This window comes from Acinetobacter vivianii, assembly GCF_014635885.1.
Classification (GTDB): domain Bacteria; phylum Pseudomonadota; class Gammaproteobacteria; order Pseudomonadales; family Moraxellaceae; genus Acinetobacter; species Acinetobacter vivianii.
Genome location: NZ_BMDR01000004.1, coordinates 115,343 through 173,013 on the forward strand (window position 1 = coordinate 115,343; position 57,671 = coordinate 173,013).

Here is a 57,671-nt window from a genome sequence, read left to right on the forward strand (position 1 = left end):
GCATTATTAAAACGCTCAACAAAGTGCTGCTCTAACGTCTCAGTGGTTTTTTGACCATAGACTTGCTGATAGGCTTTAAAAGAGTGATAGAAACGGCTAAGTGCTGTTTTCGCTTCTTTTAAGGCCACATCAGAGAAGTTAACTGGACTACGGTAGTGCGATGACACGATGAAGTAGCGAATCACTTCTGGATGGAATTTTTCCATCACATCACGGATGGTGAAGAAGTTGCCTAAAGATTTAGACATTTTCTCGCCATCAACGTTGATGAAGCCCACATGCATCCAGTAATTAACATATTGTTCGCCAGTCGATGCTTCACTTTGGGCGATTTCATTTTCATGGTGTGGGAACATCAGATCTGAACCACCACCATGAATATCGAAATGATTGCCTAGGCAGCAAGTCGACATTGCAGAACATTCAATATGCCAGCCTGGACGGCCATTGCCCCAAGGTGAAGCCCAAGCCGGTTCATTTTCTTTGGCATGTTTCCAAAGCACAAAGTCAAATGGATGTTTCTTTTCAACTTCAACATCAACACGCTCAGATGCACCCGCTTGCATATCTTCCAGTTTACGACCAGATAGACGACCATATTTATCGAATTTACTGACTTCAAAATAAACATCGCCATTGCTAGACGGATAAGCAGCACCTTTATCAACCAAGGTGTTAATCATGCTTTGCATCTGATCAATATATTCAGTTGCTTTTGGCGCTTCATCAGGTGCAGCACAGCCCAAGTTTGCTGCGTCTTCATTCATGGCATCGATAAAACGTGTAGTGAGTTGCTGAATGCTCTCACCATTTTCATTGGCACGTGCAATGATTTTGTCATCGATGTCGGTGATGTTACGGATATAGCGAACTTTCCAGCCCTGACTACGCAAGAAGCGAATGATGTAGTCAAATGCAACCATAACTCGAGCGTGCCCGATATGACAGTAATCATAAACAGTCATACCACACACATACATATCAATTTGACCTTCTGTGCGTGGGACAAATTCAACTTTTTTACGTTGCTCAGAATTATATAGAACAAAAGGTTGCATAAGGGTTTTCAAACACTCTACAAAAATCGTTATTCATCATAACGTATGCACCATATTTCATAAAGTTATCAGTAGAAAAAAGATGGTTTTGGTTTGCAATATTTTTCGTTATTCAAAACGTAGTTTGCTGGTCGCTCGAACTTGAGCTTTTTTTGCAAAATAATAATAAATCACCGCTGTTGCTAAAAGTCCGACCAGCCAGGAAATATCAACATCACCTAATGCTGTGGCGATTGTACCTGTAAAAAACTTACTATGAATAAAAGGAAGCTGTAGTAAAACCCCGAGGACATAGCAGCCAATACCAATATGATTCCAGCGTCCATACTTTCCGTTCGGATCATATAATGCAGCCACATCGCACTCTTCTTTAGAAATAAAATAGTAATCGACTAAATTAATTGCACTCCACGGGATAAAAAAAGTGAGCAAGAACAGGATGAATGCTTTAAAGGTATTTAAGAATGTATGTTCACCCAAGATTGCGATCAAGGTCGAAATAGCCACCATACCCAGTACAATACTTAACCGTGTGAGTTTGGAAATTTGATATTTTGGTTTGAAGCTATTCCAAATGGTTGCAATACACATGAAGCAACCATAGGCATTGAGGGTCGATAAGGTGACTTTGCCAAAGGCAATGCTGAAATATAAAAAAGTAATCACCAGTGCAGCTGCATTCATACCCACTACATATTGCACTTCATTTCCGACAAAGCCACCTTGTGAAATTTGTGCAATGAAGACACCCAGAGTCATGGAGATTTGCGAACTGAGGAGTGAACCTAAACCAACCGCCAGAAAAACACGGGTGGAGGAGGTGTTTGAGGGTAAATATCTGGAATAATCCGCCACATAAGGGCCGAATGAAATTTGCCAAGAGGCTGAAAGCGAAATTGCCAATAAAAATGAAGGCCAGCTAAATTTTTGAACTGCGATTAATGCTGAGAAATTTGAATGAGTCAAAATCTGGCTCAAAATAATCACAAATGCAATGATGCCAATCACGCTGGCAACTTTTCCAACCCAGTGGATTAAGCGGTAACCAATGGTCGCAAAGATCACAATAAAAGAGGCGTAAATTAAAATACCAGTTGTACTACTGACATTGATCAATTGTGCGATAGCTTTACCTGCCAGTACCTCACCAGTGGCTGTAAATCCGATATACATCAGACAAACCAACAAGATTGGAATACAAGCACCATATACCCCAAATTGAACGCGGCTTGAAATCATTTGTGGAAGACCGAGCTTTGGACCCTGTGCTGCGTGTAAAGCCATCACAACGGCTCCGAAACATTGTCCAATCAATAAACCAATAATAGACCAAAACACATCTCCGCCAAGCACAACGGCCAAAGCACCCGTAACGATTGCAGTTATTTGTAAGTTGGCACCAAACCACAGGGTAAATTGACCAAATACACTACCATGTCGTTCATGTTCTGGAATGAAGTCAATACTTCGGTTTTCAACAAACTGGTGTTTTTCTTTCTCATCCAATGAGCTCATCTTTTACTCCTGATCCATGAAGCATTGATTGTTATAGAAAATACATGATCTGGTTTTAGTATGTTCATGTACAATCTAGTATGTATATGTATATACAAGTTGTTTTAAATCTAGGCAAATTTATTTGTGTTAAGAAAGGTAAGTTTTCTGTCCCTGATGAAGCTGTAAATCCTATACGGAAGAGAATGACGAAAATTTTGTATTTCACACAAATTCGTGATCGATGATTGCACGCCGAAAAGCTCTCCATTTTTCATGAAAACTTATACATTTAGAAACGTGCATAATTCACAGTTATGTTAGAATCGCCCTCATTCTTTTGATTAAAATCATCTGCCAATAGGTAGATAGAGTATTATTTTGAGTCAAGCTCATATGTCACAAGCCATAAATTTCCAGAAAAGCGCAATAGAAACTCTGCGTATTGAACAGCAAGCAATTGAAGTACTTGCAACACAAATTAATGAACATTTTGATCGTGCCTGTGAAATATTACTGCAATGCCAAGGGCGTGTTGTGATTACCGGTATGGGGAAATCGGGTCATATCGGTCGTAAAATGGCGGCAACCTTTGCATCGACAGGTACACCTTCATTTTTTATGCACCCTGGTGAAGCGGGTCATGGCGATCTGGGCATGTTGGTGCGTGGCGATGTACTTATTGCGATTTCAAACTCGGGCAAGAGTGATGAAATCATGATGTTGATGCCACTGATCAAGCATTTAGGCGTGCCATTAATCACGATTAGTCGTGATGATAAAGGTCCAATGCCACAAAATGCAGATGTTGCATTAACACTGGGCGCAGCTGACGAAGCGTGTCCTTTAGGCTTGGCACCAACATCAAGTACAACAGCTACGCTGGTTCTCGGTGATGCTCTAGCGGTTGCATTATTGGAAGCACGCGGCTTTACGGCAGATGATTTTGCGCGTTCACACCCAGCAGGTGCATTGGGTAAACGCTTACTGTTGCATGTGAAGCATCTCATGCATACAGGTTCTGAATTACCAAAAGTACGTCCAGATACACCAATGAATAAGGTGTTATATGAAATTTCTGATAAGCGTCTTGGTTTAACCACGATTGTTGATGACAATGATACGTTATTGGGTATTTTCACTGATGGTGACTTACGTCGAATGATTGACCAGCAACAAGGTTTTGATGTCAATCTGGCAGTTTCTGAAGTGATGACCAAAAATCCGTTAACGATTTCTCAAGAAGCCCGTGCGGTGGAAGCATTAGAAAAAATGCATGAGAGAAAAATTAATCAGTTTGTTGTGGTGGATGACGCGAAAAAAGTGATTGGTGTGATCAGTATGCATGACCTTATTCAGGCGGGAGTAAATTAAGCCATGGCATCTTATGCTTTACAAGAACAAGCACGTCATTTACAGGCACTCGTGCTTGATGTGGATGGAATCTTAAGCGATGGCTTTGTTACATTAACCAACTCGGGTGATGAAATTAAATCATTTGATATCCGTGATGGTCTGGGCATGAAATTAGTCCAGCAAGCGGGTATGAAAGTGATTATTATCACGGGCCGAAAAAGTCATATCGTTGAAAAACGGATGTCAGATCTCGGTGTCGATCTGGTGTATCAAGGGCGTGAAGATAAGGGAACAGCCTTACGTGAAGCTTGTGCCCAACTTGGTTTATTGCCTGAAGACTGTATCTACATGGGTGATGACTGGCCAGATTTATCTGCATTTGCAATTGCTGGGATGAAAGTGACTGTTCCGAATGGTCATGAAGAAGTCCGCCGCCGTGCCAATCTGGTGACTCAGGCGATGGGCGGTCGCGGAGCTGTTCGAGAAGTCTGTGATATGTTGTTGATGGCAAAAGGTGTTTACCAAGAACTGCTTGAAAAATATCTTGCTGTACCACATTAATATAGTGTTGATTTGCTCAAAGGTTAGGTAACCCAGTTTATGGATACCAAAGTTTTATATGTTGTTGCTGTTGCAGTCGCTGCGGTGAGCGGTGGCTATTATTATTACAGTGGCAAGGCAAAAAAGCTGGATGTTGATTCAGCCAAGAATATGACTTATTCCGCACAGGGTGTTCACTTAACACAAACTGATGAGAAGGGTAATTTATATATTCGTGCTGAAGTGAAGCAGTTGCAGCAAAATATGCAACTTAAAACCTCTCAGCTGGATCAACTGAATGCAGTGATGTACAAACAGGGCAAAGCTGACGCAACCTTTTACGCAAAACAGGCAAATGGCTATGATGACAACACTAAAGTTGTCTTGCTTGGTAATGTTGTTGCGACGAAATTGTCCGATCAGGGTAAAATGGAGTTTCATACCGATGAACTCACAGGTTACCCAAAAACAAGAGAACTCGAAACACAACATCAGGTCACGGTTCAATCGCCAACTGCTGAGTTTGTGAGTCAAGGTCTAAAGGCTAATATGAATAATGGTCAATATGAATTTTACAAAATTCGAGGAAAGTATGCGCCAAGCTCTTAATTCTAAATCTCGTCTAACTTTCCTTAAACAAGCTGGCTGTGTCGCTGTGGTTGCGTTATCTGCAAGCACGAGCTTTGCCTTGCCGTCAGACCGCAATCAACAGCTTTCTCTAGTTGCTGATCGTGCAACCTATAATGATAAATCGGGTGTAACGACCTATACCGGTAATGTCGTGATTGAGCAGGGCACCATGAAATTGCAAGCAGACTCACTGGTTGCAAACTTAAATAGCCGTAAAGAAATCCAAACCATTACGGCAAAGGGACGACCTGCAAAGTTCCAGCAACAAATGGATGCCAATAAGGGGCTGGCACGTGGTGAAGCCCAAAATATCGTATATAACGCAGATACTGGGATTATCACGCTAACAGGTAATGCTTATCTGTATCAGGATGGTTCAAGCATTCGTGGTAATAGCCTGAAATATAGTATGAATAAAGGTGATGTCGAGGCTCAAGGTTCTTCGAGCAATCGTGTACAAATCATTATTCCACCATCAAGCTCTAAAAGCTTCCCAGGGGCGCGTGATTAATGGAACAGGCAGTGCAACAACCACAGACTTTATGTATTAAGCATTTAGCTAAAAACTATAGTAAACGTTGGGTAGTAAAAGACGTTTCTTTTACTATGCAAAGTGGACAAATCGTTGGTCTGCTTGGCCCGAATGGTGCAGGGAAAACCACTAGCTTCTATATGGTTGTTGGTCTTGTTCGTATGGATAAAGGCGAGATTCATTTAGATGATCTCGATATGTCTGATCTTGCGATGCATGAACGTGCGCGTAAAGGGATTGGCTATTTACCCCAAGAAGCTTCGATTTTTAGAAAATTAACGATTTCTGAAAATATTATGGCGATTTTAGAAACGCGTAAGGACTTGAATAAACAGCAGCGCCAGCAACGTTTGAATGAGTTATTAAGTGATTTTAAAATTACCCATATTAAAGATTCATTGGGTATGAGTGTTTCTGGTGGTGAACGCCGCCGTGCTGAGATTGCGCGTGCTTTGGCTGCTGATCCGAAATTTATGCTGCTGGATGAGCCTTTTGCTGGGGTTGACCCGATTTCGGTGGGTGATATTAAAGATATTATCCAGACGCTCAAAGATCGTGGTATTGGAGTACTTATTACCGATCATAACGTGCGTGAAACTTTAGCGATTTGTGAAAAAGCTTATATCGTCAGTGAAGGATCTGTGATTGCCGAGGGTACTCCACAAGAAATTCTGGATAATGAACAGGTGCGTAAAGTGTATTTAGGTGACGATTTCGTCGTTTAAACCGAATGAATTCTGTATTTGAAGAAAGAACCGAAAGGTTCTTTTTTTATGGCAGTTTTTTAAGTGGAAATCCTGAATACCAACGCTTCTGCTCGGAAATATTGGAAATTTTGCTGTAATTTGCTGATAAATATTTATTTTATTTTTTTAATTAGTTTGGCATATTTTATAAAAATGAGAACTGTTTTACAAAAATAAACACTTATAAATGTGTGAAAACGTGTTTAGAACATAGTGTTTTATGTAAAAAAATGATTAAAATGAAAATGCTGAAATGATAACAATACGAAAAAATATGAACTTAAAGAAAGATATAAAAGTGAATAATGGATCATGGAAAAGAAGTATGGATTTTAAGTGGTTACTTTATGTAGCAACGCTATCTGTGCCAATGACACATGCAACAACACCAAGTGAACAATATCACACTTTAAAGAATAATCTGTCTCGGCTGTTTGTTCCGCAAAGTAGTGATGAATTTAAAGTTGCCCAGATGCAAAAGCTGAGTAACTTCTCGGTCGATTCATCATTAGGCAGTGATTTGCCTGTTGTTGGATCAGGGCGTCCGCAAGAGACGGCAGTCGCAAATGCATTTTGGCAGAATCAACGTAAAGTATTGAAAGATGCAGTACAGGTTGCGGTACAACGTAATCCTGATATCTCTCAAGGAATCGCAGCATTGGCTTCACAAAATGCCAATATCGATGTTGCAAAATCGGGCTATTACCCACAGATTGGTGGCGGTGTCAGCACGGGAGACTTAGGTAAGAAAAGTACTCGCGGTCAGCAATTACTGACTTTAAGTGCAACCCAGATGCTTTATGATTTCGGCAAGGTTAAATCTGGCGTTAATGTAGAAAAGGCCAAGGTTGTGGTTGGGCAAGCCAATGTGTTGGTGAAAATTGATGATATTTCACTAGATGTTGCGCAAACAATTATTAATATTCAGCGTTATCAAACTCTTATCCAGATTGCAAATCAGCAGATCGCAGGGATCAGACGAATTCAGGAAATGGCGAATCTGCGAGCAAATGCCGGAATCAGTAGTCAGGCTGATCCGATCCAAGCGCAATCGTATTTACAATCAGCACAATCAGCGATGATTGCCCAGCAATCTTTACTCAGTCAGTATCAGCAACATCTTTATACATTGCTTGGTTTTGATACCCGCAATGTGAAATGGGCGATTCCTGAAGATTTTGTAAAACAATCAGATCTATATGCAACACCACAATTCAACACCATTCCGCAAATGATCGCTGCGCAGGCGGGTATTGAAGTTGCGCGTAATCAAAAATTACAGACACAAGTGAGTAATTATCCGACACTATCTGTAAAAGGAGAACTGAGTCAGGCTTTACACGGACGCAACCCGGGTAATGATAAAGAGGGTGGCTTTGATAGTGCGATCATGCTCGAAGCAAGCAGCCAGTTCTACCAAGGGGGAGCAACTTCTTCAAGAACCAAGGCCGCCAGTTATGCTGAAGAGGCAGCAAGAGCACAGGTCAATGCGGTTTATCTAAAAGTGCTGGATCAAATCAGAACCAGCCGTGAACAAATTGAAAATAAACAACGCCAGATGCAGGTTTTGGCGGGACAACAAGCAACAACAATACGTACAAGAGAGCTTTATCAAGAACAATATAAGTTGGGAACACGAACTTTAGTCGATTTGTTAAATGCAGAACAAGCGATTCATAGTGCGAATTCAGAGGCTGAAACAGCACGTTATGATATTTACAGTAGCATTGCGCAATATATTGCTGCGACAGGACGTTCTCGTCAGGCCTATGACCTCAATAATTTAAATATACAAGGGTTTGAGGTACAACCATGATTACTACAAAAATAAATTATCAGCCCTGGTTACAAGCAATATTAACCATCGCCAAGCATTACCGAATTGAACCATCTGAAGAACGGATTCGCTTACAACTGGACTGGAATCAAAACCAGAATCTGGATGAGGTTCTGGTGCTGATTAGCCGCCAGATTGGCCTGAATTTACGCAAAGTTGCTTTCACCAATGAAGTGATTAACCCTTGGCGTTTACCTGTATTGGTCGAATTGGCTGATGGACAGGTGGGTGTTATTGATAAAGCTGATGGTACTGGCCATGTCAGTATTCAATTGAGTGGTGATCAGGGACTTTCGCAAAAATTTGCGGTAGGTGCGCTAAGACACATCATTAAAAATGTCTATGTACTGCGTCCTGAACAGTCGGTGCCTGATGCGCGTGTTGATGAATATATCAAACCTTACCAACCAAGCTGGTTCTGGTCGATTGCTCTGCAAGACTGGAAGCGTTATATCGACATTATGCTGGCATCAATGATCGCCAACATTCTGGCATTGGCGACCATTATTTTCTCGATGCAGGTGTATGATCGAGTCGTACCTTCTCAATCCATTCCGACGCTTTGGGTATTGGCAGCGGGTGTATTAATCGCTGCGATTTTCGAATTTGTACTGCGTCTTTCGCGTATTTACATTTCAGATATTATTGGAAAGCGTGCCGATTTAAGAGTGTCAGATCGTGTATTTGGTCATGCACTACGTATCAAAAATAGTGAACGTTCTAAATCTACTGGTACTTTTATTTCTCAAATTCGCGAGCTGGAAGGCGTACGTGAGCTGGTCACTTCGACCACAATGGGCGCGATTGCAGATTTACCTTTTTTCTTCTTATTCCTGATTATTTTTGCGCTGATTGGCGGAAATTTATTTTGGGTCATGCTGCTGGTCGTGCCTTTAATGATTTTGCCTGCGATCTTGGCACAAAAGAAACTGGCTCAACTGGCACAAGAAGGGATGCGCGAATCTTCTATCCGTAATGCGATTCTGGTTGAAGCCGTGCAAGGTATTGAAGATATCAAGCTATTACGTGCGGAGTCGCGTTTCCAGAACCAGTGGAACCACATGAATGAGGTATCTGCCGATATTAGTATGCAACAACGTAAAATTGTTGGTGTGCTGACGGCATGGACACAAAAGATTCAGGGCCTGACCTATGCTGCAGTGATCCTGGTGGGCTGTTTTGCGGTGATGAAAGGTGATATGACCACGGGTGCATTGGTGGCATGTTCGATTTTGTCTTCTCGTATGCTGGCTCCCATTTCGCAAATCACAGGGATTCTCGGACGTTTACAACAAGCCAAAGTGGCTAAAAAAGGTCTGGATGAGTTAATGAAAAAGCCTGTTGATCAGGCAGATCAGGCTCATCTGGTTCATAAAGAAGTGCTACACGGTGACTACGAGCTTAAAAAAGTTGTATTTCAATATTCCGAAGATGATCCTCGTCCAAGTTTGTCTATTCCTCATTTGAAGATCCGTGCTGGTGAACGTATTGCCATTCTCGGGCGTAATGGTGCAGGCAAATCAACACTGCTCCAGATTTTATCTGCCATGCAATTTCCGAATGCAGGTTCGGTTCATTTAGATGATCTGGATATTAGCCTGATTGATCCGTCCGATGTACGTCGTGACATGGGCTTACTTAATCAGAATGCACATCTATTCTATGGCACGATCCGTGAAAACCTGACTTTGGGTGCACCACTCGCACGCGATGAAGACATTTTAAAAGCACTGAAAGTGACGGGTGCATTGAGCTTTGTGCATGAGAAGAAAGAAGGGCTTGATCATCTGGTTTTAGAAGGTGGCGTCGGTTTTTCTGGAGGGCAACGACAAGCTTTATTGTTAGCACGTCTCTTGATTCGTCAACCGAACATTCTGTTGCTTGATGAGCCAACGGCAGCCATTGATGATGTCGCCGAGAAGCAGCTTATTGACCATTTAAGAAACTGGTTGGGTTATCGAACTTTAGTGGTGGCGACTCATCGTCGAGCCGTTCTGGAATTGGTTGACCGGATTATTGTCATGAATGAAGGCAAGATCGTGATGGATGGGCCAGTGGAACAAGTCTTACAACAATCAGCAATAAAACAAAAAATAGTTTAATACTTAGAGAATAGAGGCAAATTTATGAGTGAAGAACAAAAAACGAGTAGCCGTCCGATGAATGTAACTTACAAAGAACCTAAGTTACCTCGTTCAACACTCGTTGTTTGGTTGATTGGGATTGGTTTACTTGTACTCTTGATCTGGGCATGGTTGTTTAATTTAGAAGAAGTTTCTACGGGGACAGGTAAAGTTATTCCATCTTCAAAAGAGCAGATCATTCAGTCACTTGAGGGTGGTATTTTAACCAAGCTTGATGTGAATGAAGGTGATGTGGTGGAAAAGGGGCAGATTCTTGCTCAACTTGATCCGACACGTTTGGCTTCGAATGTGGGGGAGTCACAGTCTTTACTGATTTCGGCACAGGCCACCGCAGCGCGTTTACGTGCGGAAGTAAATGGCACGCCACTGACTTTTCCTGAGGAAGTTAAGAAAAGTCCTAAGCTGGTTCAAGAGGAAACCGCACTTTATTATTCACGCCGTGAAAATCTGGAGCAATCCATCGCAGGTTATGAACAGGCTGCCAAGCTAGTGCGACAAGAGCTTGCCATGACTGAGCCATTAGTGGCAAAAGGTGCTGCAAGTGAAGTTGAAGTGTTGCGCTTAAAACGTGAAGCCAATGACTTGAATAATAAGATCAATGACACGCGTAACGAATATTATGTCAAAGCGCGAGAAGAGCTTTCCAAGGCCAATACTGATATCCAGACACAACAACAAGTAGTGAATGGACGTGCTGATAGCTTACAACGTGCGGTATTTAAAGCGCCAGTACGTGGTGTGGTCAAAGAAATTGATGTCACGACTTTAGGCGGGGTGATTCCGCAAAATGGTAAATTGATGACCATTGTCCCACTGGAAGATAAACTGTTGATTGAAGCTCGTATTTCTCCGCGAGATATTGCTTTTATTCGTCCGGGACAAGAAGCCTTGGTGAAGATTACGGCCTATGATTATTCGATTTACGGCGGTCTGGATGGGAAAGTAACTGTAATTTCTCCAGATACCATTCGTGATGAAGTGAAGCAGGATCAGTTCTATTATCGTGTTTATATCCGTACCGATTCAGATCGCCTCTATAACAAGGCGGGTAAGGCATTTAGTATTACCCCAGGGATGGTGGCGACAGTGGATATTCGTACAGGTCAAAAAACCATTATGGATTACCTGCTTAAACCGTTTAATAAAGCCAAAGAAGCATTACGCGAACGCTAAGTTGTGCTGATTGAGAAAACCTCGCTTCAGGCGAGGTTTTTTATTTGTCAGTTAAGCGGCTATAATCTGTTTTTCAGTTTTTATCTTGTTTTTTATGCCATTTACCATTGCCAGTACGGTAACTTTTGAAGAAGACATTAAAAAAAGTCGTTTCCAAGCGATTGCGGCTGTTGTTGAAAATGAACAGCAGGTTAAAGATTTTCTGGAGCAATACAAAGATACTTCAACCACGCATCAATGCTGGGCATGGAAAATTGGACATCATGTCCGTTTTAATGATGATGGCGAACCTTCAGGCACGGCAGGTCGACCCATTCTTGCGACTATTGAAGGTAATGAACTGACCAACGTTATTGTACTGGTCAATCGTTGGTATGGCGGTATTAAATTGGGTACGGGTGGTTTGGTACGTGCCTATGGTGGTTGCGCAGGTCAGTGCTTATTGTTAGCAGAAAAAATTGAACTGATTGAAAAGAAAGAAATCCAGTTTGCATGTCTGTTCAATGAATGGGCCATTATGCAGTATGAGTTGATGCAGCAACAGATTGAACATCAGGAAAGTTATACCGATACCGGTGTTACAGTTCAGGCCCGACTGCAAGTGCATCAGATTGAGCCTTTAAGACTTAAGCTGCAAGATGTGAGTAGAGGACGTGAGAAATTACATGTATGTGATGACTGAAATGTATCTGTCTTCTCTTGCGAGGCGATGCATCTCAGGGCGTGAAGTGCTGAAGTTTATTGAGGAGCAAGAGGATGAATGATCCTTTACTGAAATATCGCGAGCAGCATAAGCAGCGCCTTAATTATATGCCTTGGTTATATTGGACACTCAAGCCAAAACATCGTGAATGGGCAGAAGCATGGCAAGCTGAATATCAGGCCTATTTAATGGACATGGAAACGGTGGAAATCGGCAAGAACTGTTTCATTTCTCCATTAGCACATATTTTTGCAGAACGTGGACGTAAGATTTCGATTGGAGATAATACCTTTATCGCCGCAGATTGTACCTTGCATGGCCCATTAGAAATCGGCAATGAAGTCGCGATTAACCATCACTGTATTCTGGATGGGGGACGTACAGGGATCAAATTAAATGATCAAGTCAGAATCGCGGCTTATAGTCATTTATATGCCTTTGACCATGGTATGGAAATGGATCGTGCCATTTACCAGCAGCCTGTTAGCTCTAAAGGAATTGAAGTAGGATGTGATGTCTGGCTTGGTGCGCATGTGGGGATCAAGGATGGTATTAAAATTGGAGATCATGCAGTTGTGGGCATGAACAGTATGGTAACCAAAGATGTAGACGATTATGCAATCGTGGCAGGGAATCCAGCAAAAATAATTCGTTATCGTAATGAGTAAAGGTTTATTAAAAAGCTTATGAGATTCGATACATAAATTTAACCTTCCTCGCTTTTATCTGTGATAAGTTAAAAATAAGTAGAAGACCTAAGGTATTACCTAAAGAGAGGCGAAAAATGAACCGTGTAATTGCATGTATTGATTCTTCACCCTGCATTGATGCTGTGGCTGAGGCGGCTGTGTGGGTGGCCAAACAGACACAAAGAGAATTGGTACTATTGCAAATTCTGGACTATTACCCAGCGAGTTATCATTTAGGTGAAATCAGCGGTGTGATTGGCTTTGAAAGTAATGCCATGCTGTTGAAAGAGCTGGCTGAGCTAGAACAAAAGCAAAGTGAGCTTGCACTGGATTATAGTAATAATTTGCTTAAACATATTTCTGAGCTTATCGAAAAACAGTATGGCTTAACCAGCACCAAGATTCAGGAAAAAGGTGATTTTCTTGAGCAAAGTTTTAATCTTCTCGATGAAAACGATATTGTGATTATTGGTCGGGTGGGTGAGCGTGCTGCCGAGAAAAACAAACCGATTGGTAGCAATGTTGAAAACTTCATTCGTGGTGCAAACTGTACTGTTATTACGGTAGGCGAGCATTTCCAGCCACCGAAACGTTTTATCTTTGCCTATGAATATTCACCAACCTGCCAGAAAATGCTGCAACGTATTGCAAAAAGTGATCTGTTGAAACTCTTGCAATGCCACTTGCTTTACGTCGGTGATCATCCTGAAATGCTGGCAGAACCAGAGAAGTACTTAACCGATGCTGGATTGGAAGTGGTATCCGTGTACCGTTATGGTGATGTTGCTCAAAATATTCTTGAATATCAAAGGGAACATGATATTCAGCTGATTGTATTAGGGGCATTTAGCCACAGTAAAATTCATCAGTTCTTCTTGGGTAGTATCACTACCACGATCTTCCGTAATGCCAATGTACCTTTGCTTGTTGCTAAGTGATTCATTTCTTTCCATATAGTTATCCGCAATTCCTGTGGATAACTGTATGGAAAAGCATTAGAGATAAATATAATTTGTTGATATTACACAACTAAATTAAATAGGTTGTTTTTTAATCTCTATTTTACGATGGCAATTGCAAAGCCATCATGGCCTTTTGAGCCTACGGTTTGTAATGCTGTGCAAGATAACAGTTGAGGATGGTCTTTTAACGTCGTGAAAGCTTCACGAATTCCTTCAATACTTGGTTTCTTGTTATTTTCATCCAGAATATCTCCTGCACGAATCACATTATCCAGCACGATAATGGTACCTGAATGAGCAAGTTTTAAACTTAACTCAAAATATTCAGGATAACTTTGCTTATCCGCATCAATGAAAATGAAATCAAATGGTTCACTGCCTTCTGCAATCAGCTGATTCATGATATCTGCACCACGCCCTTTTTTTAGTTCAATGGTGGTTGGCATATTGGCAAAATCAATATTTTCCTGCGCAATGATGACATGGGTATCACGTCCTTCGACGGTAAGTAGATAACCATCTTCTGGCAGCGCTTTTGCTAGCCAAATGGTGCTGTAGGCGCCAAAAGTTCCCAGTTCCAATACACGTTTGCATTGGTTCATCTGGATCAGCATCTGCAAAAACATGCCTTGATTAGGCGCAACAGCCAAATGATTAGAAAACCCTTGAGTATCGGTATTGTCTAATGCATGTTGAAGTCTTGGATCTGTGGGAATTAAATGTGAATTGATATAGTCATCAATGTCGGTCCACATCTGTTGCATAATCAAGTTTACCTATGAATCTGTTAGCTGCATTTTAAACGTTTATGATCAGAGTGCAATTTGATTGCTCAATTAATCCTGTGTAATGAAACAAAAAAGAGATCAAATTGATCTCTTTTAAAGTTGCCGAAGGATTTTTAGAAATTACACATCGAGCTATTGCGGGTCAGGTCAGGACCCCAAGTACGATAGCCTTGCGTATCAATATGAATCTGTCCAGAACTATATAAACCAACGCCTATATCCAGACTTTGTCCATGCTGTGCCCAGAACTGACATAACTTGAATTTGGTCTGTTCGATAAAGGCATAATCTTGTGGCTGTGGGTATTCAGGGCCAATACGGAAATCAATGGCCGAGTTAAATAGATGTTTTGAAGAGCCCGCACCACCAGCACATTGGTTCAAAGGCAGATCTCGATAAACCGAGGTAACTTCAAAATCCGTTAAAACTTTTGCTGCGACCAGATATTTAAAGACACGTAAGGTTGGCAGGGCATTTCCCCATAACTCACGATTAGGCACCATATATTCTGAACGGCCACATTTTTGCCAGTCTCGTGCAGTACGTAGCAACTCAAAACTTGGAACAATATGGGCAACATTATTACGGGCAAGATACTGCTCGTATTCGCGAACGCGTGCATAATTATCGCCTTGACCGAGCCATCGGCGATAGGAAGGAGGTTCGACTTTATTTGGAACAGGGCGGGTTAAAGTGACTTGTTCTTGAGGAATGTAAATTCTTTTACCTTGGTTTTGATTTACTTTTGTGGTTGAACTCGTACAACCTACCATCATCACAGGGATGGCAAATAATGATAATAGACCCTGTAATTTATTTCGAATCATAAAAAGCGCAGTTCATAATCGATAGGCGTATTATTTTAATGCAAAATGGCGTATGAATAATGAGGTAATTGCAAAGAAATGTGTGATTAAAGTATAAAAAAGACCAGTAAAACTGGCCTTTTTCAATTATTTTTCTAAATATTGCAGCTTGTCTGGCTTGCCATTCCACTCTTCACGGTCAGCAGGTTGCTCACCAATTTGAGTGATGTTATTGCCAGCCCATTTTTCAGACAATTCAGCATTGAGTTCAATAAAGACTTCTTGGCCTTCTGGTAACTCATCTTCCGAGAAAATTGCATTTGCTGGGCATTCTGGTTCACATAGTGCGCAGTCAATACATTCATCTGGATTGATCACAAGGAAGTTTGGACCTTCGTAGAAGCAGTCTACTGGACAAACTTCAACACAATCTTGATATTTACATTTAATACAATTTTCGGTGACAACAAAGGTCATGGCGGCAGCTACCTAAAAAATATGGTTTTCATTTTGCATAGCGTATTTTAGGCAAAAAATACCGATAGAAACAATTCCTTTTATTGATATTTATTATTCGTATCAATGAAATGGACTTATTTATATGACTTTTGTTGATAATAAGTCTCAACTACAGCCGCAATTTGCTTATTTATGCTTTTTCTTGAGACCACCGCCATCTTGCTTATTCACTGTTGCCCAAGCAATACGTTCAGCATCTTCCTGAGAGCGACCCTGTTCCAGTTCACTTTCTTCAATATGCTTGGCTTGTCGTTTCTGTTTTGCTGTATATGCAGATTTATCGCCACGAGACATGGTATTTCCTCCACAGAATAATTTTCTAGGTTTAGGAATAACATGAACCTTAAAAAAGGTGGGTGAGCAATTGTTAGATTGCACAAGCGCTATGTAAATAAGCTCTACCTCAAAGGATAGAGCTTATTAATCAGAGGATTAATTCTCAAGTGTCTGACTGGTCTTGAATAAAGCTTTGAGTTGATAAAGCTGTTCAAGCGCCTGACGTGGTGTCAGGTCATCAACATCAATGTTTTGTAACAACTCTAATGCAGGTGATTTTGCTTCAACCTCAATTACTTTTTCAATAACTTGAGTTTCAATTTCATGCTCAACGGCACTGAATAAGTCATTCTGCACACTATTTGGTAAATGTTGATGCTGCTGCTTTTCCAGAATTTTTAGACGCTTTTGGGCTTCCTTAATCACACTTGCAGGAATACCTGCCAGTTTCGCAACCTGTAAACCGTGACTTTGGCTTGCGGGGCCATGTTGAACTTTATGTAGCAAAATCAAATTGCCATTTAGTTCTTGTGCGGTGACATGGTAATTATCAATGCCTGCTTCGCTACCCAGTTCAGTCAGCTCAAAATAGTGGGTCGCAAACAGACACAAACATTTTACGCGTTTGGTTAAATCAACCACACAGGCCCAAGCCAGAGAAAGACCATCGTAGGTACTGGTTCCACGACCGACTTCATCCATCAGTACTAAGGACTGGCTGGTTGCGTGATGAAGGATTTGTGAGGTTTCAGTCATTTCAACCATAAAGGTTGATTTACCTGTCGATAAATCATCTGCAGAACCAATACGGGTAAAGATACGGTCAATCGAACCCAACTTTGCAGCTTTGGCAGGGACAAAGCTACCACAATAGGCGAGTAAACTAATAAGTGCCGTCTGACGCATAAAGGTTGATTTACCGCCCATGTTCGGGCCAGTAATAATTGCCATACGATGCTGTGGATCAAGGAAAGTATCATTCGGCGTAAATGGTGCTTTATTTAACGCTTCGACCACAGGATGACGGCCAGCCTGAATTTTGATACAAGTTTCAGCAGTAAATTCTGGTCTTGCCCAACTGTTTAATCGTGCTTGATGGGCAAAGTTTGCCAATACATCGATATGCGCAATCGCCGCACTCATCATTTGTAAATGCGCAATATTCTGACGCAATTCATCTAATAACGATTCAAATAAAAGTTTTTCACGGGCGAGGGCACGCGATTCACTCGAAAGCACTTTATCTTCAAAGCCTTTGAGTTCTGGCGTGATATATCGTTCAGCATTTTTCAGGGTTTGGCGACGAATATAATCGGCAGGGGCCTGTTCAGCTTGTGCACGTGTCAATTCGATATAATAGCCGCTGACGCGGTTATAACCGATTTTCAGGGTGTTGATTCCTGTACGCTCACGTTCTTTAATTTCTAAATCAATCAGGAACTGACCCGCATGATCACGAATTTTGCGTAATTCATCCAGTTCTTCGTCATAGCCTTCTGCAATTACATTGCCATCACGAAGAAGTACAGGTGGGCTTTCAACAATCGCAGCCATTAAGTGCTGATGTAAGCTTTTAAAGTCGCCCAGCTCTTGGTCAAGCTGTGTAAGTAATTTAGATTGCTGGGTTTTTAATACAGGTGCTAAGGCATGACGCAAGAATGGAATCTGTGCACATGCATGACGAAGTTGTACCAGATCACGGGGACGAGCACTGCCTAAAGCAACACGGCTGAGCACACGTTCAATATCACCAATTTCTTTTAATACCAAACGAACAGGTGTTTCATGGAAACCTTTTAATAACTGTTCAGTCGCATCAAGACGTGCATCGAGAATGGCTGTGTCACGGATCGGTTGCATCAGCGTTCGGCTCAACAAACGTCCGCCCATCGCCGTTTGGCAATCATTGATGAGTTGAAACAGAGAAGTACCATGCTCAAATAGAGGTTCAATGATCTCTAAGTTGCGGCGCGTAATCGGATCAAGTGCAATAAAGTCAGTACTTTGCTCAATCTGAATTGAACGGATATGAGGTAATGCAGTTTTTTGGGTTTCTTTAGCGTAATGAATCAGCGCAGCAGCGGCAGCTCTGGCAAGCGGTAATGGATCTAAACCAAAGCCAGATAAGGTCGAAACTGAAAATTGGTCACATAACGTTTTTTGGGCATTATTTAAATTAAAGTCGACATTTGGGCGCTTGGTAATCGGGCAGTCCAGATTCTTTTTGATTTGTTCAATAATATTTTTATCAATCAGATCTTCATCAATCAGGATTTCGCTTGGCATTAGACGTGCCAGCTCGATTGCCAGTTGCTCTGGCTTATAGTCTTGTTGCTGGACTTTGAAAATACCTGCACTGAGATCAAGCAAGGCCAAACCGATTTGATTTTGCTGAATGCAAAGCGCAACCAGATTTGAAGATTGATAACTGCCAAGCAGTGCATCATCCGTTAAAGTTCCAGGCGTCAAAATACGAACAACTTTACGCTCAACAGGCCCTTTTCCTGTAACTTCACCCACTTGCTCGCAGATCGCAACAGTACGTCCCGCTTTGACCAAACGCGCGAGATAACCTTCAGCTGCATGGTAAGGCACGCCAGCCATTGGAATCGGTTGACCGCTGGCTTTACCACGATGGGTCAGTGTAATGCCGAGTAATTTGGCCGCTAAATGAGCATCTTCAAAAAAAAGCTCGTAAAAATCGCCCATACGATAGAACAGCAAAGCATGTTGATAGTCGGTTTTGACTTTAAGGTATTGCTGCATCATTGGTGTATGGTTGGATAAGTCAGCCATGATTTCAGCGCTGTTCATTCGTACTAAATCCTTGAAACTTAATATTTAGATAAATCTGATCTGGAGGATTAACGATGTCATCCATCCTCATAATTCTGTGCAAATCTGACTGAATTAGATAAAAAAGTATAGCTTTTTTATGTCACATTGAGTCAGTGGCATATGCGGTGCAGTTAAATTTACACGTGGTTCATCTTAACAAATCCATAGAAATTCACAAAAAGGATTGCTTGGAGAAATGAAGAAATAAGCAACAAAAGAAAATTACTTTACTCACTATTTCTGACGATATTTTTTATGGACGATTGTCATCAGTTTATTCATGTCTTTCGTAGCCTTTTTACCTTCCACGAATTTTCCAGCGATAAATAATTTTTTTATTTCATTTATTTCCGTGAGTAATTTACCCATGACATCCTGATATTCAATAACCTTTGGATCATTTTCCTGTAATTGATTTAAAGGAGCTGGCAAAAACTCCATCAGATCAAGTACGGCATTGTTCATCTTAAATAAAGAGTCTAATGCCTGATATTTATCTTTAGATGCTTGGAATTCTTTATAGTGAACTTCTAAATTTTGCACGGTATAGATTCTGTTGGAAGTTTCTGCGAGACAAGACGTACTTAGTATTATTGATAAAACGAATCCAATGAGAATTTTCATTTAATTTGCTCTTTATAAAATAACATGTCCAATAGAGGAGGCTCCTCCACATGGAAGTTGAAGTATCTCAAAAAATAATAACCAACTTACTGGACGCGATTAGCTTCGCCAAAACAGATTGTAGAGGGAGATTTTTATTTACGTAAAATTTACGTTTTCAGGTTTTTTCAATATAGAGAATTTACGTCCCTCATTTCCATACTGATGTTGACCAATTTTTAAATGGCATCTGCTATGTGGGAATTTATTTCTGTATTTGTCCTTTGTTTGCTGCTGGCTTATCCGCTCGGTGCTTATCTTGCGGATGTGATGCAAGCAAAACCAATGAAAAGTGACCGATTGTTTAACTGGATCGAGCAGCCAATTTATGCAGTACTTGGCGTAAAACACCGTGGTATGAACTGGCGCCAATATCTTGCTGCTTTTATCTTTAGCAATATTTTACTGCTTGGTGCAAGTGTCACAATCCTGATGACGCAGGCATGGCTACCACTAAATCCAGATCATATCCCGAATATGAACTGGGATTTAGCTTTGCATACCACGATCTCATTTCTGACCAATACTAATCAGCAGCATTATTCAGGGCAGGCGCAACTGTCTTATTTATCGCAAATGACCGTGATTGTCGGTTTGCAATATTTATCGCCCATAATTGGGCTTGCATTATTGGTCGCTATGTTGAGAGCTTTATTCCTACAATCAGGTCATGGAGAAGCAGCGAATCAAAAAGACTGGGATACGGTCAATCTGGGTAATTATTGGATGGATCTCATCCGCCCATTATTTAGATTCTTTATTCCACTCGCTTTAATTTTTTCTTTGCTGCTTACTTTTCAAGGTGTGCCAGCAACCTTGTCTGCGGGACCAACAGCGCAGGTCTTAGATCAAAGCGCTGAGGTACACACACAACATATTCCACTTGGCCCTGTTGCGCCTATGGTTGCAATTAAACAGCTGGGCAGTAACGGTGGTGGTTGGTATGGCCCAAATAGTAGTGTGCCTTTAGAAAACCCAACACCGTTGTCCAATGTGATTGAAATGATTGCGATCTTACTGATCCCGTTGTCAGTGGTGTTTATGGTCGGGCGCTTTATCCAACGTAAAAAACTGATGTGGATGATTTTTGGCAGTATGTTGTTGATGTCATTGATTTCTACCTCTTTGACTTTCTGGACTGAAAAATCATCTTTGATTGCTAATGCAGCCTTGATGGAGGGTAAGGAAGTGCGTTTTAGTGCGGATGCATCGGCACTTTGGGCGAGCCTCACCACACAAGTGAATAATGGTTCAGTCAACATGATGCATGACTCAGCCTCACCACTCACAGGCTTGGTTGAACTGTGCAATATGTTGATCAATGCCATCTGGGGTGGGATTGGCTGTGGTTTATTACAGTTCTTTATTTATCTATTTTTAGCAGTATTCATCGCGGGTTTAATGACAGGCCGGACCCCTGAATTATTTGGTCGAAAAGTGGAAGTGACTGAAATCAAGTTGTTAGCTCTTGTGATCTTGTTACAACCTGTGGTGATTCTTGGTTTGACTGCGATCGCAATCGCATTTCCAACGCTGACAGGCAACTCCAATCCAGCGTTTCATGGCATTAGCCAAGTGTTTTATGAATATGTCTCTGCCTATGCCAACAATGGTTCTGGTTTTGAAGGTTTAGGCGATAACACCTTATGGTGGAATCTGAGTGCCAGTGTCGCTTTATTGGCAGGTCGTTATAGTGTGTTGATTATTCCTGTTTTAATTGCGGTCAGCCTAGCAACCAAACCGCAAGCTGCTGAAAGCAAAGGATCTTTACACATCGAATCACCCACATTTGCACTGACCTTAATTGGGATCGTGTTGATTCTCACCTTATTGCAATTCATGCCAGTGTTGGTGATCGGACCAATTGCTGACTATCTGTGTATAAAAGTTTAAGTGTGGAGCAAACACAATGAAACATTCAAATGCGACACAACACATGGATATTTTGAATAAAGAAATCCTTCAACAAACTTTTTATAAACTATTACCGCAATATGCATTTAAAAATCCTGTCATGGCATGTGTATGGGTGGGCACACTCTTAACCATTGCAGCGACCTTGATGGGAAGTACCAGCTTCGGTTTCGGTGTAGTGTTGAGCTTGATTCTATTGGTCACCGTATTATTCGCCAATTATGCTGAAGCAGTCGCAGAAGCCAAAGGACGCGGGCAGGCAGCGTCCTTACGCCAAGCGCGTGAAAATTTAACGGCTAATCGGATTGCCGATCTGAATGCAGCACCGATGGTCATCTCTGCAAACCTACTTAAAAAAGATGATTTGGTCATTGTCAAAGCTGGTGAAATTGTCCCTGCGGATGGGGAGATTATTCAAGGTTTCGCGACCATTAATGAGTCTGCAGTGACTGGTGAGTCTGCACCTGTATTGCGTGAAGCCAATACTGACCGTTCAGGTGTCATTGGGGGAACCAAAGTTTTATCTGATGAAATTATTATTCGGGTGAGTAATGAAGCGGGACATAGCTTTCTAGACCGTATGATTGCATTGGTTGAAGGAGCCAATCGCCAAAAAACACCGAATGAGATTGCACTAAGTGTCTTACTCAATATCATGACCATCACCTTTATTGTCGTGGTCGCGACCTTGCCATTCATTGGGGCAATGGTCGGGATCAAAATCAGTCTAGTCTTGTTGATTGCTTTACTGGTGTGTTTGATTCCAACCACGATTGGAGGATTACTGCCAGCGATTGGGATTGCAGGCATGAACCGTGCCTTAAAAGCCAATGTTCTCGCTAAATCAGGCAAGGCTGTCGAAGTTGCGGGTGATATTGACGTGTTGCTATTAGATAAAACAGGCACGATCACCTATGGAGACCGCCAAGCCACTGCCTTTTATCCTTTGGCTGGCGTAAGCCCAAGTGAGTTACGCCAAGCTGCAATGTTAACTTCTTTTGCCGACCCAACTCCTGAAGGGAAGTCGGTAATCAGTCTTGGGAAAGAACTGGGTGAAAGCATTAAAGAACCTGTAGATGCAGAATTCATCCAGTTTAGTGCCGCAACACGCTTATCTGGTGTGGATTTAGTCACAGGACAAAGCATTCGTAAAGGTGCGGTGGATGCCATTCTTAAATTTACTAACCAAGACATCAAGGATAACGTTGAGCTTAAAACCCGCGTAGAACAGGTTGCTTCGAAAGGCGCGACCCCATTAGTGGTTGCTTCGAATCACAGTATTTTAGGGGTGATTGAACTCTCGGATGTGATTAAACAAGGGATTAAAGAGCGTTTTGCACTGTTACGAGAGATGGGTATTAAAACCATTATGGTCACAGGGGACAATCCATTGACTGCCGCTGCGATTGCAGCTGAAGCTGGGGTGGATGATTATATTGCTGAAGCACGACCTGAAGATAAACTGGCCTGTATTCGTAAAGAACAAGCGGCTGGTAAATTGGTGGCGATGGTCGGTGACGGAACCAATGATGCGCCTGCTTTGGCTCAAGCAGATATTGGCTTGGCCATGAATTCAGGCACCCAAGCAGCCAAAGAAGCAGGCAATATGGTGGACCTTGATTCAGATCCAACCAAACTGCTTGATGTCGTGGAAATTGGGAAGCAGCAATTAATCACCCGCGGTGCATTAACCACCTTTTCTTTGGCAAATGATGTGTCTAAATACTTTGTAATTTTACCTGCATTGTTTGCTGTGGCAATTCCTCAACTTGGGGTGTTCAATATTTTGCAATTGAGCAGTCCAAGCAGTGCTGTGATTTCAGCATTGATCTTTAATGCGCTGATTATCCCGATGTTGATTCCATTGGCACTAAAAGGGGTGCAGTTTAAGCCTGCCAGTGCTTTGCAATTATTACGCCGTAATATGTTGATCTATGGTGTTGGTGGAGTGATTTTCCCTTTTATTGCAATCAAGTTGATTGACCTTGTTGTGTCATTGTGGATTTAGGAGAAAGAAATGAATACATTAGAAAATCTGCCTTTATCAACCGAAGTTCAGTCTGCGCTACGTCCAAGTATTGGTTTGATCTTGGTTGGCTTTTTGATTGCAGGTGTGTTGTATAGTGCGGTAAGCGTTTCTATCGCTCAATTGCTCTTTCCTAAACAGGCCAATGGTAGTTTGATTGAGCTGAATGGAAAGATTGTGGGTTCGAGTTTAGTTGGGCAGAATTTCGTGAGTGAGCAATATTTTCATGCTCGCCCCAGTGCGGTAAGTTACAGTGTAGATGGGATGGCGGGAAGTAATTTGGCAGTTTCTAATCCTGATTTGCAAAAACAAATTAAAGAAAGAACAATGCAATTTGCCCAGAATAATCATATTTCAGAACAGCAGGTACCAAACGATATGGTTACGGCATCAGGCAGTGGGATTGACCCAGATATTTCACCTGACAGTGCCTTGTTACAAGTGAAACGCGTGGCACAGCAACGTCATTTGTCAGAGTCACAGGTCAAAAAATTAGTACAGCAACAGATTCAGCCTGCACAGTTCGGTTTATATGGACAGGCGCGAGTCAATGTTCTACAACTGAATCTGGCCCTAGATCAATTGTCATCGACCACACGTTGATAGAGCGTAATTATGCAGATCGACCGTAATCATAAAGCGGATGCATGGCTGGCACATAGCCAGCGTGAACAGTCTGGACGTCTGACCATATTCTTGGGGGCTGCGCCTGGCGTAGGGAAAACGTATGCGATGTTGACCCGAGCGCATGAGTTGATGCAGCAAGGGCAGCAGGTTGTGGTTGGATGGGTTGAAACACATGGTCGATCTGATACCGAACGTTTGATTCAGGGGCTAAATGTTATTCCTCGAAAGACGGTGGAATATCAGGGGCGAATGCTGGAAGAGATGGATCTCGACCAAATTCTCAAGCTGAAACCTGAAATTGTGCTGGTTGATGAGTTGGCACATCGAAATGTGCCGAATAGCCGGCATGAATATCGCTGGCAGGATGTGAATGAATTATTAGATGCGGGTATTGATGTCTATAGCACCTTGAATATTCAGCATCTGGAAAGTCTCAATGATGTGGTGTATCAGATTACGGGGATTCGGGTCAGCGAAACCGTACCCGATGCGTTACTAAAACGTTTGAAAGATATTCGTTTGGTTGACTTGCCTGTGCCTGAGTTATTAGAACGGATGAAGCATGGCAAGATTTATTTGGCAGATGTTGCACCACATGCGCTACAAGGCTTTTTTAAACCTGCTCATTTGACCGCCTTACGTGACTTGGCGATTCAAACGGTGGCAGGACAAGTTGAGATTGATTATCGGGAAAAGTTTGTCACCCAAGGACAGATCATTCCGATTCAGAATCATGTTATGTTGGCGATTGATGGTTCCGCATTTTCGGAGGACTTGGTACGACGCGCGCATCGTATTGCAGAACGACGCAATGCAACCTGGAGTGTGATTTCGATTCAAAAGAGTCAGACTTCAAATACCCAATCCTTTGCGGTGACCAAGGCATTTAATCTGGCACGTAAACTGGGCGCAGATACTTATTTGCTCTATAGCAATCATATTGCAGCGACTATTTTACAGGCAGCTTATGATTATGGAGCATCAAATATTCTGCTTGGCAAAAGTCCTCAAAAATCATTATGGCAACGGTTGTTCTCAGATCATATTGCTGATCAGTTGTTAGAAAAGCAGCATCCTTTTGAAATTACTTTTGTTCAACCTTTAAAAGCTAAAGATCACGCAATTAGGCCACAGGAACAGAGTGAGCGTTCGTTCTGGCCGAGGCAAGCACTGAATTTTCATCCGCGTGAAATGATTGAAAGCATTTTGATTGTGTTGCTGGGCTTAATCGCTGCAACAGTAAGTGATCATTTTATTGGTTATAGCGAATTGGCTTTAATCTTTGTGGTCACGGTACTTGTAGTTGCAATGCGGGCAAGGATGTTTATCACGATCATAAGCGTTCTGATTTGTTTCCTGCTCTATAACTATTTATTTATTGAACCGCGTTTTACCTTGCGAATTAGTGCCGAGCGTGGGGTGATAACGATGATTATCTTTATCATTTCAGCCTTGCTGGTGGGGCGTTTAGCCAATCAGTTACGTGCTCAGGTATTGAGTTTACGTGCAGCGAATTCTATTTCCGTACAGCTTCAGGAGCTGGAGCGAAAATTATCCAGCTGTGTTGATCTTGAGCAAGTTTTAAATGTCGCCAAACAACATTTAGAAAGTTCGTTGAATGCGCTGGTCTGGCTTAGAATCGGAACACAAGAGTCGGGAGCGGATCCTCTATTCAATGAAAAAGACCAGATTGCGGCAAACTGGACACAGAAAAATGCCAAGCCTTGCGGGCGCTCTACCAATACTTTGACTCAATCCGAATGGTGGTTTAATCCGCTGAATCTGGTGGGTGGCTTTGGTGTGATTGCGATACGCTTTCAGCAAAATGCAGAAAGCATCAGTTTTGAACAGCAACGTCTGGCTGAATTGATGATTGATGATATTGCCCAAACGGCTTCGCGAGTACAGTTAGCTTTGCAACTGGAAAATTCTCGTGTGGTTGCTGAGACTGAGAAGTTGCGTTCTGCATTACTGTCTTCGGTCTCGCATGATTTACGTTCGCCTTTAGCCGCGATGATTGGTTCTGCAGATACGCTGAAATACTACGGCGAACAGATGCCTGAACAAGATCGCCATGAACTGTTAGATACCATTCATGTCGAAGGTGAACGCTTGGATCGTTATATTCAAAATTTACTGGATATGACCCGCTTGGGCCATCAAGGTTTAAGCTTAAGCCGAGACTGGATCGGTGTTGAAGAGCTGATTGGATCTGCCACACAACGTCTGAAACGCTATCAACCACACGTGAATATTGATGTGTCCTTAACCGAAGATTTACCTCAGCTCTACGTGCATCCAGCTTTAATTGAACAGGCGATTTTTAATGTATTGGAAAATGCGGCCAAGTTTTCGCCTGATGATGTGCCCATCAAAGTAACAATCAAACAAGAGGATAATTTCTTACAGATTGATATCGAAGATCAGGGTGTCGGGATTCCCGAAGATGAACGCGAGCAAATCTTTGATATGTTCTATACCATGCAACGTGGAGATCGTGGTAAAACAGGAACGGGTCTAGGGCTTGCCATCGTAAAAGCCATCATTGGGGCGCATATGGGCAGTATAGAAGCTTTAGCGGGAACTCATGCTCAAGGCACTTTAATTAGAATACGCTTACCACTTCATCAGGATTAAAATCATTATTTATGCCGCAAACATTAAATCAGCATGCTTCTATTCTCATCATTGATGATGAACCCCAAATTCGGAAATTTCTGGATATTGCTTTGCGTGCGCAAGGGTATTCGGTACATGTCGCTGAAAATGGGATGAAGGGACTAGAGAGTCTAGCGACACGTGGTGCAGATCTGCTGATTCTGGATTTGGGTTTACCCGATATGGAGGGACAGAAGGTTTTAACCGAATTACGGCAATGGTCAGATATTCCTGTGATCGTATTATCTGCACGACCCGATGAAAATCAGAAAATTAAATTGCTGGATGCAGGTGCAAATGATTATGTGACCAAGCCCTTTAGTATTCAGGAACTGTGCGCCCGTATCCGTGTGATGTTTCGCAATAAACCACAACATGCAGAACAAAATACGGTATTCAACGATGGTCAGCTTTGGGTGGATGTGGCAGAACATAGCGTCACCTTGGCGGGGGAGGAAATTACCTTAACCAAGAAAGAATTTCAGCTTTTAGCCCTGTTGATTCGTCATCAAGGCAAGATTGTGACCCAAAAACAAATCATGACTGAGTTATGGGGGATTACCCATGAAGAAGACACTCATTACCTGAGAATCTTGGTAAAAAAACTCAGAACAAAAATTGGGGATTCAGCGCTGAGCCCAAAATATATTTATACGATAGCAGGTGTTGGGCTGCGTTTTCTGGGCTGATTTTTTAAAACATCATTTAAATGACTTTGATCCTGCGTGAATGGATGAGCAGGGCGGGCAAACTTTGTCTAATTAAAGTCGATGGACGAGAGGAAAAATTTACGCAAATTTTACGCCTGTAACTTTTTAAGATTATTAAAATGCGATTTTGGAGATCGTTATTATGGGTAGGTGAATGGGTTTCTTTAATACGGACAGTCAAAGCAATCATTTCCATAACATGGTTCTAAATCAAAAAAGCGTATTTACAGGTTACAGCACTGAAGTTCTGGTTGAAAAATATCCCGTAAAGCCTGCTGAAATACAAAAAATAATTGTTCAGATTTTAAAAGAAAGAGGATACACCTCGATAGAAATACAGCAGATGCTTAAGTTGCAAAGAGCTTAGCGTTGCAGAATCTAGAGCAAAGAACTGAACTAATTTAAATCACGCATTGTTAAAAATGTTGCCTGCCATAACATGATATAGAACATTCATTATGCAAAGTACTGTAAAAAAAGCTGCATTACCAGCGACTGCATTAGCAGCCTTAGGCGTGGTCTTTGGTGATATTGGAACCAGTCCTTTATATGCTTTAAAAGAGTCTTTTCATGCCGCGCATGGTTTAGCGATTCAGCCTGAAAATGTATTGGGCATTCTCTCGATTATTTTCTGGTGTTTAATGCTGATTATCAGTATTAAATATATTGCAATCGTGATGCGTGCTGACAACAATGGCGAAGGTGGCATCATGGCTTTACTCGCCTTGAATCTGCGTAAAGCTAAAATTACAGATCATAAAAAGATTTATCTGATTGCAATTGGTTTTATCGGTGCTTCTTTATTTTTCGGCGACGGTATTATCACGCCAGCGATATCCGTGCTTTCGGCAGTTGAAGGTTTATCTATTGCCACGAATGCGCTTGATCCTTTTATTATTCCCATCGCGCTGGTGATCGTGATTACATTATTTTTAATGCAAAAACATGGTACCGCTTTTGTGGGGAAATTCTTTGGCCCAATTACGCTAGTCTGGTTTCTCTCGCTGGGGTTGCTTGGTATTGCCAGTGTGATACAGACGCCGTTAGTGCTTGGGATGATTAGTCCGCATTGGGCGATACAATTTATTTTTACCCATCCTGTACAGTCTTTTTTTATTATGGGCGCCGTGGTCTTAACCGTAACTGGAGGCGAGGCGCTCTATGCTGATATGGGACATTTTGGCCCTCAACCTATACGGTTGGGATGGTTTAGTGTGGTACTTCCATGTCTGGTTTTAAACTATGCAGGACAAGGTGCATTACTATTGCGTAATCCTGCTGCCATTGAAAATCCTTTTTATTTGCTGGTGCCGAGTTGGGCGTTATATCCCATGATTATTCTAGCGACAATGGCTGCGGTGATTGCTTCGCAGGCTGTTATCTCTGGTGTATTTTCTTTGGCGCGTCAGGCCATACAATTGGGGTATTTACCGCGCTTAAGTATTAAGCATACCTCAGATTTAGAGGCAGGCCAGATTTATGTACCTTTTCTAAACTGGTTACTTTTAGTCGCAATCGTGGTGCTGATCTTGATTTTTCAAACCAGTTCCAATTTAGCCAGCGCTTACGGTCTTGCGGTCACCTTGACCATGTTGTGTGACACGATTTTGGTTGCAGTCTTTATTTACTATGCATGGAAATGGAGCTTGCCAAAAGTTCTACTTTTGATTATTCCTTTCTTCTTGCTGGAATCTGTTTTAGTCGCGGCGACATCTTTAAAAATGTTCTCGGGCGGTTGGGTACCTCTTCTTATTGGTGGTATCGCAATAACAATATTGATGACGTGGAAACGAGGGCGGGAGCTTACTTTTGCCAAGCTTGAGCACGATACATTGTCACTGGAGTTATTTGTCAAAAGTATCGGGAATAGTGTACTGCGTGTACCTGGCGATGCTGTATTTCTGACGGGCACGCCAAATGTAGTTCCGCATTCGATGCTGCATAATCTTAAACACAATAAAGTCTTGCATGAGCGTAACATTCTCGTGACAGTCGTGGTAGAAGATATTCCATTCGTCTCACATGAAGAACGTATCAGTGTTGAAACTCTGGATGAGCATTTTTATCGTATTAAGATTTTCTATGGGTTTAAAGACGAACCTAATGTGCCGCAGGCATTGGTTCAGGCTTATGAGCAATTAGAGTTTGAATATGATGTGATGCAAATCAGCTTCTTTATTTCACGTGATCGTATTGTGCATAGCGTCGGGGATGGAATGTCACCTTGGCGTGAGCGCTTATTTATTTCGATGCAACGTAATACCAGTCCTGTTAGTGACTTTTATCAAATTCCAACCAATCGTGTCGTGGAGTTGGGGAGCCAGATTGAAATTTAATTGGTGATTTAAATAGTTGCTTCAACTGCATCATGTGTGGTGCAGTTTTATTCTTTTTTATAGATGAGAAAACCTCGATATAAAATATTGTGTTTTAGGTGCTAATGTATTTTCTAAGTTGTTATACGGAAAAATACTGATAACAAAACATTGGTTGAAAAATAGGCTGATTAATTTTATTTTTTTATTAAAAAGGAGTGAATTATGAAATATTTTTTATTGGTGGTGACGTTGCTAGGCAGTGTGGGTCTTACGGCTTGTGCTGTACATACGCGTGAGGGAAGTATCGTTGTTGATCCTGAAGGCCGACTCAATGATGGGCGTTACTATGACGGGCATGGAAATGGTCGTTTCTGTCCTCCTGGACAAGCCAAGAAAGGCAACTGTTAGTATATTTTAGAGAATTAATTAGCTCATCTAAGGACGGGCTTTTTATTTTTTATATTGATTTTAATTTTTGATATTCCGCTGTAAAAAATGAGTGACGTAAATTGTCATAAACAGACAGAACCGTATAGACAAAGAATCCCTATACTTTGTAAAATGCACTAAATTTAAGCGTAAGCCTATAAGAAGATGTTGAACAATATATTTCAAGCCTTAGACAGCTTAGGGCTTACTGCACAAAAACGCGCCTTACATATTTTATTTTCAAATTCAGATTTAAATACGCAAGTCTTCCTACAGCGTATTGATGGTCAACACCAAATCAATGCTGGTGTGAAAGCCGAACTCATTTGCCTGTCAACCAATGCCACTATTCCCCTCAAACAATTCATTGGTAGTCAGGTTGCTGTTGATCAGGTCACAGATACAGGGCAATTGTTCCGTACTACCGGTATTATTACCCAAGCTTTGCAGGGGCAATCGGATGGTAGTCTGACAGTCTATAAACTGACTTTAGAAGACCCGACTGCACTGTGGAAACATCGCAGAAACAGCCGTGTTTTTATGGCAAAGACTGTGGTCGATGTGGTTCAGACCATTTTTAAAGAATGGCAGGAAAGAAGCCCATTATTCGCTTCTAGTCTGACTTTGGACTTAACTGGACTCAGCCAGCAATATGATGTCCGTCCATTTATCATGTCCCAAAATGAAAGTGACTATGATTTTCTGACGCGATTGATGCGTAGTGAAGGCATTAACTGGCTGATTGATGAAGCACAACTGACAGTATCGAATTCAAGTAGTGCCATTCAGCCGCAACGCTTGAGACTGATTGATGATAATGCCCAGTATCAAGCGTTGGATCGACGTAAAGTACAGTACCATCGTAGCAGTGCAACGGAACAATTTGACTCGATTACTAGTTTTAATGGCAATCGTTCCTTACAGCCGACTTCGGTGTATGTGAACCGTTGGCAGCCTGATGCTTTAGATATGGATGAAGGCACAGGTTCAGTTCTCACCACCCAGCAGCATTCAGAACAGCATGATGCAAATAGTCTGGGACTGGAGGATGCATGGCACTTTACCCCAGCATGGATGCAAGACCTGAACAAGGAAGATGGTGCAACGCCTTCAGGTAATCAACAGGTTGAACGTTTCAATCAAAATCTCAGTCATTACCATAATGCGCAGGCCAAGCAATTCATTGCCCAATCGACCTTACGTGATGCACAAGTGGGTTACTGGTTTGAGTTGAATGATCATCCCGAAGTTGATCAGCATGATGGGGCAGATAAGGAATTTCTGATCACAGGCAAGCATTTCTATAATCAAAACAACCTGCCTAAAGATTTACATCAACAAATTGATCAGCTATTGGCACAGAGTCACTGGCAACCTAAACAGTTCAATACAGGTAACACAGAAGAACGCCAAGCCAATCAGCTCACACTACAACGCCGTCAGATCAAGATTGTTCCAGAATACAATCCACAGCAGCATCACCCCGAAGCTCATCCGCAACGGGCGAAAGTGGTCGGGCCAAGTGGTGAAGAAATTCATGTCGATGAATGGGGCCGCATTAAAGTCAGATTCCTGTTTACTCGAGCAGATGATCATAGTCATGATGTTGGTGCAGGTGCCAATGACAATGATACCGATTCTGCATGGATCGATGTACTGACGCCGTGGGCAGGTGAAGGCTACGGCGCACGTTTCTTGCCAAGAATTGGTGAGATCGTGGTGATCAACTTCTTTGATGGCAATATTGACCGTCCCTATGTGGTCGGACGAATTCATGAAGCACAGCGTAGCCCAACTAAATTCGATAATGCAGGTAAGCTGCCTGATACCAAGAAACTGGCAGGGATTAAATCCAAAGAATATCAAGGCGAAGGCTTTAACCAATTGCGTTTTGATGACACCACGGGTCAAATCAGCGCGCAACTACAAAGTAGCCATGCTGCCAGCCAACTGAACCTCGGTAAGCTTAGCCATCCAAAAGACAAGGCTGAAAGTGAAGATCGTGGAGAAGGCTTTGAACTGCGTACTGACCAATGGGGGGCGGTGCGTGCAGGACAAGGCTTACTTGTTAGCACACAAAAGCAGGATCAGGCACAGGGTGAGCATCTGGATGCACAGCCAGCCAAGCAACAGCTTGAAGGCAATCAGAGCAATGCCAAAGCATTAAGTGAAGTTGCCAAGAATCAGCAAACGGATGAAATTGAATCATTAGAACAGTTAAAAGACTTTGCTGATCAGATTCAGGACAAGATCGCAAAATTTGAGAAAGCACTATTATTACTCAATTCACCTGCGGGAATTGGTCTGAGTACTAGTGAAGATATTCATCTTTCTGCGGATGGACAGATCAATCAGATTGCGGGCGATAGCATTAACCTAAGCACACAAAAAAATCTGGTTGCCCATGTCCAGAACAGGATTAGCCTGTTTGCAGCACAGAATGGGATCAAGCAAGTCACTGCTAAAGGTAAATTTGAAGTGCATGCCCAATCGGATGGGATAGACTTGCTTGCCAAGCAAGGGATTCAAATCATTTCCACCGAAGACCGCATTGAAATTACCAGTCCTAAAGAAATTGTATTTACCGCGCAAGGTTCGCAACTCAAGCTGAATGGCTCTGGAATTTTTCCTGTGACAGGGGGCAAATTTGAGGTGAAGGCGGGGCAGCATTTGTTTATGGGAGGAAGTACAGCAAAACAAAATTTACCAATTTTGCCAGCTCTCTCAATACCTAAAAATCTGCTTGAATTTAGAAAGGTATATGCAGATGGTACGCCTAGTCCTAACATCCCTTATACGATTCATTTGCCTGATGGAACTACGCAACAAGGTAAAACGGATTCAAATGGTATGGCATTTTACTCTGATCAAAAAAATGGACGTGCTGTTATTGAATATGGTGATGACAGAAACCCGTTGGAGTCAGCATTAGAAATGAAATTTGAGCAAGAGTTAGATAACTTATTTAAAACTGAAATTTTTGTACTTCCACTTGTAGACGATCAACCAGAAGAATAATTATGGATATGTTACAGACACTTAGTGGTTACCAAAATCAAATTCAGAGAAGCTTTGATCAATCTATCAGTGGTTTGCAATCCAATTTTAACCAAACCGCACAATGGGTAGAAAAGGAGCTGAATGAACTTATCGCAGAATATGGTAAGTCATTGGATGGCGCTCAAAGCTGGGTTAAAAGTTTCATTTATGGTGAGTTCAATACAGATGAACGTCCTGTTTCTGTCATTGTAACTGAAATGCTCGCAGGTTTTGTTCCCGGGACGGTTCTTGTATTTAGTGCCCGAGATGCGATCGCTGTTATCATGAGGATGCTAAACGATCCAAAGAAACAAGATGAAGTGCAGGAATGGATGCTTTTAGCTGTTTATTTACTGCCATTTGTTTTAGTTGGTGCGACTGCCGCGACAGGTGCTGCAACAGGCGGCGCTGGAGGTGCATTTTTTGGAGGTGTTGGTGCAGCTCCAGGTGCTGGGGCAGGCGGAATTCTCGGTGGTGCTGTTGGAAGTGAAATTGGAAATGTTGTTAAGTGTGTAGGACTTTTTCTTATTAAAAGAACACCCCATTTAGCAACGATTATTTCTAAACTTAATGGCTTTATGAAGGGCAATGTAGTTCCAACCTTGAAGAAGATAAAGTACTCCGATTACGCTAGTGCTGTTACGAATATTATTACCTCGATACTTAATCAATTACTTGGTTTGGTCAAACGTGTTAAGTCATTGTTGAGTTACGGTGCAAAGATCAATTGGATGGGCTTAGGATGGGCCAAATCTATTTACTTAAGAATGGAGCGATTTGAAGCGGTTTTAATTTCAATGATCCAGAAATCAGCGATCAAAATTAAACAGGGTTTTAAAGAGTTTGACGAACATCTACAGGACTTATTAAAGCAATCGGTCAAGTATGAACCCGCTTATGCCACGGTTGGAACCAAGGTAAAGCCCGTTCCTACACCAACACAAACTGTTAGACCTTCATACCCTCAGACTGCTAAAGCGAATGTGGTACATACAGCAGGCGCATCTAATAAAAGTGCATCAGGCACCAAAACACCTGAAAATGTACATCAGCCAAAAGTTAAAGAGCCGATTACCAAGAAGATGCCTGAGACAAAGGTAAAGTGCTTTAATCCTGTTAATACATCTTCTGCAAGAAAAAATGCGGATAAGATGATTAAAGAAAACTACCCGAAGGACAGTAACAGTCTAGCGGTTGAAGAATACTTAAATAAAGAGACTGACTGGCAGTTGGCAAATCAGCAAAAAGGTCTCAATGAGATGAGTGTAGAAGACTATATTGAAGGACGGAAGGCTTTTAATACAGAGGGGCGTGGTGGTGGTGCACCTGCTGAGCAAGCTAGAAAAAAATATGGGGCTGACCTTGCTGAAAAATATGAGAAAGAATATCAGCAACAAAATATAGGTGCTCGAGAAGCAAAGAAACTTGCTAAAGAAAAGTCAGGGCGAATCATGAATGAAATGGCAGCTCTACATAACCCTGATCAGCTTGTAGGTGGAGCAAATAAAGTTGATACTAAAGCAATTGGTTTAAAGAATGTCAATTCCTCTATTGGTAGTCAGTGGAAAACTAGGGTTCAAGCATTAGATGAAGCGGCAGCAAAAGTTCCTGTTAGTGAAAGAAGTACGACAGGGATGAATGCAAAACTGGAAAGGTGTAAAAAATGAGTGCGTTTATAATGGATGAGAATTTTGAAATTTTTTATCATGATGAAGGTTTTGGACCGCCAGTTTGTGTAGAGCCTGTATTAGAAGAAACTCTGAAAAAGTATCAAGGTAAACTACCAAATCAATTGCTTGAGTATTGGAGAGCTTTTGGTTTTTCAGGTTGGGGGAATGGATTATTCTGGTTGGTTAACCCAGAAGACTACCAAGATGTTTTGGATGCATGGTTAGAAAATATTGATTTACCGCCTCATGAAGAATATTTTGTGATTGCTCGTACAGCTTTTGGGGATTTAAGTGTATGGGGAACAATTCATGGTCGATGCTTTACTATTTCGGCGACGACTTCACAAATTTTTCCAAAAATGGAAAAAATGGAACAAGGTGAGGAAGACTTACTTATCAAGATATTTTTTTCATCAAAAGATAAAGACTCATTAGATATAAATGATTACAAAAACAAACCGTTATTTGATCGGGCTGTTAAAAAATATGGTGAACTGAGCAAAAATGAAATGTTTGGTTTTGAACCTGCGTTAGTCCTGGGGGGGGCAGTTAAACTCGAGAATTTACGTAAATTGCCGATTATTACGCATCTACAATTCTTGGCATCATTGGATACTCCACACATGATGTTGGATATAGGTAAGTTCGTGGATGAGCACGGTTTAGGAAAAGATGAATAAAGCCCGAAAGGGCTTTTCTTTATCCAGTTATATATTTTCTAAATGTATGTCTGCAAAATTACAAAGGTAGAAAATGAGTGAGTTTATAATAGATGAAGATTTTGATTATTTTTATAACGATAAAGGATTTGGTCCTCCTATTTTTTCGGATCATGTATCTGAAGATATTTTAAAAAAATATCAAGGGAAACTACCAAATCAACTACTTGAGTACTGGAAAGCTTTTGGTTTTTCTGGATGGGGAAATGGATTGTTCTGGTTGGTTAACCCAGAAGACTACCAAGATGTTTTGGATGCATGGTTAGAAAATATTGATTTACCTCCTCATGAGGAATATTTCGTGATCGCTCGTACTGCATTTGGTGATCTAAGTGTGTGGGGTACGTTGCATGGAAGTTGCTTTAAAATATCATCTACGACTTCGAATATTTATCCGAAAATGGAGAAGATAGAAGAGGGAGAAAGTGATTTTCTTGTAAAACTATTTATTTCATCAAGGACAAAAAAATATTTAGACTTTGATGATTACAAAAACAAACCGTTATTTGATCGGGCTGTGAAAAAGTATGGCGTATTAAAACCGAATGAAATTTTTGGTTTTGAACCCGCTTTGATTCTAGGCGGGGAGGCTAAACTAGAAAATGTGCGCAAGCTGCCAATTATTTCACATCTACAATTCTTAGCATCTTTAGATACACCAAGAATGATGTTAGATATAGGTAAGTTTGTAGATGAGCAAGGTTTAGGTAAAGATGATTAAAGCCCGAAAGGGCTTTTCTTTATCCAGTTATATATTTTCTAAATGTATGTCTGCAAAATTACAAAGGTAGAAAATGAGTAAGTTTATAATGGATGAAAATTTTGAAATTTTTTATCATGATGAAGGTTTTGGACCGCCAGTTTGTGTAGAGCCTGTATCAGAAGAAACTCTTAACAAGTATCAAGGCAAGCTACCAAATCAACTACTTGAGTATTGGAGAGCTTTTGGTTTTTCAGGTTGGGGGAATGGATTATTCTGGTTGGTTAACCCGGAAGACTATCAAGATGTATTAGATGCTTGGTTAGAGCATGTAGAACTACAGCCCCATGAGGAATACTTTGTGATTGGTCGTAGTGCATTTGGTGAGTTAAGTGTTTGGGGCACTATACATGGGCAATGTTTAACGATTTCAACTGCTATGAATCAAATATTTCCAAGTATGGAAATTATGGAAGAAGATGAGGGTGATTTACTAATAAGAGTCTTCATATCGTCTAAAGAGAAAAGATTCTTAGATCAAAAAGACTATAAGAATAAGCCTTTATTTGATCGGGCTGTGAAAAAGTATGGCGTACTAAAACCGAATGAAATGTTTGGTTTTGAACCCGCTTTGATTCTAGGTGGGGAAGCTAAACTAGAGAATGTGCGCAAGCTGCCAATCATTTCACATCTACAATTCTTAGCAACTTTAGATACACCAAGGATGATGTTAGATATTGGCAAGTTTGTAGATGAGCAAGGTTTAGGTAAAGATGATTAAACCCGAAAGGGCTTTTCTTTATCCAGTTTTAAATTTTATAAATGTATGCCTGCAAAATTAGAAGTGTCTAGATAGGCCTAAATGTATTTTTATAGTCTATTTGATTACTTCAGAATTTGTTTTACCGAATGACATGCTGGAGCGTTAATAAATGTCCATACAAGTAAATGAGCAGACAATAGATTGGCAAAAGTGGTTAAGTTTAGAAATAAAAGACCCAGCTTTATTTAGAGATAATTTGCTTGAACAAAAAATGTATAGCAAAAGATTTGATACATTTGTGAATGGGATATATTCCGTAACGGATGGTTTTAGTAATTATAAAAATGAAAAAAAATATAGTGGTTATATTGCAGCTGGTCAAAGAAGAATAATAGATGTTTTAGATTTGATTTCCTTACAGTATTCGGCAGGTGGACGCCTTGAATTTTTAAAAGAAATATATCCATATCTACTTCACTGGACAGAAGAGTACGCAGAAGCAAGCCATTTATACAATTTAAGTCCTGATGCTGATGGACGGTATGTTTGGCATATCAGTTTGGGAACAGAAGACTATTGGTATATTGCTTTGCGTCTGATTTGTTTTGGGCTATTGACTGGTTATGCGGATCAGATGGATCGGATTATGCCAATCATTGACTATGTAGAAGCAACGCCTGAAGGACAGGAAAAAGATGGATTAATTGAATGTTTAGTTGCTCCTTTTGTTGCAGAGCGTGGAACTCCACCAGATGAAGCAAGACGACATTTGCCTTATCGTAAGCTCATTAAAGTGTTTAATGCTTCACCTGAAAAGCGTCCAGCTTTAATGCTGCAATACCTAGAAGATTGGTATGAGGCGAGCAGCCGAGAGCCTTATTATGATCAACATCCTCAAACTGATTTAAGATCAGGAAGAGGTTACTATGGCTATTGGTCATGGGAAGCAGCAGCGGTAACGTGGTTGCTGGATATAGATGATACGTCATATCGTGAACATCAGTTCTATCCAAAAGATTTGGTTGATTTTGCCCGAATACATTCAAAAGTAGTTTTAGGTGATTAACTCCAACAAATCTCTATTTCATTTTGATTGTCATCGCTTTCATCAAATATAAGAAAGAGATTTGTTATAGAGCTTTTATTTAAAGATTTCTTATCTCACTGAATCTGTGGCAATAGAACGTGCTTTACGGTCCGTTAGACGATCATAAAAAGCAGCCGCTGAGAAAGCGGTTTTAAAAGCACACCACTGCAATGGCTCAGGGAGGGTCGAAGGCGTTTTATGATACAGGGCTGTTAAAATAGGACTCTCAACGCCTTTAATTTTCTCGGCAAGTAGCTGCCCCATAAAGGATTGAGTGGCAAGCCCATGTCCAGTGCAGCCAGCAACATAAATGATATTTTGATGCGTTCCTGTGGTGCCTACCACAGGCAGAAAATCATATGCCACGCTAACGTAACCACTCCAGCAATGCTTAATACCAAGACCTTGCAAGGTAGGATGACGTTCACGTAAGGTCTGTACGAGTGCAGCATAGGCATCTTGATCTGGTATGTTCGGGGTCTTTGAACCATAAACATAATTTAACTTCTTCACCGTCAACACCATCGTATTGTGTGCTGTGAGACGATGGCTCTCCATCATGAGATGCGGTGTAATAATTCCTTCTCTGTTCTGCCAACCCAAAGATGCCAATTGTTTTGGAGACAACTGTTGGGTTTCAATTGCTGATACGCGTATCGGCGCAACCTTATCACGTAGTAACCCCAACTGTGGTGTGAATGCATTTGTCGCCAATACCACGATTGGGGCAGTTGCACGACCCCGCGGAGTCTTGCAGGTTATTTCCGCGCCTTCACTGTAAGACAGCAAGGGCGTTTTTTCATAGAGCTTAACGCCTGCCTGAATTGCCGCACGACGTAAACCGCTGACATATTTACCAGGATTGAGCGTGCTGCCACGTTGCTCACTACCAAATAGAAACGCTGGCGGAATACCGCGAGCGCGCATTTCAGCTTGATCTACAAAGCGAGTGATTGAACCCAGTTCACGACCAACCTCCATACTGCGACGTAGCCATTTTTCCTGAGAAGGATCAATCGCAGCACGTATAATGCCAGAAGGATTGTAATCACATTGAATTTCCAACTCGGCTAGACGCTTTTCGACGTAGCACACGGCTTCGTCATAAAAATTCACAAATTTTCGTGCATGCTCAACGCCGACGCGTTTTGCGAACATTTCAAACTCAATTCCCATACTGCCGAGTAGATAACCAGCATTACGCCCGCTGGCACCGAAGCCACCAAACTCTTGTTCAAGCACAATCACTTTTGCACCACGGGCGGTCAGCTCAAGGGCAGTTGAGAGCCCGGCAAATCCAGCCCCAACCACAATGACATCAGCGCTGTCAGAACCTTCCAGTTCGGGTTGAAGATCATCAGGTTGCTCTATCCAGCCTCCCAGAAGACGAAAGGGTAAAGATTTAGGGTTGTAGTTCGCCATTTCTTCATTGATATGATTCATTTGCTATCCTTTTTTATCTTCACCGTACTCCTGTACGGTGTTTGATTTTAAAAATAATGATGCGGTGATGTATGGATTAGTGAGCTGGAACCAATGATGCTTTGGAAAGGGTCTGAGAACGTGCCAGTGCGTCATAGGCGTAATACAACTGGATGACCGCATAAGCCCAGGTAATGAATGCCCAAGTCATAAAGATCATATGCGTATCATCGCCAGGGATCGGGAAGAAGTCATAGACGATTGCGACGGCGAGGCTGACGATTAAAGTGAATGTTGTCGCCACGGCATGCAGAGTTTCCCCAGCACGTGCCAAGCAAAGAATGAAGTAGCAGAGATAGATCGCAAGAATCACCCACATGATGACGTAAAAATACGGGCGTATCCCGTCAAAGAAATCGGCCAAGAAGATAACAAAAGTGCCTGCGAATGCAGCGGCGAACAGCAGCACTTCCTTCAACGCTGTGGGTTTATAATTATGGGTCAGTGCCATTAAGCCCAGTACGGCAATGACGGGCATACCAAAGCTGCGTGAGAATGAATCCAGAAACATTGTAATTGAATAATGAACATGCCCACCCGTCAGCATATACAAGACAAAGTTTGTCGCAGAAAAAGCCACAATCCACCATTCTAGCCCAAGCAGATAGTTGTTCTTCTTGAGAAATTTTGCGCCGTAGATCCAGCCCGAAAGCGCCAATACAATACAGGCAACCAGCCCACAGATGTTGATAATTTCCACAATAGCGGCATGCAGCATTTCACTATCAGTTAAGATTTTTGCTGTTGTAGCGTCCATTTCGCTACCGACAGCAAGTCCAAGTATTTTCATGATATGACTTCCTTTAATTAATTGACTGTCATGTCAGTAAAATAATATGGTATGATTAATTAGTAAACATTTTTTTTATTTATGACGATGATGGAAAACAAGATAGGAAGACCGAGTAAAGCGCATGAACGGTCATATGAAATTCTTCAAGCTGCTGTTTCAGTCGTTGCTAGGGAAGGACTAGAAGGAATTACTTTTGCCAAAGTAGCGGAAGCATCAGGCATGCAACGCACGCTGGTACATCATTATTTTTCTTCACGTGCAGATTTAATCAATGCTTTCATTGAGCACTATATTGGAGAAATGGGGACAGCAATTATTCATCGGTTTAGTGGAAAACCATTGAGCGAAAGAATCGTCATGTTATTCACGCCCGAAGTTTATCGGAGTCAGGATGATTTGATTGTTTGGTTAGAACTGGTTGCGCAAAGTGCCAGAAATCCGTTGATCAAGCAGATGCTGCATGATCTATGGATACAGCATTGGCTGCCTGATTTTGAAAATCAGTTGGGACAGGAGTATCCAAACGCAACTCAAGATGCGATTAGTTCGACTGCTTACGTACTGGCTTGTTTATTTGAAGCATATTGGGGATTCAGTGTTCAAGGCGTTACGGATACACAGAAACAAAAGCAAATGGAACAAACTGTGTTAATGCTGTTGAATCGTTTAATGTGATTGCTTCAGCAGAATAAATTGAAAAAGATCGTTTAGGAAATGTGACAGTGGATTAAACCAGTTCTACGGACGCTTGATTTAACCTATCCGTGTATAGATGTAGTTTAGAGAGTAAATCATCCTTCATCTTATTAGGAATGGATTAGCTTAAATTAAGCGTTTTTGTGTTTGATTGAAATGATCAAAGAGAGATTGATTTAACTGTTATAAAGAGGCTCGTTCTTGTGAAAGAGGGTTACTTCTTCCACAACAATTAGTAAGATTAAAGACAAGAAAACTAATAATGCACGGTATCTATGAAGAAAAATTCAAAACTCGATCAAGATACATTATTTATTAAATTATTATTCAAATCCTCCTCCAACGTGACAGAGGATGAAATCGAGTACTATCGAAAATATCCAGATCAAATTGATCAAGTCACAGCGCCGATCAATATCCATAAAATCTTTTTATGGACTGGAGCATTATTAGGGATTTTGGTTGTAGCAATCGCCAAGTTTCTGAAATTTTCTGGCATGTTAGCATTCTTATCCGAAGGTGTGCTTGAGTTCGTTATCGATATCATTTATGAAAGTGGTATTGCTTTGATCGGGGCAGCAGTGACCGCTTATATGCTCGGTGTGTTACTCAATAAACAACAAGAAAATGCACTGAAATGGCGAGAAGAAATTCGTAAAAGAATACAGGAAAGCGAGCAATAAAAAGAAAAAAAGCTAAAGTGCTGTCACTTTAGCTTTGGATGTTTAGTTTTTCACTTTGTCTAAACCATGCTCGGTTAAATGTTGGCTCAAGATACGGCGAAGTTCCAATACCGTTTCAGGCTTTATTTGAATAGAATGCCCGCCTTTAATGATTTTCTCTGAAATCGCACCTTCTAAATGGGCACTTTTATAAGGAACAATGCCATCGGTTATCTTATCAGTATCATTACTTTTGGTGATATTCCCCATGATTGAATGAAAAACTAGACCTTCTTTAGGCTGTATACCCGAGGTGAGTTCCATAAATTCAGATTTATTACTCAGATCGCTAGGGCCATTTTGCAGCCTGTTATTGATGGTTCTGACAAAATCTTTCAGATCATCATCATAGCTTGTCAGTGTATCGGTTAATGTTTTTAAAAATGCTGAAGGTAGTCCAATAATCTTTCGTGCAGTGACGGTAAACCAGCGGTCGGCGTAGCTTGTTCCACGATGAGGCGCAGCGAGGAAAATGACGCGATCAAAGTTTGGAATCGGTTCCATCTTTAAGCGTTCGCCTATGACGGGATGTTTTCTCATCCGTGCTTGAACGTGGTTACTCATCATTGGTAAGGCTTTTTTTGAAATATCCGCATGACTGACTAAAAGGCGGCTAATAATTCCTCCCATGCTATGTCCAATCAAAACAGCATTTTGAGATGCAGGGTCTTGTGGATTGAGAGAGGCAAATGTTTGTTTCAGTAAAGCAGAAATCTGAAAGCGGCTTTCCAGAATAGGCATATTGGTTGAGTAAAATACCTGCCAGACTTGATAATGCTCACGTAGTGACTTATCGCCCATAATTTCATTGGTCACCGCAATCCACGCCTCTGGGCTGCTGGCCAGTCCATGGATCAATACAATCACTTTTTTATTCGGATTATAGGGTTCAAGCATATATAGATGAGGCATGGTCAAACGTTGATTACGGTCAATCAAGGTTAGATATGCTGCAGAGCCCAAGTTATTCTCCGCTAACCATAAACCATAGGGGGCAGAGAAGTTCGCAGCAAGGGAATATTCTTTATCTTCAATTTTGATCTTTTCGATATTGTAAGGATCATAGATTTTTATTTTGAAATCAGGCCGATTGAGTATCTCGCTGATTGTGGCTTGCTCATCGACTGGCTGGGCAATCAGCGTCGACGCAAGATAATGGGCTTGGTGGATATTGGGATTAACGCCATTTGGGTAAGCATAGTTCAGTGGATCAAGAATATAGGGATTTCCATTTTTGGAATCATTTTCTTTAGTGTGCAAAACTGCGACGAAATCTGCACCGAAACCATCACGACGGTTAATGGTTCTTAATCCAGAGAAATTCATGTTGTAGCTTGAGGTAAATTTCTCAAGCTTTTTACCTTGTAGTTTGGGATAGGAGTCAATATCAATCTTATAAGTACTTTCACCAATTTGAATACTGTCTGGAATCGTCGCTGATGAATTCTTCGCACTGTACACATTTACTAACTGGTTAAGTGCCTGATTATAGAAGTCCCGAATTTGCACCTGACGATTATCAAAAATACGGTCTTGAGGCTGACGAGAGGTCTTAAACAGATAGGCATAGCTGTACCGAATACTTTTATCTAAAGCTTGCAGTTGTTGGTCTAAACATTCATTCACCTGTGGGGCAGGTTTAGATTCTAATTTAGTGTTTTTATTGATTTTGCAATCATGTGAGTCTGCAAGAGTCAGAGCTTTAGAGAGATATAACTCGCTAGCGGCTGATAATAATTGTTCTGTCTGTACCTGAGGAATTTTTTCCAGATCGACAATACATGCATCTGGATTTTTCATGCACAGTTTCATGTCCATATCGGACATATAGAGCAGGTTCAGGCTGGCGCCACTTAATTTATTTTGAGTGAGAATACTGTTACGTTCATTGGCAATGGTGGTATGCAGTGTCTGTTTTTTTAGGCTAACCACCTGACAGCCACTTGTTACTAGAACGCTAAATACAGTCAGAATACACAGCGGCTGATATAGAGGAAATGTAAGTCTTTTCATAAATTGGCCCTTCGGCATTCTATCCAGATTGGGGGAGTTTTGATGCTGGTATTATTTTGAATGTTTGTGTAATGACGATTATTAAAGTGTGGAAACAGTGTGGAGATGAGAGAATTAATCAGCTTCGATTGAATATTTTAGCCCTATTACCGAAACCACTGACTCACGTTGACGTGAGGAAGGGTATATATAGGATTGCACAGAAGGTAAGTTAAAATATGCAGAGCACAGTTGCATATAAGCTCTTGCAGACCAGTGATTGATTTGATGGTCTAAATGAACTGATAAAGATGTAATGAAAATATTTAAAGCATTCAGAAATTTTTAAATATTGAGACAGTGATTGGTGATAAAAAGCGTAAGAAAACGTCGACTTGATCGACGTTTTCTTACTTTCCAATTTCTAGATACTAAGGCTTAGATAATCCCAGTGGTTTTAAACTCCTGAACATTTAACATATCGATTGGACTCATCATCTTGCCTTCATGTTCGACAAATCCGACAAAAGTGGTGCTCATATTCCAGCCGAGCAATCCTCTTAGCTCATCTGGGAAGCTTTTAATTGTTTCGGTGGAGAGAGATAAATAATGGTTTTCTTCCTGTCTGAGAAAGCCAAGATCATAAGACATCGTGAGTCCGATACGAGGTGCATGACTGACATTGGCACCTCCACCATGATAGGTCGAACCAATCCAGATTAAAGCATCTCCAGCTTTCATTTCAGCCGCGACGGTTTCGTCTTCTTTAGGTACTCTTAGATCATCCCACAAATGGCTGGCAGGAATGACGCGAGTCGCGCCATTTTCTTCTGTAAAATCAGTCACAGCAAACATAATCTGGACTCTGGCTTCACGACCATAACCCGGATGTTGCCACATCCATACTGTATCGTCACGATGTAAGGGTTGTGCTTTTTGACCTGGCCAGATCTGAATCGCTTGAGTCACACCCACCTGAATGTCTGGATAGAGTTCAATTCTATTTTCACCACTCCATGCCTGTAGTGGGGTTTGAAGAATCGATTTTGCGGTATCTAAAAATACTGGATTCATTGCCACCAAGGGCATTTGTGGCAAGCGTGCAAATAAACGGCTCATTCGGCGGGTCTTCGTACCTGCAAAATATTCATCTTCTCCGTCTGGGATCAACTCTAATTGCTGTGATAATGTTTGATAAATATCTTGGGTTATTTCATCATTTAAAAAATTTTCAATGATGACACCACCATCTCTTTTAATAATCGAAACGATTTCATCGATTTGTGTATCTTTGCTTAATTTGACGAGTGACATAAGATTTCCTTATCCATCCTGATTGATATGATTTCAAAGCATTTAAATGAACTGCTTTGTGATGCGATTGGTGTTCATACATAACGCTTCAGTTTTTAGTCTTCATCGCGATAGCTGATTAAATTTTTGAGGCTGTCGCAGAATGCTATGCGCTTATGTATGTATTTGAATTAAATGTTTTTCTACAATGAAAATTTATAAACTTTCATTTCTCTAGGGAGGGTGGAGCAAGTGTCTTTTTCAAGAAATTGATCTGATCAATCAGCACGGTTTCACCCCATGATTCGGTATAGAAATCAAAATGATCAATTGGATATTCCAGCAATTCAGCTGGGCCTTGAATTAGACGTGCTGTTTTTCGGGCTGGGTTCGGTGGTGCAATCTGGTCATTGGCACCCACTTGGATCAAGGTCGGGCATTTCACATTTTTTGCAAAAGCCACAGGCCGGTTGTATGAAACTTCCAGAGCTGCACGAGCACAGACTTCATTCCGCCAAGTCGGACCTGCCATAGAGGTATAGCTTTCTTCGGCACCGGGTGTGCTGATCATTGCAGCCGTACCGGGTTGTCCAACAATTGGAATGAGATGGGGAGGGCGTTGAGTGATGGCATGCATTAAATCTTTTATGCCATGACCGATTGCTGTCGATATCTGCTTTATTCCACCATATTGGAATACTTGTTTTAGAGCTGCTAAACCATCAGTTGCCGGATTCATGGAGACGACAGCCGATATTTTTGGATCTTGTGCAGCAACGACCACGACATGACCACCCGAATAAGACGTGCCCCACAGTGCAATACGACTTCCATCTACATGGGGTAAATTCCGTGCAGCTTCGATCGCGGCATGATAATCCTCTCGTTGTTGAATATAAGATACATGCTGTCTTGGTAGTCCAGCAGACTCTCCAAATCCACGATAGTCAAATGCGAAAGTATCAAAACCTGCCTGACTGAAAGGTTCGGCAAAATCGAGTAATCCCGTATCTTTGGTACCACCGAAACCGTTACCCAAAATAATACAAGGCCGTCCTTGAGAAGACTTGTATTCATCCGATTTTGCTGGGATGTACCATGCAGAACAGGTAATTCCTTTACTTGTAAATTTAATATTTTCCATCATATTTTTCCTTGATCGATTTATGTCCCTGATTGCTACTGGCAATAAGAGATGTCAATGTAAATCGCTGTGTTAAGCCTGAATTTTGATCTGTTCTGGCATTGTTTCTGTGGTAACAACGCTTGGCTTTTTCTTCGGCTTAATCTGGGTGAAACTTAGTTCTTTATCAAAAACAGGACCTTTACGAAGTCGCTCAACATCGAATTTATAATCTTGTTTTACAATCCATGGGCCTTGTGTACCTGCCATTGGAAATTGTGCGATGCTTCGTTGAATGTAGCCTGAGTTCAGGTCTACAAATGGAATGCGTTTCATGCTTTTATCACTGATGACGGGTGTGAATGTGGCATACTTATTTTCATCCATGTAATCCAGTAATCTACAGAAGTGTTTCCAGACCAGATCAACTTTTAAGGTCCATGCCAGATTGGTGTAGCCGAATGCGAAAGCAAAATTGGGAATGTCGGATAACATCATTGATTTGAAAATTGTGGTCTCTGGATAAACTATTTTTTTCCCGTCCACAATCAATTGTGTCTTGCTAAATGCGACCGCATTAAGGCCTGTAGCGGTCACAATGATATCGGCTTCCAGCGTTTTTCCTGATTTAAGTAAAATGCCTTCTTTGCTAAAACGCTCAATATGATCGGTGACGACAGATGCTTTACCCGCAGAAATCGCTTTGAACATATCGCCATCGGGGACAACACATAAACGTTCATCCCACGGATTGTATTTCGGTGAAAAATGAGTGGCGACATCAAAGTCTTTTGGTAGATTTCGTTGTACATCCGAGATTAAAAAGCGACGCATCAGCTTTGGAAAGCGACGACTTAAATTGTAGACGCCCCGTGTCAAGGCAATATTTTTGCGGCGGATCAGATCGAAAGCACGTTGTGGTGAGAGAATACCATTGAGAGTATTCGCGATTGCATCTGTACTTGGCGCTGCCATGACATAGCTTGGTGATCTCTGGAGCATGGTAATATGCCCGACCTTGTCAGCCATCGCAGGAATTAAGGTCACGGCTGTCGCACCACTACCAATCACCACAACCTTTTTGCTAGAATAATCAAGGTTTTCTGGCCAGTGTTGAGGGTGAATAATGAGTCCTTGAAATTCCTCCGCTCCCTTAAACTCAGGTGTATAGCCATTATCATAGTCATAATAACCTGTACTCATCAGTAAGAAGCGGGAGCGGAAAGTGATTAAAGTTTTCTGATCTTTACGCTTCACTTTTACTGTCCAAAGACCTTCAGAAGATGAGAATTCGGCACTAGTCATATAATGGCCAAAGCGAATATGAGATTCGATGTCATTCTCAGTGATCGTTTCTTTTAAATAATTACAGATCATTTGAGCACTGCCAAAAACCCTTTTATTGGTCCACGGTTTAAAGCCAAATGCAAAAGACTGCATATCTGAATCTGAACGAATGCCTGGGTAACGGAACAGACTCCATGTGCCTCCAATTTCGTCGCGGCCTTCGAGCAAAGTGAATGTCGTATTCGGTCTATATTTTTTTAGATGGTATGCTGCGCTAATACCTGAAATCCCTGCGCCGATAATTAAAACATCAGTAATAGCAATTTGGTCTGATGTACTCATATCTTTTTCCTCTTCACACAATTTTAATAAATTGAGCATCAGTTAGATTTCCTAAGATGATGATTTTTATAATCTTCATTTTCCCTGATGAACAAAGTCCTTGATCCAGTCCACATTCACTTCGATTTAAATCGAGTGAAGTCTAGGCATGTGAATATTATTAAGCCAATAATTACACACTGTCAATGACTGTGTGTAATTATTGCAATATTGTCTTTCGGGTTAAGAGAGAATAAAGAGAAAGGGGAAATTTGGTCGAATTAAGCTACTGAATTTTATAATTTATATTTTATTTTTTTAATTAGTCGTTTTTCTGATTTTAAGCGGATAGAGGGAACGCACAATGGTACAAAGACTTGTCGAAAGATTTATTAATACCTACAATGACACCATGCCAATAGGAAATGGGACCATATGACAACTTCTCGCCGTAGACCTAAACATGATCCAAAAGAATCTGAGCGAGAAATATTAGAGGCTGCTGAACAGTTTTTAAATGAACATCATTTTCGTGACCTCAATATTGATGAGGTCATGCGCCGTACAGGTTTAAAACGCCCAGCTTTTTATGTCCATTTCCGTGATAAACATGATCTTACACTTCGTCTTGTTGAGAATATTGCCAGAGAATTATTTAATATCACGGAACGGTGGTTGGCAGGAAATAATCTCCAAGACGATCTAGAGCGTGCCTTGGTCGACTCTATAAATGTCTATATACAACATGGTCGTTTATTAAGGGCCTTTGTCGAAGCAGCAAGTGGAGATGAACGCGTTGATAGCGTCTATCGAGCAATAATTCAAGATTTTATCAAGGCGGCTGCTCAACACATAAGAGCAGAACAACAGGCAGGAAATATTAAAAAAAATTTAGATATCGACGAAACAGCAAAAGCGCTGATATGGCTGGAAGAGCGTTATCTTTCCGAAGCATTCGGACGTTCATCTCCTGTAGAACCTGAGGTTGTGATTCGTGTACTTCGAAATATCTGGACTTCAACGCTTTATGAGAATAAATAAAACACCAGCTACAGTTTAAACATTTTTAATTGAAAATATTTTATTTATGAATGGCTTGTATTAAATATAACTGGCAGGCGCAGCAATTTCCCTGCATAAATTACACATGGTCATTGACACTGTGTAATTTATTTATCAGTATATTCTTTATCCATTTTATCTGGTCTTCATGATGGTAAATGGATAAGGAAATATCTCATCATTTGTGTGATTGAACAAAAAATTATAATTTTCAGGATGAATTTAATAATGGAAAAATCTGTATGCAAGGAGAGTGTGGGCTTCTCTAGATTATTCTCGAAAACTAGAGAAGTAACTCGAAATAATGGTTTGAATGGCTCATTTTCTAAGATCCATCGGTTCGGATTAGCTCCCATTATGTGCGGCATAATCAGTGTGCTGATCAGTGATCATACCCAAGCTTCCGCACTTGATCAGTCTGGTCAGTCGATACTGCCATTTTTAGAAAATGGTCATTATTTTGAAGCGAATGCATTTGCTGTCGATGCTTCAGTTTCTGGTGTTGTGCATGATCGTCCAAATCTTGTGCGTGCAAATCAAAGTCGTGATACAGGTGATATTGGGCAAAATGTGCAATTTTATACAGCTGCATTGAAGTTACAATTAACCGATCAGTTTAGTTTCGGCCTGCTTTATGACCAACCATTTGCGGCAAAAACTGCATATCCACTTCGCCCCAACAATAGCTATTCAGATAATGATTTTAGTCAGGAAGGTACATCTGTAAATGTGGAAAGTCAGGACTTAAGTTTCATTTTTGGATATTCACCTTTTAAGAACTTCCAGATTTATGGCGGGCCTGTTTATCAGGAGGTTAAAGGAAAAGCGTCTTTCCGAGGCATGGCCTATACCGAGGCTTTTAATGGTTACGAGGCAAATTTTAAAGAAAAAGGAGAACTGGGTTGGCTGGCTGGGGTGAGCTATCAAATTCCAGAGATTGCATTGAAAGCGGCGGTCACGTATCGCTCCAAAATCAAATATAAATTTCAGGTCGAAGAAAGTATATTTGGCGAACCTTTACAGTATGTCAAAGCCGCAAAGACGACAATCGAAACCCCTCAATCCGTCAATATCGACTTTCAAACAGGAGTTGCCGAAAAAACAATTGCTTATATGAATTTGAGATGGGTGAATTGGAAAGATTTTAATATACGCCCGACCCAATACAACGCACTTACCGCGGATTATCTAAATGAGCTTACGGAAGGTGCATACAAGAAAGGCATTGATTTAGATTCGTATCAAAAGGATCAATATAATGTAACCCTAGGAATAGGCCATCAATTTACAGAAAAATGGAGTTTTGCCACCGATGTCGGCTGGGATTCTGGCACGGGTAATCCTGCTTCTACGTTGGGGCCAATGAAGGGATCATGGTCAATGGGACTTGGTGCACAATTCAATCCTGCTCAAAATTATTTTATCGCCGCTGGTGTTAAATACTACTGGTTAGGTGATGCCAAGTCCGAAGATGGTGCCTACTATTTACCTATCGATGGAATTAAAGAAATGGCAGAACAGGCTGAGTTTAAAAACAATCATGCTATCGCTTATGGGCTCAAAATTGGCTATCACTTCTAAGTCATTTGATGAGAGTAATCGTAAATTGAAAAGACTTTTGATTTTTGTACTTATCTAAAAAATAAGTCATTTCTACTCTGACATTGGCAATTTATTGAATGACAGAGATAGATAGCTCATTCATCTTACCGTTGTATAAAAAGCAGCAAAGTAATGAAATTTCCCTAATACTTTGCTGCTTTTAGTTTATCGTTGGGCGATTCCTATTGGGTGTGCCAACCCCCACCTAAAGCACGAATCAGATCTACACTGGCAATCATTCGACTACCATGAAGCTGTGCAGCGAGTTGCTCTTGCTGCAAGATACTCCGATCCGAATCAATCACATCCAGATAACTAATGCTGCCTTCACGATAACGCAAATGTGAAAGCTGATTGGCATGTCGAGATGAAGCAAGTGCTTGGCCCTGAGCTTGTATTTGCTGATCCAGAATACGTTGATCAGACAAACCATTTTCAACTTCACGAAAAGCATTCAGTACCGTTTGCCGATAATTGGCAACACTTTGCTCATAACCTGCACGTGCCTGAGCGATACCCGCCTTACGTTGCCCACCGTCAAATAACGGTAAAGACAAAATTGTGCCTGCAACAGGGCCGAGTAAAAAAGTCCGACTCGACCATTTGCCTAAATCACCTAAACTTGCAGATTCATAACCCAGTGCACCTGTAAGATCAAGTTTTGGGAAAAAGGCTGCACGTGCAATACCGATTCGGGCGTTATCCGCGGCCATCGCGCGTTCTGCGGCAGCAATGTCAGGACGACGTTCGAGCAGCGACGACGGTAAACCTGCGGGCAGGCGAATCGCCGTAGCAGACAAGGGTTGAATCGCTAAGCTAAAATCAGCAGGGGATTTACCAAGTAATACAGCCAATCCGTGTTCGGTACTGGTTCGACTCCGTGCAATGCTGAGTGCATTGGTCTGTGCAGTAGAGAGTTCCGTTTGTGCGCGAGAAACGTCCAGATCACTGACTAAGCCATTGCGATAACGTGCTTGGATCAAATTTTGATTCTCAGTCAGTAATTTGATGTTTTGCGCATAAATGACCTGTTCAGCATCGAATTGACGAATCAGAAAATAAGCTTGAGCAACATCGGCTTGCAGTGCTAACAATGCGGAATGATACAAGGCTTCTTGTTGCTGTACATCAGCCGTTGCGGCATTGACACTGCTGGCAATTCGTCCAAACAAATCCAGTTCATAGGAGACATTGGCTTGTGCTCGCCACAGTGTACGAGCCGATGTCGGTGCATCTGCATCGAGTCCTAACGAAGCGGGTGAGGGCTTTTGACGGGTTGGCCCAAAACCTGCGCCGATGCTAGGTAAACGTTCAGCTTGTGCAGCAGACCTCAAGGCGCGTGATGCTTGAATATTGGCTGCTGCCGCTTTTAGATTTTGGTTGCCCGCAATGGCTTGTTGTTCCAGATCGTTCAACTGAGGATCATTAAAAATATGCCACCATTCACCGCGAGACTGTGCATCAGCGGGTTGGGCAATGCTCCAGTTAGGATCATCCAGTTTGGCATCCGCTTCTTTAAATTGCAGTGGAATAATCACCTTGGCTGGCTGATATTCAGGTGCCAATGAGCAGCCTGCAAGTAGCAGGCTTCCCATGAGGGAGGAGAGTATCCAGTGTGGTTTGAATCCTGTCATATCCTGCTCCTTAGTGATCATGTGAACTGTGCAATGGTGCTTCATGCACCGCTGCCGAATGCAGTTTATGTTTGCTGTTCAGGGTACGAATCAACACATAGAAGGCAGGCGTCAGGAACAAACCAAAGAAGGTCACTCCGATCATACCAAAGAATACCGCAACGCCCATGGCATGGCGCATTTCAGCACCTGCACCTGTTGATGTGACTAACGGTACTACCCCCATAATGAAGGCAATCGAAGTCATCAGGATCGGACGCAAACGTAAACGGCTGGCTTCTACCGCGGCATTGAATGCGGTCGCGCCTTGCATTTCCAGTTCTCTGGCAAATTCGACAATCAAAATCGCATTCTTACAGGCCAGCCCGACCAGTACCATTAAGCCAATCTGGGTAAAGATGTTGTTATCTCCACCTGTGAGCCAAACGCCTGTCAGTGCAGCCAAGATACCCATCGGTACAATTAGAATCACAGCCAATGGTAAAGTGAGGCTTTCATATTGTGCCGCTAAGACCAAGAACACCAACAACACGCTGATCGGGAAGACCCACAATCCAGCATTACCTGCTAAGATTTTTTGATAGGTCAGGTCAGTCCATTCAAATTTCACCCCACGTGGCAAGGTTTCAGCGGCGATTCGTTCAACTGCGGCTTCGGCTTGGCTCGATGAGTAACCCGGTGCAGGACCACCGTTAATATCCGCTGCGGTATAGCCGTTATAGCGTACCACCATTTCTGGGCCATAGGTTTGAGTGACATTGACCAGAGAAGACAGCGGCACCATTTGTCCAGCATTGTTACGGGTTTTGAGCTGTAAAATATCTTCAGGATTGGCACGGAACGGTGCATCGGCTTGGGCACGTACCTGATAGACACGACCAAAGCGGTTAAAGTCATTCACATATTGTGAACCGAGATAAATCTGCATGGTGCTAAATACATCGGTCACCGCAACGCCTTGTTGTTTGGCTTTGACCCGATCCAGATCAACATTCAGTTGTGGCACATTGATTTGATAGCTAGAGAACATCGGCCCCAATTCAGGTGCAGATTGTGCCGCTTTCATAAAGGATTGTGCTGCATTATTCAATTCGGCATAGCCTAAAGCACCACGATCTTCGAGCTGGAGTTTAAAGCCGCCCATCGTTCCGAGACCCATCACGGGTGGTGGTGGAAAGACCGCAATATAAGCATCTTGAATCGCTGAGTATTTCTGATTTAAAGCACCTGCAATGGCATTGGCAGAAAGATCAGCTGCTTTACGTTCAGCGAAAGGTTTTAAGGTGACAAAGACGATCCCGGCACTGGAACTGTTGGTAAAACCATTAATCGATAAACCCGGGAAGGCCACCGCACTTTCTACGCCCGGCTGTTTTAGCGCGGCATCACTCATTTTACGGATCACATTTTCGGTTCGATCCAGTGAAGCACCATTGGGTAATTGGGCAAAGCTGATCAGGTACTGCTTATCTTGCGCAGGGACAAAACCACCCGGAACGATATAAGAAATACCAATGGTCAGGCCAAGCAGGGCTGCATAAACGCCCATGGCTGAGGCTTTATGGGAAATCACCCGATTCACCCCTCGACCATATTGATCAGAGGCACGTGAAAATACACGGTTAAACAATGCGAAGAAGCGTCCGAAGACACGGTTCATCACACGGGTCAAAAAGTCAGGTTTAGCATCATGTCCTTTGAGCAACATGGCTGCCAAAGCAGGAGATAGGGTGAGTGAGTTAAATGCCGAAATCACGGTGGAGATGGCAATCGTCATGGCGAATTGCTTATAGAATTGCCCTGTTAATCCCGTCATAAAGGCGAGGGGGACAAACACGGCAACCAGTGTCAACGCAATCGCGATAATCGGTCCACTGACTTCACGCATGGCACGATAGGTGGCATCCCTTGGACTGAGTCCTGCTTCAATATTTCGCTCGACATTCTCCACCACCACGATGGCATCATCGACCACGATCCCGATGGCAAGTACCATTCCGAACAGTGACAATGCATTGATGGAATAGCCAAAAGCCAGCATCAAGGCGAAGGTACCAATGATTGAAACAGGCACTGCCAGTAACGGAATAATTGAAGCACGCCATGTTTGTAAGAACAGGATCACCACGACAACCACCAGTGCAATCGCTTCAAGCAGAGTATGAATCACCGCTTTGATACTTGAGCGTACAAATTGGGTTGGGTCGTAAACGATGTCGTATTTAATCGAAGATGGAAAATCTTTGGACAGTTCCGCCATGGTGCTACGCACTTGGTCAGAGACCTGTAAGGCATTGGCACCCGGTGCTTGGAAAATTGGAATCGCAACGGCCTGTTTATTGTCCAGCAATGAACGTAAACCATATTGCGAAGCAGCAAGCTCAACACGCGCGACATCACCGAGTCGAGTCACTGCACCATCCGCAGCTGTTTTTAAAACAATATCGGCAAATTCCTGTTCAGTGCTTAAGCGACCTTGTGCATTCACCGAGAGCTGTAAAGGTGAATTGTTTGGCGCAGCACCGATGGTTCCTGCAGCGACTTGAATATTCTGTTCACGGATCGCGTTGACAATTTCAGGGGCGGTGAGGTTACGTTGCGCCACTTTTTGTGGGTCCAACCATACGCGCATGGCGTAATCACCCGAACCAAACAGGCCGACTTCACCCACACCTTGTAAGCGTGCCAGACGGTCTTTGACATTGAGTACGGCATAGTTACGCAAGTAGGTCATGTCATAGCGATTGTCTGGTGAGGTGAGATGCACCACCATGGTCAAGGTAGGTGAACTTTTTATTGTGGTTACACCTAGGCGTTGTACATCCTCGGGCAAACGAGGCAAAGCCTGAGAGACCCGATTCTGGACCAGTTGTTGTGCTTTATCAGGGTCAATCCCGAGCTTGAAATTGACAGTAATAGTCAGGTTACCATCGCTATTGGCTTGAGACTGCATATACAGCATGTTCTCTACGCCGTTGATAGATTCCTCCAAAGGAGAAGCAACGGTTTCAGCGATCACTTTGGGGTTGGCACCCGGATATTGTGCGCGCACGACGACAGAGGGCGGCACCACTTCTGGATATTCAGAAATCGGCAATTTGAAAACAGAGAGTAAGCCCGCCAATAGAATCAGGACGGATAGCACCCCAGCAAAGATCGGACGATCAATAAAAAACTTGGAAATATTCATGAGGATTAACCTTTTGCCGAAGTTGGGGTTTTATCTGTAGGCTGAGGTTGTTGTGCAGTGTTATCGGCAGCGATTTGAGGATTCGGCATAGCAATGAGGTGAGGTTTGACAGGATCACCCGGTCGGATGCGTTGTAATCCATTCACGACAATGCGGTCACCCACTTGCAGACCGCTATTGATGATTTGCAAGCCATCTTGCTGAGCACCCAATTTAACTTCGCGATATGCGGTTTGGTTTTTCGCATCGACAACGACCACAAAGCGTTTGTCCTGATCAACACCAATCGCCGTTGGGCTAATCAGAATGGCTGCGCGAGGTTGTCCACCACCCAAGCGAATGCGTGCATAGAGTCCTGGTAGCATCACGCCTTTGGGATTATCAAAAGTGGCTCGGACACGAATCGTGCCTGAGGTGGTATTTAAATTGTTATCGATCGAACTGATATAACCTTCACGGCTAAAACCAGATTCATTGGCGAGACCGAGATAAACGGGGACTTGGGCTGAATTCCGTTGATTGCTGATATATTTCAGATAGGTTTGCTCATCTACATCAAAAGATGCGTAAAGGCGAGAAACGGAAACCAAGCTGGTCAGCACCTGTGCGCCATTGCCAGCGGAAACCACGTTACCGACCGTGACTTCGGCACGAGAAATGCGACCACTAACAGGTGCGGTAATACGAGTGTATTCCAGATTTAAACGGGCGGTTTCGACTGCGGCTTTGGCGGCTTGCAAGTTAGCATTGGCCGAACGTGCTTCATTTTCCGCTTGATCGAGTTCTTGATGGGCAATCGCATTACTCTGGATTAAACGCTGGTTTCGGCCCAAGTTTGCTGAGCTATACGTGACTTGTGCTTGTGCTGAAGCCAGTTGTGCTTTGGCCCGATTCAATTCTGCTTCAAAAGGACGTGGATCAATGCTGAACAGCAAGTCGCCCTTATTCACTAAACTACCATCTTTAAAGTGGACTGCAATCAGTTTTCCTGAAACTTGAGGGCGGACATCGACTTGATCAATTGCTTCGAGACGTCCGGAATATTCTTGCCAATCGGTAATGGTTTGGCTCACGACGCTGGCAACATCCACGGTTGCGGCTGGCGGTGAACTTGCTGTTGGGGGCGCTTTGGCATCTGCATTTTCTTGGAAGAGAATAAAACTGCCACCTGTTGCGAAAATGGCAATAATGACAGCAGACAGCGTCAGCTGTTTGCGGGAAAGTGACATGGGATGCTCCTGGTTATTTGAATCCCTGTTTTCAGACTTTTTGTTTTGGTCTGTATGGGAGAAACAGGTTTATGGAATGAAAGGAGCATAAAAGTTTGTCAATTACGAATAAATATACTAAATTTGATAACACTATTCGTATTTTTATAATAATTGATGTGTAAAAGCCAAAAATGCATCAATGGGAGTGGACCAGTGGATCTATTTCATGCAATGAAAGTCTTTAATAAAGTGGTTGAGACCAACAGCTTTAGTCTGGCTGCCGATAGTCTTGGACTACCACGTGCATCGGTTACGACCACGATTCAGGCTTTAGAAAAACATTTACAAGTTCGCTTACTCAATCGAACCACACGTAAACTCAGTCTAACCCCCGATGGTGCAGTGTATTATGACCGTACGCTCAGAATTTTGGCGGATGTTGAAGATATTGAATCTTCTTTCCATGATGAGGAACGGGGACCGCGAGGACGATTACGTATTGATGTGCCAGTTTCAATTGGGCGTTTGATTTTAATTCCAAGGTTAAGAGAGTTTCATAACCGCTATCCCGATATTGATTTGGTGATCGGAATGAATGATCGCCCTGTGGATTTGGTTGGTGAGGCGGTGGATTGCGCGATTCGGGTGGGGGAATTACAGGATTCGAGTTTAATTGCCCGCCGTATCGGAACATTCCAGTGTGCAACAGCAGCATCGGCATGCTATTTAGAAAAATATGGTGAACCGAAAACACTTGAGGATTTGCAAAAAAATCATCAAGCCATTCATTTCTTTTCCAGTCGGACAGGGCGTAATTTTGACTGGGATTTTGTGGTCGATGATCTGATT

The 57,671-nt window shown here is 42.0% G+C and carries 47 protein-coding genes (2 of these 47 running past the window's edge); 30 read left to right on the plus strand and 17 right to left on the minus strand.

What is annotated here, in order from left to right:
- Positions 1-1,058, minus strand: the 5' portion of a protein-coding gene (gene cysS / locus IEV36_RS09520; RefSeq protein ID WP_005258745.1) for a cysteine--tRNA ligase. It extends 364 nt beyond the left edge of the window; 1,058 of the gene's 1,422 nt are visible here — the first part of the coding sequence; the start codon lies at positions 1,056-1,058; its stop codon lies beyond the left edge, outside the window.
- Positions 1,059-1,166: 108 nt separating this feature from the next.
- A complete protein-coding gene (locus IEV36_RS09525) occupies positions 1,167-2,573 on the minus strand; it encodes a purine-cytosine permease family protein (RefSeq protein ID WP_005258744.1) in 1,407 nt (468 codons plus the stop codon).
- 375 nt (positions 2,574-2,948) lie between these two features.
- Between IEV36_RS09525 and IEV36_RS09530 the strand changes: the two genes are divergently transcribed.
- The 11 genes from IEV36_RS09530 (at position 2,949) to IEV36_RS09580 (ending at position 13,840) form a co-directional block, all read left to right on the plus strand.
- Positions 2,949-3,926, plus strand: coding sequence for a KpsF/GutQ family sugar-phosphate isomerase (locus IEV36_RS09530; protein WP_004773618.1), 978 nt, complete (start codon positions 2,949-2,951; stop codon positions 3,924-3,926).
- A 3-nt stretch (positions 3,927-3,929) separates the two neighbouring features.
- Entirely contained in the window at positions 3,930-4,469 is a 540-nt protein-coding gene (locus IEV36_RS09535; RefSeq protein WP_004773617.1) for a KdsC family phosphatase, read from the plus strand.
- Between the two features lie 39 nt (positions 4,470-4,508).
- The gene (gene lptC / locus IEV36_RS09540; RefSeq protein ID WP_004773616.1) at positions 4,509-5,057 is read left to right on the plus strand and encodes an LPS export ABC transporter periplasmic protein LptC; all 549 of its coding nucleotides are present in this window, start codon (positions 4,509-4,511) and stop codon (positions 5,055-5,057) included.
- Positions 5,041-5,589: a lipopolysaccharide transport periplasmic protein LptA gene (gene lptA, locus IEV36_RS09545; protein ID WP_005258742.1), complete on the plus strand. Its 549-nt coding sequence runs from the start codon at positions 5,041-5,043 to the stop codon at positions 5,587-5,589. The genes lptC and lptA overlap by 17 nt, the downstream gene beginning before the upstream one ends.
- Positions 5,589-6,335, plus strand: coding sequence for an LPS export ABC transporter ATP-binding protein (lptB, locus tag IEV36_RS09550; protein ID WP_004773613.1), 747 nt, complete (start codon positions 5,589-5,591; stop codon positions 6,333-6,335). The genes lptA and lptB overlap by 1 nt, the downstream gene beginning before the upstream one ends.
- Positions 6,336-6,681: 346 nt before the next feature.
- Positions 6,682-8,172, plus strand: a complete 1,491-nt coding sequence (locus IEV36_RS09555) for a TolC family protein (protein ID WP_004773611.1) — start codon at positions 6,682-6,684, stop codon at positions 8,170-8,172.
- Positions 8,172-10,295, plus strand: coding sequence for a type I secretion system permease/ATPase (locus tag IEV36_RS09560; RefSeq protein WP_032810841.1), 2,124 nt, complete (start codon positions 8,172-8,174; stop codon positions 10,293-10,295). Before IEV36_RS09555 ends, IEV36_RS09560 begins: the two co-directional genes overlap by 1 nt.
- 24 nt (positions 10,296-10,319) lie before the next feature.
- A complete protein-coding gene (locus IEV36_RS09565; RefSeq protein ID WP_005258740.1) occupies positions 10,320-11,510 on the plus strand; it encodes an HlyD family type I secretion periplasmic adaptor subunit in 1,191 nt (396 codons plus the stop codon).
- A 94-nt stretch (positions 11,511-11,604) separates the two neighbouring features.
- A complete protein-coding gene (locus tag IEV36_RS09570) occupies positions 11,605-12,192 on the plus strand; it encodes an IMPACT family protein (RefSeq protein ID WP_005258738.1) in 588 nt (195 codons plus the stop codon).
- 74 nt (positions 12,193-12,266) lie between these two features.
- Positions 12,267-12,881: an acyltransferase gene (locus IEV36_RS09575; protein ID WP_005258736.1), complete on the plus strand. Its 615-nt coding sequence runs from the start codon at positions 12,267-12,269 to the stop codon at positions 12,879-12,881.
- A 116-nt stretch (positions 12,882-12,997) separates the two neighbouring features.
- Positions 12,998-13,840, plus strand: coding sequence for a universal stress protein (locus IEV36_RS09580; protein ID WP_004773602.1), 843 nt, complete (start codon positions 12,998-13,000; stop codon positions 13,838-13,840).
- A gap of 119 nt (positions 13,841-13,959) precedes the next feature.
- Here IEV36_RS09580 and IEV36_RS09585 read toward each other — a convergent pair whose 3' ends face one another.
- The 6 genes from IEV36_RS09585 to IEV36_RS09610 all read right to left on the minus strand — a co-directional run bounded on the left by IEV36_RS09585 (position 13,960) and on the right by IEV36_RS09610 (position 19,634).
- A complete protein-coding gene (locus IEV36_RS09585; RefSeq protein WP_005258734.1) occupies positions 13,960-14,628 on the minus strand; it encodes an O-methyltransferase in 669 nt (222 codons plus the stop codon).
- A 137-nt stretch (positions 14,629-14,765) separates the two neighbouring features.
- Positions 14,766-15,479, minus strand: a complete 714-nt coding sequence (locus IEV36_RS09590) for a D-Ala-D-Ala carboxypeptidase family metallohydrolase (RefSeq protein ID WP_005258732.1) — start codon at positions 15,477-15,479, stop codon at positions 14,766-14,768.
- Between the two features lie 126 nt (positions 15,480-15,605).
- Positions 15,606-15,935, minus strand: coding sequence for a ferredoxin FdxA (gene fdxA / locus IEV36_RS09595; protein WP_004652744.1), 330 nt, complete (start codon positions 15,933-15,935; stop codon positions 15,606-15,608).
- A 168-nt stretch (positions 15,936-16,103) separates the two neighbouring features.
- Positions 16,104-16,271 carry a hypothetical protein gene (locus IEV36_RS09600; RefSeq protein WP_004773598.1) on the minus strand — a complete coding sequence of 56 codons (168 nt, stop codon included), beginning with the start codon at positions 16,269-16,271 and terminating at the stop codon, positions 16,104-16,106.
- 138 nt (positions 16,272-16,409) lie between these two features.
- Positions 16,410-19,067, minus strand: a complete 2,658-nt coding sequence (gene mutS, locus IEV36_RS09605) for a DNA mismatch repair protein MutS (protein WP_005258729.1) — start codon at positions 19,065-19,067, stop codon at positions 16,410-16,412.
- A 258-nt stretch (positions 19,068-19,325) separates the two neighbouring features.
- A complete protein-coding gene (locus IEV36_RS09610) occupies positions 19,326-19,634 on the minus strand; it encodes a cytochrome b562 (protein ID WP_227591684.1) in 309 nt (102 codons plus the stop codon).
- Positions 19,635-19,949: 315 nt separating this feature from the next.
- Here IEV36_RS09610 and kdpA point away from each other — a divergent pair, with 315 nt between their 5' ends.
- The 14 genes from kdpA (at position 19,950) to IEV36_RS09680 (ending at position 38,393) form a co-directional block, all read left to right on the plus strand.
- The gene (gene kdpA / locus IEV36_RS09615; RefSeq protein WP_032863947.1) at positions 19,950-21,647 is read left to right on the plus strand and encodes a potassium-transporting ATPase subunit KdpA; all 1,698 of its coding nucleotides are present in this window, start codon (positions 19,950-19,952) and stop codon (positions 21,645-21,647) included.
- 16 nt (positions 21,648-21,663) lie between these two features.
- On the plus strand, positions 21,664-23,676 hold the full coding sequence (kdpB, locus tag IEV36_RS09620) for a potassium-transporting ATPase subunit KdpB (protein WP_005258726.1): 2,013 nt from the start codon (positions 21,664-21,666) through the stop codon (positions 23,674-23,676).
- Between the two features lie 9 nt (positions 23,677-23,685).
- A complete protein-coding gene (kdpC, locus tag IEV36_RS09625; protein ID WP_005258725.1) occupies positions 23,686-24,297 on the plus strand; it encodes a potassium-transporting ATPase subunit KdpC in 612 nt (203 codons plus the stop codon).
- A 12-nt stretch (positions 24,298-24,309) separates the two neighbouring features.
- The gene (locus tag IEV36_RS09630) at positions 24,310-26,958 is read left to right on the plus strand and encodes an ATP-binding protein (protein ID WP_005258724.1); all 2,649 of its coding nucleotides are present in this window, start codon (positions 24,310-24,312) and stop codon (positions 26,956-26,958) included.
- An 11-nt stretch (positions 26,959-26,969) separates the two neighbouring features.
- Positions 26,970-27,668: a response regulator gene (locus IEV36_RS09635; protein WP_004773575.1), complete on the plus strand. Its 699-nt coding sequence runs from the start codon at positions 26,970-26,972 to the stop codon at positions 27,666-27,668.
- 175 nt (positions 27,669-27,843) lie between these two features.
- On the plus strand, positions 27,844-28,056 hold the full coding sequence (locus IEV36_RS09640; protein WP_032810794.1) for a hypothetical protein: 213 nt from the start codon (positions 27,844-27,846) through the stop codon (positions 28,054-28,056).
- Between the two features lie 91 nt (positions 28,057-28,147).
- A complete protein-coding gene (locus IEV36_RS09645; protein WP_005258723.1) occupies positions 28,148-30,025 on the plus strand; it encodes a potassium transporter Kup in 1,878 nt (625 codons plus the stop codon).
- Positions 30,026-30,229: 204 nt separating this feature from the next.
- Positions 30,230-30,415: a hypothetical protein gene (locus IEV36_RS09650; RefSeq protein WP_004773573.1), complete on the plus strand. Its 186-nt coding sequence runs from the start codon at positions 30,230-30,232 to the stop codon at positions 30,413-30,415.
- 186 nt (positions 30,416-30,601) lie between these two features.
- Positions 30,602-33,454: a type VI secretion system Vgr family protein gene (locus tag IEV36_RS09655; RefSeq protein WP_005258722.1), complete on the plus strand. Its 2,853-nt coding sequence runs from the start codon at positions 30,602-30,604 to the stop codon at positions 33,452-33,454.
- 2 nt (positions 33,455-33,456) lie between these two features.
- On the plus strand, positions 33,457-35,142 hold the full coding sequence (locus tag IEV36_RS09660) for a polymorphic toxin type 15 domain-containing protein (protein ID WP_005258721.1): 1,686 nt from the start codon (positions 33,457-33,459) through the stop codon (positions 35,140-35,142).
- Entirely contained in the window at positions 35,139-35,825 is a 687-nt protein-coding gene (locus IEV36_RS09665) for a GAD-like domain-containing protein (protein ID WP_032863946.1), read from the plus strand. The genes IEV36_RS09660 and IEV36_RS09665 overlap by 4 nt, the downstream gene beginning before the upstream one ends.
- A gap of 73 nt (positions 35,826-35,898) precedes the next feature.
- On the plus strand, positions 35,899-36,585 hold the full coding sequence (locus tag IEV36_RS09670; protein WP_005258719.1) for a GAD-like domain-containing protein: 687 nt from the start codon (positions 35,899-35,901) through the stop codon (positions 36,583-36,585).
- A gap of 73 nt (positions 36,586-36,658) precedes the next feature.
- The gene (locus tag IEV36_RS09675; RefSeq protein ID WP_005258717.1) at positions 36,659-37,345 is read left to right on the plus strand and encodes a GAD-like domain-containing protein; all 687 of its coding nucleotides are present in this window, start codon (positions 36,659-36,661) and stop codon (positions 37,343-37,345) included.
- A 151-nt stretch (positions 37,346-37,496) separates the two neighbouring features.
- On the plus strand, positions 37,497-38,393 hold the full coding sequence (locus tag IEV36_RS09680; protein WP_005258712.1) for a PoNe immunity protein domain-containing protein: 897 nt from the start codon (positions 37,497-37,499) through the stop codon (positions 38,391-38,393).
- Positions 38,394-38,483: 90 nt separating this feature from the next.
- On the opposite strand, the gene IEV36_RS09685 is transcribed toward IEV36_RS09680, so the two are convergent.
- Both IEV36_RS09685 and IEV36_RS09690 read right to left on the minus strand, forming a co-directional pair.
- Entirely contained in the window at positions 38,484-39,857 is a 1,374-nt protein-coding gene (locus tag IEV36_RS09685; RefSeq protein ID WP_005258711.1) for an NAD(P)/FAD-dependent oxidoreductase, read from the minus strand.
- Positions 39,858-39,933: 76 nt separating this feature from the next.
- The gene (locus tag IEV36_RS09690) at positions 39,934-40,686 is read right to left on the minus strand and encodes a hypothetical protein (protein WP_005258708.1); all 753 of its coding nucleotides are present in this window, start codon (positions 40,684-40,686) and stop codon (positions 39,934-39,936) included.
- An 81-nt stretch (positions 40,687-40,767) separates the two neighbouring features.
- Here IEV36_RS09690 and IEV36_RS09695 point away from each other — a divergent pair, with 81 nt between their 5' ends.
- Positions 40,768-41,364, plus strand: a complete 597-nt coding sequence (locus IEV36_RS09695; RefSeq protein WP_005258707.1) for a TetR/AcrR family transcriptional regulator — start codon at positions 40,768-40,770, stop codon at positions 41,362-41,364.
- Between the two features lie 296 nt (positions 41,365-41,660).
- Positions 41,661-42,068, plus strand: coding sequence for a hypothetical protein (locus IEV36_RS09700; RefSeq protein WP_005258706.1), 408 nt, complete (start codon positions 41,661-41,663; stop codon positions 42,066-42,068).
- A gap of 42 nt (positions 42,069-42,110) precedes the next feature.
- Here IEV36_RS09700 and IEV36_RS09705 read toward each other — a convergent pair whose 3' ends face one another.
- From IEV36_RS09705 to IEV36_RS09720, 4 genes are all read right to left on the minus strand, one after another.
- Positions 42,111-44,120 (minus strand): esterase/lipase family protein, encoded by a 2,010-nt coding sequence (locus IEV36_RS09705; protein ID WP_005258704.1) that lies wholly within the window; start codon positions 44,118-44,120, stop codon positions 42,111-42,113.
- 417 nt (positions 44,121-44,537) lie between these two features.
- The gene (locus IEV36_RS09710; RefSeq protein ID WP_005258702.1) at positions 44,538-45,413 is read right to left on the minus strand and encodes a phytanoyl-CoA dioxygenase family protein; all 876 of its coding nucleotides are present in this window, start codon (positions 45,411-45,413) and stop codon (positions 44,538-44,540) included.
- Positions 45,414-45,618: 205 nt separating this feature from the next.
- On the minus strand, positions 45,619-46,539 hold the full coding sequence (locus IEV36_RS09715) for an alpha/beta hydrolase (protein ID WP_004773546.1): 921 nt from the start codon (positions 46,537-46,539) through the stop codon (positions 45,619-45,621).
- Positions 46,540-46,608: 69 nt separating this feature from the next.
- Positions 46,609-48,144: a flavin-containing monooxygenase gene (locus tag IEV36_RS09720; RefSeq protein WP_171067992.1), complete on the minus strand. Its 1,536-nt coding sequence runs from the start codon at positions 48,142-48,144 to the stop codon at positions 46,609-46,611.
- Between the two features lie 414 nt (positions 48,145-48,558).
- Between IEV36_RS09720 and IEV36_RS09725 the strand changes: the two genes are divergently transcribed.
- Both IEV36_RS09725 and IEV36_RS09730 read left to right on the plus strand, forming a co-directional pair.
- The gene (locus IEV36_RS09725; RefSeq protein WP_004773542.1) at positions 48,559-49,164 is read left to right on the plus strand and encodes a TetR/AcrR family transcriptional regulator; all 606 of its coding nucleotides are present in this window, start codon (positions 48,559-48,561) and stop codon (positions 49,162-49,164) included.
- A gap of 249 nt (positions 49,165-49,413) precedes the next feature.
- Entirely contained in the window at positions 49,414-50,766 is a 1,353-nt protein-coding gene (locus tag IEV36_RS09730; RefSeq protein ID WP_005258700.1) for an OmpP1/FadL family transporter, read from the plus strand.
- A gap of 203 nt (positions 50,767-50,969) precedes the next feature.
- On the opposite strand, the gene IEV36_RS09735 is transcribed toward IEV36_RS09730, so the two are convergent.
- From IEV36_RS09735 to IEV36_RS09745, 3 genes are read right to left on the minus strand one after another with little or no spacing between them, the layout of a single operon-like run.
- Complete coding sequence (locus IEV36_RS09735; protein ID WP_005258699.1) at positions 50,970-52,421, minus strand: efflux transporter outer membrane subunit; 1,452 nt, start codon at positions 52,419-52,421, stop codon at positions 50,970-50,972.
- A gap of 10 nt (positions 52,422-52,431) precedes the next feature.
- A complete protein-coding gene (gene adeG, locus IEV36_RS09740; RefSeq protein WP_005258698.1) occupies positions 52,432-55,611 on the minus strand; it encodes a multidrug efflux RND transporter permease subunit AdeG in 3,180 nt (1,059 codons plus the stop codon).
- A gap of 5 nt (positions 55,612-55,616) precedes the next feature.
- Complete coding sequence (locus IEV36_RS09745) at positions 55,617-56,840, minus strand: efflux RND transporter periplasmic adaptor subunit (RefSeq protein WP_005258696.1); 1,224 nt, start codon at positions 56,838-56,840, stop codon at positions 55,617-55,619.
- 195 nt (positions 56,841-57,035) lie between these two features.
- Between IEV36_RS09745 and IEV36_RS09750 the strand changes: the two genes are divergently transcribed.
- Positions 57,036-57,671 carry the 5' portion of a LysR family transcriptional regulator gene (locus tag IEV36_RS09750; protein ID WP_005258695.1) on the plus strand. Its footprint extends 396 nt past the window's final position, so 636 of the gene's 1,032 nt are visible here — the first part of the coding sequence; the start codon lies at positions 57,036-57,038; its stop codon lies beyond the right edge, outside the window.

Excerpts from the sequence above, each read along its gene's own strand:
- IEV36_RS09525 (WP_005258744.1), bottom strand. The coding sequence starts at position 2,573 with ATGAGCTCATTGGATGAGAAAGAAAAACACCAGTTTGTTGAAAACCGA.
- lptB (WP_004773613.1), top strand. The coding sequence starts at position 5,589 with ATGGAACAGGCAGTGCAACAACCACAGACTTTATGTATTAAGCATTTA.
- IEV36_RS09650 (WP_004773573.1), top strand. The coding sequence starts at position 30,230 with ATGAAATATTTTTTATTGGTGGTGACGTTGCTAGGCAGTGTGGGTCTT.
- kdpA (WP_032863947.1), top strand. The coding sequence starts at position 19,950 with ATGTGGGAATTTATTTCTGTATTTGTCCTTTGTTTGCTGCTGGCTTAT.
- IEV36_RS09660 (WP_005258721.1), top strand. The coding sequence starts at position 33,457 with ATGGATATGTTACAGACACTTAGTGGTTACCAAAATCAAATTCAGAGA.
- lptC (WP_004773616.1), top strand. The coding sequence starts at position 4,509 with ATGGATACCAAAGTTTTATATGTTGTTGCTGTTGCAGTCGCTGCGGTG.
- IEV36_RS09695 (WP_005258707.1), top strand. The coding sequence starts at position 40,768 with ATGACGATGATGGAAAACAAGATAGGAAGACCGAGTAAAGCGCATGAA.
- IEV36_RS09530 (WP_004773618.1), top strand. The coding sequence starts at position 2,949 with ATGTCACAAGCCATAAATTTCCAGAAAAGCGCAATAGAAACTCTGCGT.
- IEV36_RS09725 (WP_004773542.1), top strand. The coding sequence starts at position 48,559 with ATGACAACTTCTCGCCGTAGACCTAAACATGATCCAAAAGAATCTGAG.
- mutS (WP_005258729.1), bottom strand. The coding sequence starts at position 19,067 with ATGAACAGCGCTGAAATCATGGCTGACTTATCCAACCATACACCAATG.
- IEV36_RS09580 (WP_004773602.1), top strand. The coding sequence starts at position 12,998 with ATGAACCGTGTAATTGCATGTATTGATTCTTCACCCTGCATTGATGCT.
- IEV36_RS09575 (WP_005258736.1), top strand. The coding sequence starts at position 12,267 with ATGAATGATCCTTTACTGAAATATCGCGAGCAGCATAAGCAGCGCCTT.
- IEV36_RS09635 (WP_004773575.1), top strand. The coding sequence starts at position 26,970 with ATGCCGCAAACATTAAATCAGCATGCTTCTATTCTCATCATTGATGAT.
- IEV36_RS09710 (WP_005258702.1), bottom strand. The coding sequence starts at position 45,413 with ATGTCACTCGTCAAATTAAGCAAAGATACACAAATCGATGAAATCGTT.
- kdpB (WP_005258726.1), top strand. The coding sequence starts at position 21,664 with ATGAAACATTCAAATGCGACACAACACATGGATATTTTGAATAAAGAA.
- IEV36_RS09685 (WP_005258711.1), bottom strand. The coding sequence starts at position 39,857 with ATGAATCATATCAATGAAGAAATGGCGAACTACAACCCTAAATCTTTA.
- adeG (WP_005258698.1), bottom strand. The coding sequence starts at position 55,611 with ATGAATATTTCCAAGTTTTTTATTGATCGTCCGATCTTTGCTGGGGTG.
- IEV36_RS09585 (WP_005258734.1), bottom strand. The coding sequence starts at position 14,628 with ATGCAACAGATGTGGACCGACATTGATGACTATATCAATTCACATTTA.
- IEV36_RS09555 (WP_004773611.1), top strand. The coding sequence starts at position 6,682 with ATGGATTTTAAGTGGTTACTTTATGTAGCAACGCTATCTGTGCCAATG.
- fdxA (WP_004652744.1), bottom strand. The coding sequence starts at position 15,935 with ATGACCTTTGTTGTCACCGAAAATTGTATTAAATGTAAATATCAAGAT.
- IEV36_RS09720 (WP_171067992.1), bottom strand. The coding sequence starts at position 48,144 with ATGAGTACATCAGACCAAATTGCTATTACTGATGTTTTAATTATCGGC.
- IEV36_RS09700 (WP_005258706.1), top strand. The coding sequence starts at position 41,661 with ATGAAGAAAAATTCAAAACTCGATCAAGATACATTATTTATTAAATTA.
- IEV36_RS09670 (WP_005258719.1), top strand. The coding sequence starts at position 35,899 with ATGAGTGAGTTTATAATAGATGAAGATTTTGATTATTTTTATAACGAT.
- IEV36_RS09730 (WP_005258700.1), top strand. The coding sequence starts at position 49,414 with ATGGAAAAATCTGTATGCAAGGAGAGTGTGGGCTTCTCTAGATTATTC.
- kdpC (WP_005258725.1), top strand. The coding sequence starts at position 23,686 with ATGAATACATTAGAAAATCTGCCTTTATCAACCGAAGTTCAGTCTGCG.
- IEV36_RS09600 (WP_004773598.1), bottom strand. The coding sequence starts at position 16,271 with ATGTCTCGTGGCGATAAATCTGCATATACAGCAAAACAGAAACGACAA.
- IEV36_RS09705 (WP_005258704.1), bottom strand. The coding sequence starts at position 44,120 with ATGAAAAGACTTACATTTCCTCTATATCAGCCGCTGTGTATTCTGACT.
- IEV36_RS09675 (WP_005258717.1), top strand. The coding sequence starts at position 36,659 with ATGAGTAAGTTTATAATGGATGAAAATTTTGAAATTTTTTATCATGAT.
- IEV36_RS09665 (WP_032863946.1), top strand. The coding sequence starts at position 35,139 with ATGAGTGCGTTTATAATGGATGAGAATTTTGAAATTTTTTATCATGAT.
- IEV36_RS09590 (WP_005258732.1), bottom strand. The coding sequence starts at position 15,479 with ATGATTCGAAATAAATTACAGGGTCTATTATCATTATTTGCCATCCCT.
- IEV36_RS09735 (WP_005258699.1), bottom strand. The coding sequence starts at position 52,421 with ATGACAGGATTCAAACCACACTGGATACTCTCCTCCCTCATGGGAAGC.
- IEV36_RS09640 (WP_032810794.1), top strand. The coding sequence starts at position 27,844 with ATGGGTTTCTTTAATACGGACAGTCAAAGCAATCATTTCCATAACATG.
- IEV36_RS09680 (WP_005258712.1), top strand. The coding sequence starts at position 37,497 with ATGTCCATACAAGTAAATGAGCAGACAATAGATTGGCAAAAGTGGTTA.
- IEV36_RS09565 (WP_005258740.1), top strand. The coding sequence starts at position 10,320 with ATGAGTGAAGAACAAAAAACGAGTAGCCGTCCGATGAATGTAACTTAC.
- IEV36_RS09630 (WP_005258724.1), top strand. The coding sequence starts at position 24,310 with ATGCAGATCGACCGTAATCATAAAGCGGATGCATGGCTGGCACATAGC.
- IEV36_RS09645 (WP_005258723.1), top strand. The coding sequence starts at position 28,148 with ATGCAAAGTACTGTAAAAAAAGCTGCATTACCAGCGACTGCATTAGCA.
- IEV36_RS09570 (WP_005258738.1), top strand. The coding sequence starts at position 11,605 with ATGCCATTTACCATTGCCAGTACGGTAACTTTTGAAGAAGACATTAAA.
- lptA (WP_005258742.1), top strand. The coding sequence starts at position 5,041 with ATGCGCCAAGCTCTTAATTCTAAATCTCGTCTAACTTTCCTTAAACAA.
- IEV36_RS09535 (WP_004773617.1), top strand. The coding sequence starts at position 3,930 with ATGGCATCTTATGCTTTACAAGAACAAGCACGTCATTTACAGGCACTC.
- IEV36_RS09690 (WP_005258708.1), bottom strand. The coding sequence starts at position 40,686 with ATGAAAATACTTGGACTTGCTGTCGGTAGCGAAATGGACGCTACAACA.
- IEV36_RS09715 (WP_004773546.1), bottom strand. The coding sequence starts at position 46,539 with ATGATGGAAAATATTAAATTTACAAGTAAAGGAATTACCTGTTCTGCA.
- IEV36_RS09655 (WP_005258722.1), top strand. The coding sequence starts at position 30,602 with ATGTTGAACAATATATTTCAAGCCTTAGACAGCTTAGGGCTTACTGCA.
- IEV36_RS09745 (WP_005258696.1), bottom strand. The coding sequence starts at position 56,840 with ATGTCACTTTCCCGCAAACAGCTGACGCTGTCTGCTGTCATTATTGCC.